At 66.5% G+C, this 56,590-nt stretch carries 55 protein-coding genes (1 of these 55 cut by a window edge); 34 read left to right on the top strand and 21 right to left on the bottom strand.

Annotated features, from left to right (window positions below; all coding sequences use genetic code 11):
• Positions 1-221: 221 nt before the first annotated feature.
• Complete coding sequence (gene lysA / locus GHK24_RS09080) at positions 222-1,469, top strand: diaminopimelate decarboxylase (protein ID WP_153472357.1); 1,248 nt, start codon at positions 222-224, stop codon at positions 1,467-1,469.
• 119 nt (positions 1,470-1,588) lie between these two features.
• Here the strand turns inward: lysA and hslU are convergent, their stop codons facing one another.
• The 12 genes from hslU to GHK24_RS09020 form a co-directional block, all read right to left on the bottom strand.
• Complete coding sequence (hslU, locus tag GHK24_RS09075) at positions 1,589-2,920, bottom strand: ATP-dependent protease ATPase subunit HslU (protein WP_153472352.1); 1,332 nt, start codon at positions 2,918-2,920, stop codon at positions 1,589-1,591.
• Between the two features lie 115 nt (positions 2,921-3,035).
• A complete protein-coding gene (gene hslV, locus GHK24_RS09070) occupies positions 3,036-3,638 on the bottom strand; it encodes an ATP-dependent protease subunit HslV (RefSeq protein WP_153472349.1) in 603 nt (200 codons plus the stop codon).
• Between the two features lie 160 nt (positions 3,639-3,798).
• Complete coding sequence (locus GHK24_RS09065; RefSeq protein WP_153472346.1) at positions 3,799-4,611, bottom strand: metal ABC transporter permease; 813 nt, start codon at positions 4,609-4,611, stop codon at positions 3,799-3,801.
• On the bottom strand, positions 4,608-5,441 hold the full coding sequence (locus GHK24_RS09060; RefSeq protein ID WP_340666153.1) for an ATP-binding cassette domain-containing protein: 834 nt from the start codon (positions 5,439-5,441) through the stop codon (positions 4,608-4,610). The genes GHK24_RS09065 and GHK24_RS09060 overlap by 4 nt, the downstream gene beginning before the upstream one ends.
• Entirely contained in the window at positions 5,438-6,355 is a 918-nt protein-coding gene (locus tag GHK24_RS09055; RefSeq protein ID WP_153472343.1) for a metal ABC transporter substrate-binding protein, read from the bottom strand. The genes GHK24_RS09060 and GHK24_RS09055 overlap by 4 nt, the downstream gene beginning before the upstream one ends.
• A gap of 20 nt (positions 6,356-6,375) precedes the next feature.
• Positions 6,376-7,941 (bottom strand): hypothetical protein, encoded by a 1,566-nt coding sequence (locus GHK24_RS09050; RefSeq protein WP_228384627.1) that lies wholly within the window; start codon positions 7,939-7,941, stop codon positions 6,376-6,378.
• Positions 7,942-8,235: 294 nt separating this feature from the next.
• On the bottom strand, positions 8,236-8,676 hold the full coding sequence (locus GHK24_RS09045) for a hypothetical protein (RefSeq protein WP_153472340.1): 441 nt from the start codon (positions 8,674-8,676) through the stop codon (positions 8,236-8,238).
• A 202-nt stretch (positions 8,677-8,878) separates the two neighbouring features.
• Positions 8,879-9,307, bottom strand: a complete 429-nt coding sequence (locus tag GHK24_RS09040) for a hypothetical protein (protein WP_153472337.1) — start codon at positions 9,305-9,307, stop codon at positions 8,879-8,881.
• Between the two features lie 177 nt (positions 9,308-9,484).
• A complete protein-coding gene (locus GHK24_RS09035; RefSeq protein ID WP_153472334.1) occupies positions 9,485-10,651 on the bottom strand; it encodes a porin in 1,167 nt (388 codons plus the stop codon).
• Between the two features lie 179 nt (positions 10,652-10,830).
• Positions 10,831-11,718, bottom strand: coding sequence for a formyltetrahydrofolate deformylase (gene purU, locus GHK24_RS09030; protein ID WP_153472331.1), 888 nt, complete (start codon positions 11,716-11,718; stop codon positions 10,831-10,833).
• A gap of 11 nt (positions 11,719-11,729) precedes the next feature.
• A complete protein-coding gene (gene thrH / locus GHK24_RS09025; protein ID WP_153472321.1) occupies positions 11,730-12,359 on the bottom strand; it encodes a bifunctional phosphoserine phosphatase/homoserine phosphotransferase ThrH in 630 nt (209 codons plus the stop codon).
• Positions 12,360-12,482: 123 nt separating this feature from the next.
• Positions 12,483-14,450 (bottom strand): ATP-binding cassette domain-containing protein, encoded by a 1,968-nt coding sequence (locus GHK24_RS09020; RefSeq protein ID WP_153472318.1) that lies wholly within the window; start codon positions 14,448-14,450, stop codon positions 12,483-12,485.
• Positions 14,451-14,645: 195 nt separating this feature from the next.
• Here GHK24_RS09020 and GHK24_RS09015 point away from each other — a divergent pair, with 195 nt between their 5' ends.
• On the top strand, positions 14,646-15,344 hold the full coding sequence (locus tag GHK24_RS09015; protein ID WP_153472313.1) for a hypothetical protein: 699 nt from the start codon (positions 14,646-14,648) through the stop codon (positions 15,342-15,344).
• 9 nt (positions 15,345-15,353) lie between these two features.
• Here the strand turns inward: GHK24_RS09015 and GHK24_RS09010 are convergent, their stop codons facing one another.
• The 5 genes from GHK24_RS09010 to GHK24_RS08990 form a co-directional block, all read right to left on the bottom strand.
• Positions 15,354-15,911: a 1-acyl-sn-glycerol-3-phosphate acyltransferase gene (locus tag GHK24_RS09010; RefSeq protein WP_153472310.1), complete on the bottom strand. Its 558-nt coding sequence runs from the start codon at positions 15,909-15,911 to the stop codon at positions 15,354-15,356.
• A gap of 8 nt (positions 15,912-15,919) precedes the next feature.
• Positions 15,920-17,542 carry an ABC-F family ATPase gene (locus GHK24_RS09005; protein ID WP_167680969.1) on the bottom strand — a complete coding sequence of 541 codons (1,623 nt, stop codon included), beginning with the start codon at positions 17,540-17,542 and terminating at the stop codon, positions 15,920-15,922.
• Between the two features lie 177 nt (positions 17,543-17,719).
• Positions 17,720-19,261 carry an ammonium transporter gene (locus GHK24_RS09000; RefSeq protein ID WP_153472307.1) on the bottom strand — a complete coding sequence of 514 codons (1,542 nt, stop codon included), beginning with the start codon at positions 19,259-19,261 and terminating at the stop codon, positions 17,720-17,722.
• A gap of 10 nt (positions 19,262-19,271) precedes the next feature.
• Entirely contained in the window at positions 19,272-19,610 is a 339-nt protein-coding gene (gene glnK / locus GHK24_RS08995) for a P-II family nitrogen regulator (protein WP_153472304.1), read from the bottom strand.
• Between the two features lie 54 nt (positions 19,611-19,664).
• Positions 19,665-20,504 (bottom strand): TorF family putative porin, encoded by an 840-nt coding sequence (locus GHK24_RS08990; RefSeq protein ID WP_153472300.1) that lies wholly within the window; start codon positions 20,502-20,504, stop codon positions 19,665-19,667.
• A gap of 269 nt (positions 20,505-20,773) precedes the next feature.
• Here GHK24_RS08990 and GHK24_RS08985 point away from each other — a divergent pair, with 269 nt between their 5' ends.
• From GHK24_RS08985 to dsbD, 20 genes are all read left to right on the top strand, one after another.
• Positions 20,774-21,019 carry an accessory factor UbiK family protein gene (locus tag GHK24_RS08985; protein ID WP_153472297.1) on the top strand — a complete coding sequence of 82 codons (246 nt, stop codon included), beginning with the start codon at positions 20,774-20,776 and terminating at the stop codon, positions 21,017-21,019.
• Positions 21,020-21,048: 29 nt separating this feature from the next.
• On the top strand, positions 21,049-22,542 hold the full coding sequence (locus GHK24_RS08980) for a YifB family Mg chelatase-like AAA ATPase (RefSeq protein ID WP_340666152.1): 1,494 nt from the start codon (positions 21,049-21,051) through the stop codon (positions 22,540-22,542).
• A gap of 83 nt (positions 22,543-22,625) precedes the next feature.
• The gene (locus GHK24_RS08975; RefSeq protein ID WP_228384626.1) at positions 22,626-23,861 is read left to right on the top strand and encodes a multidrug effflux MFS transporter; all 1,236 of its coding nucleotides are present in this window, start codon (positions 22,626-22,628) and stop codon (positions 23,859-23,861) included.
• A gap of 162 nt (positions 23,862-24,023) precedes the next feature.
• Complete coding sequence (locus GHK24_RS08970) at positions 24,024-24,890, top strand: DMT family transporter (RefSeq protein ID WP_153472290.1); 867 nt, start codon at positions 24,024-24,026, stop codon at positions 24,888-24,890.
• Between the two features lie 85 nt (positions 24,891-24,975).
• Positions 24,976-25,551 carry a crossover junction endodeoxyribonuclease RuvC gene (gene ruvC / locus GHK24_RS08965; RefSeq protein ID WP_153472287.1) on the top strand — a complete coding sequence of 192 codons (576 nt, stop codon included), beginning with the start codon at positions 24,976-24,978 and terminating at the stop codon, positions 25,549-25,551.
• Between the two features lie 54 nt (positions 25,552-25,605).
• Positions 25,606-26,181, top strand: a complete 576-nt coding sequence (ruvA, locus tag GHK24_RS08960) for a Holliday junction branch migration protein RuvA (RefSeq protein ID WP_153472285.1) — start codon at positions 25,606-25,608, stop codon at positions 26,179-26,181.
• Positions 26,182-26,196: 15 nt separating this feature from the next.
• Positions 26,197-27,255 carry an AI-2E family transporter gene (locus GHK24_RS08955; RefSeq protein WP_153472282.1) on the top strand — a complete coding sequence of 353 codons (1,059 nt, stop codon included), beginning with the start codon at positions 26,197-26,199 and terminating at the stop codon, positions 27,253-27,255.
• Positions 27,252-28,310, top strand: coding sequence for a Holliday junction branch migration DNA helicase RuvB (ruvB, locus tag GHK24_RS08950; protein ID WP_153472279.1), 1,059 nt, complete (start codon positions 27,252-27,254; stop codon positions 28,308-28,310). Before GHK24_RS08955 ends, ruvB begins: the two co-directional genes overlap by 4 nt.
• A gap of 339 nt (positions 28,311-28,649) precedes the next feature.
• Complete coding sequence (locus GHK24_RS08945; RefSeq protein WP_153472276.1) at positions 28,650-30,137, top strand: sensor histidine kinase; 1,488 nt, start codon at positions 28,650-28,652, stop codon at positions 30,135-30,137.
• A complete protein-coding gene (locus GHK24_RS13895; protein WP_340666151.1) occupies positions 30,124-31,608 on the top strand; it encodes a sigma-54-dependent transcriptional regulator in 1,485 nt (494 codons plus the stop codon). Before GHK24_RS08945 ends, GHK24_RS13895 begins: the two co-directional genes overlap by 14 nt.
• Before the next feature lie 9 nt (positions 31,609-31,617).
• Positions 31,618-32,061 (top strand): tol-pal system-associated acyl-CoA thioesterase, encoded by a 444-nt coding sequence (gene ybgC / locus GHK24_RS08935; RefSeq protein ID WP_153472273.1) that lies wholly within the window; start codon positions 31,618-31,620, stop codon positions 32,059-32,061.
• Positions 32,058-32,735, top strand: a complete 678-nt coding sequence (tolQ, locus tag GHK24_RS08930) for a protein TolQ (RefSeq protein WP_153472271.1) — start codon at positions 32,058-32,060, stop codon at positions 32,733-32,735. The genes ybgC and tolQ overlap by 4 nt, the downstream gene beginning before the upstream one ends.
• Positions 32,736-32,750: 15 nt before the next feature.
• Positions 32,751-33,161, top strand: a complete 411-nt coding sequence (gene tolR, locus GHK24_RS08925; RefSeq protein ID WP_153472268.1) for a protein TolR — start codon at positions 32,751-32,753, stop codon at positions 33,159-33,161.
• Positions 33,162-33,221: 60 nt separating this feature from the next.
• The gene (locus tag GHK24_RS08920) at positions 33,222-34,109 is read left to right on the top strand and encodes an energy transducer TonB (RefSeq protein WP_340666150.1); all 888 of its coding nucleotides are present in this window, start codon (positions 33,222-33,224) and stop codon (positions 34,107-34,109) included.
• A gap of 65 nt (positions 34,110-34,174) precedes the next feature.
• On the top strand, positions 34,175-35,329 hold the full coding sequence (locus tag GHK24_RS08915; protein ID WP_153472265.1) for a VanZ family protein: 1,155 nt from the start codon (positions 34,175-34,177) through the stop codon (positions 35,327-35,329).
• A 51-nt stretch (positions 35,330-35,380) separates the two neighbouring features.
• A complete protein-coding gene (locus tag GHK24_RS08910) occupies positions 35,381-35,692 on the top strand; it encodes a ferredoxin (RefSeq protein WP_153472262.1) in 312 nt (103 codons plus the stop codon).
• On the top strand, positions 35,689-36,330 hold the full coding sequence (locus tag GHK24_RS08905) for an alpha/beta hydrolase (RefSeq protein WP_153472259.1): 642 nt from the start codon (positions 35,689-35,691) through the stop codon (positions 36,328-36,330). The genes GHK24_RS08910 and GHK24_RS08905 overlap by 4 nt, the downstream gene beginning before the upstream one ends.
• 75 nt (positions 36,331-36,405) lie before the next feature.
• On the top strand, positions 36,406-38,049 hold the full coding sequence (locus GHK24_RS08900) for a methyl-accepting chemotaxis protein (protein ID WP_153472256.1): 1,644 nt from the start codon (positions 36,406-36,408) through the stop codon (positions 38,047-38,049).
• An 83-nt stretch (positions 38,050-38,132) separates the two neighbouring features.
• On the top strand, positions 38,133-38,471 hold the full coding sequence (gene cutA / locus GHK24_RS08895) for a divalent-cation tolerance protein CutA (RefSeq protein WP_153472254.1): 339 nt from the start codon (positions 38,133-38,135) through the stop codon (positions 38,469-38,471).
• Complete coding sequence (gene dsbD, locus GHK24_RS08890; RefSeq protein ID WP_153472251.1) at positions 38,471-40,333, top strand: protein-disulfide reductase DsbD; 1,863 nt, start codon at positions 38,471-38,473, stop codon at positions 40,331-40,333. The genes cutA and dsbD overlap by 1 nt, the downstream gene beginning before the upstream one ends.
• Before the next feature lie 151 nt (positions 40,334-40,484).
• Here dsbD and GHK24_RS08885 read toward each other — a convergent pair whose 3' ends face one another.
• Both GHK24_RS08885 and GHK24_RS08880 read right to left on the bottom strand, forming a co-directional pair.
• Positions 40,485-41,966, bottom strand: coding sequence for a sensor histidine kinase (locus tag GHK24_RS08885; RefSeq protein WP_153472248.1), 1,482 nt, complete (start codon positions 41,964-41,966; stop codon positions 40,485-40,487).
• Positions 41,963-42,694 carry a response regulator gene (locus GHK24_RS08880; protein WP_153472245.1) on the bottom strand — a complete coding sequence of 244 codons (732 nt, stop codon included), beginning with the start codon at positions 42,692-42,694 and terminating at the stop codon, positions 41,963-41,965. Before GHK24_RS08880 ends, GHK24_RS08885 begins: the two co-directional genes overlap by 4 nt.
• A gap of 288 nt (positions 42,695-42,982) precedes the next feature.
• On the opposite strand from GHK24_RS08880, the gene GHK24_RS08875 reads away from it, so the two are divergent.
• Both GHK24_RS08875 and GHK24_RS08870 read left to right on the top strand, forming a co-directional pair.
• Positions 42,983-45,973, top strand: coding sequence for a sensor domain-containing protein (locus GHK24_RS08875; RefSeq protein WP_153472242.1), 2,991 nt, complete (start codon positions 42,983-42,985; stop codon positions 45,971-45,973).
• Positions 45,974-46,178: 205 nt separating this feature from the next.
• Positions 46,179-46,706: a Spy/CpxP family protein refolding chaperone gene (locus GHK24_RS08870; RefSeq protein ID WP_194286403.1), complete on the top strand. Its 528-nt coding sequence runs from the start codon at positions 46,179-46,181 to the stop codon at positions 46,704-46,706.
• Positions 46,707-46,758: 52 nt separating this feature from the next.
• On the opposite strand, the gene GHK24_RS08865 is transcribed toward GHK24_RS08870, so the two are convergent.
• The gene (locus tag GHK24_RS08865; RefSeq protein WP_153472236.1) at positions 46,759-46,962 is read right to left on the bottom strand and encodes a hypothetical protein; all 204 of its coding nucleotides are present in this window, start codon (positions 46,960-46,962) and stop codon (positions 46,759-46,761) included.
• A gap of 167 nt (positions 46,963-47,129) precedes the next feature.
• On the opposite strand from GHK24_RS08865, the gene GHK24_RS08860 reads away from it, so the two are divergent.
• Together GHK24_RS08860 and trhA are read left to right on the top strand one after the other, a co-directional pair.
• Positions 47,130-47,468, top strand: a complete 339-nt coding sequence (locus GHK24_RS08860) for a zinc ribbon domain-containing protein YjdM (RefSeq protein ID WP_153472233.1) — start codon at positions 47,130-47,132, stop codon at positions 47,466-47,468.
• Between the two features lie 276 nt (positions 47,469-47,744).
• On the top strand, positions 47,745-48,464 hold the full coding sequence (gene trhA, locus GHK24_RS08855) for a PAQR family membrane homeostasis protein TrhA (protein ID WP_167680954.1): 720 nt from the start codon (positions 47,745-47,747) through the stop codon (positions 48,462-48,464).
• A 65-nt stretch (positions 48,465-48,529) separates the two neighbouring features.
• Here trhA and plsB read toward each other — a convergent pair whose 3' ends face one another.
• Positions 48,530-51,031, bottom strand: a complete 2,502-nt coding sequence (gene plsB / locus GHK24_RS08850) for a glycerol-3-phosphate 1-O-acyltransferase PlsB (protein WP_153472230.1) — start codon at positions 51,029-51,031, stop codon at positions 48,530-48,532.
• Between the two features lie 112 nt (positions 51,032-51,143).
• Here plsB and GHK24_RS08845 point away from each other — a divergent pair, with 112 nt between their 5' ends.
• The 8 genes from GHK24_RS08845 to recA all read left to right on the top strand — a co-directional run.
• A complete protein-coding gene (locus tag GHK24_RS08845) occupies positions 51,144-51,764 on the top strand; it encodes a riboflavin synthase (RefSeq protein WP_153472227.1) in 621 nt (206 codons plus the stop codon).
• A gap of 92 nt (positions 51,765-51,856) precedes the next feature.
• A complete protein-coding gene (ribBA, locus tag GHK24_RS08840; RefSeq protein WP_153472224.1) occupies positions 51,857-52,993 on the top strand; it encodes a bifunctional 3,4-dihydroxy-2-butanone-4-phosphate synthase/GTP cyclohydrolase II in 1,137 nt (378 codons plus the stop codon).
• Positions 52,994-53,057: 64 nt separating this feature from the next.
• Positions 53,058-53,555 (top strand): 6,7-dimethyl-8-ribityllumazine synthase, encoded by a 498-nt coding sequence (ribH, locus tag GHK24_RS08835; protein ID WP_153472221.1) that lies wholly within the window; start codon positions 53,058-53,060, stop codon positions 53,553-53,555.
• Entirely contained in the window at positions 53,552-54,094 is a 543-nt protein-coding gene (gene nusB, locus GHK24_RS08830) for a transcription antitermination factor NusB (protein ID WP_153472218.1), read from the top strand. The genes ribH and nusB overlap by 4 nt, the downstream gene beginning before the upstream one ends.
• Positions 54,095-54,107: 13 nt before the next feature.
• Entirely contained in the window at positions 54,108-55,067 is a 960-nt protein-coding gene (gene thiL, locus GHK24_RS08825) for a thiamine-phosphate kinase (RefSeq protein ID WP_153472215.1), read from the top strand.
• A complete protein-coding gene (locus GHK24_RS08820; RefSeq protein ID WP_153472212.1) occupies positions 55,060-55,557 on the top strand; it encodes a phosphatidylglycerophosphatase A family protein in 498 nt (165 codons plus the stop codon). Before thiL ends, GHK24_RS08820 begins: the two co-directional genes overlap by 8 nt.
• Positions 55,558-55,596: 39 nt before the next feature.
• Positions 55,597-56,097, top strand: coding sequence for a CinA family protein (locus tag GHK24_RS08815; RefSeq protein WP_153472209.1), 501 nt, complete (start codon positions 55,597-55,599; stop codon positions 56,095-56,097).
• Between the two features lie 152 nt (positions 56,098-56,249).
• A protein-coding gene (gene recA, locus GHK24_RS08810; protein WP_153472206.1) for a recombinase RecA crosses the window boundary here: on the top strand, positions 56,250-56,590 show its 5' portion. The gene runs 682 nt beyond the window's last position; 341 of the gene's 1,023 nt are visible here — the first part of the coding sequence; the start codon lies at positions 56,250-56,252; its stop codon lies beyond the right edge, outside the window.

Below are 56,590 nucleotides of genomic sequence, written 5' to 3'. Positions count from 1 at the left end.
CGCCGGACACCGGCCGCCGCACCCCTTTGTCTCGTTTGCGCCTGCCTCGTGCTGCTGACCGCCTGTGGCACGCGCGGGCCGCTGACGCTGCCGCCCAAACCCGGCGCAGCGAGCGCCGCCCTGAAAGCGGCCGCTCCTGCCACGGCAGGCGAGACGACCCAACGCCCTCCGGCTGACGCGCAAACGCCGGCCAATCCTAGCACGACGACGGAAGCCCCCCGATGAATCCCTTCACCCTGACCGATGGCGTCCTGCACGTCGAAAACCTGCCGCTGACGCGCATCGCCGAGACTTTTGGCACGCCGTGCTACGTCTACTCGCGGGCGGCACTGGAATCCTCCTTTGCCGATTTCCAGCGCGAACTTGGCGATCTCGACGCGCTCGTCTGCTACGCCGTCAAGGCGAATGGCAATCTCGCCATCCTCAACCTCTTCGCCCGCCTCGGCGCCGGCTTCGACATCGTCTCCGGCGGCGAATTGCAGCGGGTGATCGCGGCTGGCGGCGATCCGCGCAAGATCGTCTTCTCGGGCGTCGGCAAGACGGCGGCAGAGATGGAGATGGCGCTGCGCGCCGGCATTCTCTGTTTCAACGTCGAATCGGCGCCCGAACTCGAACGCTTGAATGAAGTCGCCGCTCGCCTCGGCCTCGTCGCGCCGATCAGCCTGCGCGTCAATCCGGACGTCGACGCGAAGACGCACCCCTACATCTCGACCGGCCTGAAGGAAAACAAGTTCGGCGTCGCCCACGACGAAGCACTGGCCGTCTATCGCCATGCCGCCGCCCTGCCGCACCTTGCCGTCACCGGCATCGACTGTCACATCGGATCGCAACTGCTCGATCCGGTGCCTTTCGCCGAAGCGCTCGACCGCCTGCTGACGCTGGTCGATGCGCTGGCCACCGATGGCATCGCCCTGCACCATATCGACCTTGGCGGCGGCCTCGGCATCCGCTACAACGACGAAACGCCGCCCTCCGTCGCCGCCTACCTGCGCCCGCTGCTCGCCAAGCTCGCCGGCCGTGGCCTCAAGGTGCTGCTCGAACCCGGCCGGCGTCTGGTCGGCGAAGCTGGCGCGCTGCTCACCCGCGTCGAGTACCTGAAGCCCGGCGAAGTGAAGAACTTCGCCATCGTCGACGCCGCAATGAACGACCTCGCGCGGCCGGCGCTGTACGACGCCTGGCACGACATCGTGCCGGTCGCGCCGCACAGCGACGTGCCGGCGCAGGCGTGGGATGTCGTCGGACCGGTCTGCGAATCGGGCGATTTCCTTGGCCGCGAGCGCACGCTGGCGCTGGCGCAAGGCGACCTGCTGGCCCTCCTGTCGGCTGGCGCCTACGGCATGAGCATGAGCTCGAACTACAACAGCCGTCCGCGCGCCGCCGAAGTCATCGTGGACGGCACGCACGCCCACCTCGTGCGCCGCCGCGAAACCATCGCCGAGCTGTTTGCCGGCGAAACGCTGATCGGCTAGTCGGCGAGCGCTTCACGCGGGAAGGAGCGCGGGGCGAACGCGCCGTCCTTCCCCCGCGCAGGTCATCTTCGCGCCGGCATTCCCCGCCGCCGACTCCTTCGCCCGCCGGGAAATGCCGGCTACAGCACGTAGCGCGACAAGTCCTCGTCCTTCGCCACTTCGCCCAGACGCGCGTCGACGTAGGCCGCGTCAACGCGCAATGTCTCGGCGCCGTGGCGACCGCCGGTAAACGACACCTCTTCGAGCAACCGCTCCATCACCGTGTGCAGGCGGCGCGCACCGATGTTTTCGGTTTTCTCGTTGACCGACCAGGCGATCTCGGCCAGACGCGCGATGCCGTCGGCAGCGAACTCCAGCGTCACGCCCTCGGTGGCCAGCAGCGCGGCGTACTGCATGGTCAGGCAGGCATCGGTCTGCGTCAGGATGCGCTCGAAGTCGGCGACCGACAGCGAATCGAGTTCGACGCGGATCGGCAGTCGCCCCTGCAATTCGGGAATGAGGTCCGACGGCTTGGCGAGATGAAAGGCGCCGGAGGCGATGAACAGGATGTGATCGGTGCGGATCATGCCGTACTTGGTGCTGACGCTGGTGCCTTCGACGAGCGGCAGGAGATCGCGCTGCACCCCCTGACGTGAGACGTCGGCACCTTGCGCGTCGCTGCGCGTGGCAATCTTGTCGATCTCGTCGAGGAAAACGATACCGTTCTGCTCGACGTTTTTGACCGCCGCGAGCTTCACTTCCTCGTCGTTCACGAGTTTCGCCGCCTCTTCGTCGATCAGCAGGCGACGCGCTTCGGCGATCGTCAGCTTGCGCGTGCTGCGCCGACCGGCGCCAAGGTTCTGGAACATTCCCTGCAACTGCGCGGAGAGATCCTCCATTCCCGGCGGCGCGACGATGTCAGCACGCATCGGCGCGGCGGCCAGCTCGATGTCGATCTCGCGCGTGTCGAGTTCGCCTTCGCGCAAACGCTTGCGGAATTTCTGCCGCGTCGGACTATCCGCCGACGCCGCGGGCTCCTCGCCAAAGCCCGGCCGCGGCCCTGGCAGCAGGGCGTCGAGCAGGCGATCTTCGGCGGCGTCCTCGGCGCGTGCGCGCACGCTCTTCGTCGCCTGTTCGCGGCCATTCTTGATGGCGATCTCGACGAGGTCACGGATGATCGTGTCGACATCGCGACCGACGTAGCCGACCTCGGTGAACTTGGTGGCTTCGATCTTGATGAACGGCGCATTCGCCAGCCGCGCCAGCCGGCGCGCGATTTCCGTCTTGCCGACGCCGGTCGGGCCGATCATCAGGATGTTTTTCGGCGTGATCTCCTGCCGCAGCGGCTCGGCGACCTGCGAGCGGCGCCAGCGATTGCGCAACGCGATGGCGACCGCCCGCTTGGCGGCGGCCTGCCCGACGATGTGCTTGTCGAGTTCGTGGACGATTTCCTGCGGAGTCATCTGGCTCATGGCGTACCTGTGCGAAGTACCGGGCAACCGGCCCGAAGTAGCGTGATATCTGGGTAAAGAGCGAAGCGGTGGCGACGACGGCGAGGCCGTCTACGTCAGGGCGGTGCAGCGCACCTCAGTCGGCAGCAGCGGGCGGTGTGGCCTCGTCAGCGGCGCCCCTCTGCCGGGCGCTCTCGGCCGTCTCGTCGAGGCTTTCGAGCGTGAAGTTGCGGTTGGTGTAAATGCACAGGTCAGCCGCGATCTCCAGCGACTTGCGCACCACCTCGATGGCGGGCAGCGGCGTGTTCTCCCACAGCCCGCGCGCGGCGGCCTGCGCGTAAGCGCCGCCGGAACCGATGGCAACGATGCCAAGCTCCGGCTCAAGCACGTCGCCATTGCCCGTAATGATCAGCGAATGATCGCGGTCGGCGACGGCCAGCATGGCCTCCAGACGACGCAGGGCGCGGTCGCTGCGCCATTCGCGCGCCAACTCGACCGCGGCACGCAGCAGGATGCCCTGATGCTTGTCGAGACGGGCTTCCAGCCGCTCGAAGAGGGTAAAGGCATCGGCCGTACCGCCGGCGAAGCCGACCAGAATCTTGCCGTGGTGAATGCGCCGCACCTTGCGCGCGCCGGCCTTGACGACAATGTTTCCCAGCGTGACCTGACCATCGCCGCCCATGGCCACCTGCGTGCCGCGACGAACCGAAAGGATGGTGGTGCCGTGGTATTGCTCCATGCGGACGAACTCTCGAACTCGTGGGGATATCGAAAACGGCGCCGGAAGAATCCGGCCCCACCCGCGCCGGCGCTCAAGGCGCCGGTCACGAGCGGCCGTTTTAGCACATCGATATCGCCCCGGCAATTTACCCGGCAACGGCCTCCGTCCTCGCCGCTCACTACCTTGCCGCGCGCATGGGCATAAGCAGCGCCAGAGCAGCGACGACGACGAGCAAGCCGCCGAGCAGCGGCCCGAATGGCTGATCGAGGGCCAGCGCGAGAACGAACGCGACGGTGTAGGCAGCGATGCCGCAGACCACCGCCACGATCAGCGCCCGCCGCCAGTGGCCGGCCCAGCGCCCGGCGACCAGCGGCGGCACGAAGATCAGCGCGAACGCCGCCATGACGCCAATGCTCATCGTCGCCAAGGCCAGCGTCGCGGCGACCAGCAGATCGAAGACAAGGCGCGCCCGCTCCGGGCGCTGCCCGCTGGCACGCAACATCTCCGGGAAGAAATGCGCCAGCAGCAGGCGCCGCGAGAGCAGCCGGAGGACGATCATCGCCGCCAGGGCGCACAGTGCTCCCTCGACCAGTTGGGCAGTATCGCTGAAGTAGAGTTGACCGTCGAACAAGGCGTGCGCCATGCGCTCCGCGAGCGGCAGATTCGCCGCCAGCAGCACCGACGCGGCCCAGGCCAGTACCAGTAGCAAGGCGAAGAAGACACCTTGCGCGCCCCGTACCGCGCCCTCGAAGAAATGCTTGGCCGTCGCTGCCAGCACGGCTACTCCGGCGCCGCCGAGCGCCAGTGGCACGCCAGCGAGCATCGCCAGGAGAGCGCCGGCCGCCGCCGTTTGCGCAAACGCCAGCGCCGCCAGCCATTCGTCGCGCAGCCGCAAATACGTCCCCAGTAGCGGCAAGGCAACGGCGAAGCACAGACCGGTCGCGAACGGCCCGCCAAAGAGCGCCGGGTCAAAGAACTCGGGCAGGCTCATGACACGTCTCCCGCGGTTCCGCGCGCCGGCGGTTCGCTGCGAACCACGGCAGGCGGCCGCGCAGTGCGAGCGAGTGCGTCATCGCTGACGGGCGAAGGCGTCTTCGGCGCCATCGCCTCCCTCTGCGCTTGCATCGCGCCGGCCTCCTCCGTTGCGCCTTCGGGCAGCGGCTCCAGCGTCAGCACGCGGTCGCACACCGCAGCGATGAAGCGCGCGTCGTGGCTGACGACGAGCAGACCGACCCCCTCGGCGGCGCGGCGGTGCAAGGCCAACTCCAGCGCGGCAACGCCGGCCGGGTCGAGGTTATTGGTCGGCTCGTCGAGCATGACGAGGTCGGCCGGCGCGTGCAGACACGCCCACAGATGCAGGAACTGCCGCTGCCCGCCCGAGAGCTGATCGAGCCGTTTTCTGAGGAGCGGCGCCAGCCACGGCGGCAAGCCGTCGGCGCTGGCGCCGCTCAACGCCAGCAGATCGGCGCCACTGAACGGCACGCCTGCGAACGCGGGCGACATCTGCGTCTGGTGCGCCAGACGCAGACCGGGGCGGCGCTCGACGCCCCCGGCGAAGACGTGGGCACTGCCGGCAATGGCTGCCAGCAGCGTCGACTTGCCCGCGCCATTCGGGCCGCCGATACCGACGATCTCGCCGCGCCAACGCGGGGTGTTCACTACCGGCGCGTCAGCGCCCTCACTCGCCACTGCATCCGCCTCGCTTACCGGAAGAGCCTCCACCGGCACGCCGGCCGCCAGCGTGAAGCTGATCGGCTGGCATACCGGGCGAGTCCAGCCGGCACTGAGCGCGGAGACGCTTAATAACGGCGCCGGAGTCACTCTTTCAGCCCCTGCAAAAGACGCCGGATGGTGTCCTCATAAAGCGAGAAGAGATCCTTCGCCTCTGCCGTGCCGCCGACCGTGAAGGGCAGGGCTATCGCCGGAATTTTTGCCTGCGCCGAAACCCAGCGCGACGGCGCGTCGTACTGGTAAGCGGGGCGAATGACCATCCGTGCCGGCGTGCTCGCCTGACGCGCGACGATGGCGGCAAGTTGCGCGCTCGTCGGCTCGACGCCGGGCTTCGGCTCAAGGCTGCCCACCTCCTTCATGCCAAGCCAGGCGATGAGATAGGGGAAAGCCTTGTGCTGAACGAGGATCGGCACGCCGGCGAGCGGCGCGGCGAGCTTCTCCCAGCGGGAGATGGCGGCGCGCAGGCGCTCGTTGAAGGATTTGCCCGCCGCCTGATACGCCGCCGCGTTGGCCGGGTCGATCTCGGCAAGACGCAACGTCAGCGCCTCGCCGATTTTCAGCAGATTGCGGGGGTCGGTCTGGATGTGCGGGTTGCCGGCGGCGTGCACGTCGCCCTGCGCGCGGTCGAGCACGGCCGGCACTTCGCGCAAGCTCACATAGCGCGCCGCCTCGAAATAGCCGGGCTGCCCCGGCTGCACACGCTCGTTGCCGGATTCGCGCAGCACCAGCGGCAGCCAACCGATCTCCAGCTCACCGCCGGTGGCAATCACCAGATCGGCGTTGCGCGCGCGGGCGATCAGCGAGGGCTTGGCTTCGACGCGATGGGGGTCTTGCAGGCCATTCGTCGCCGCGTAGACATCGACGTGCTCGCCGCCGATTTCGCGCGCCAGTGCGGCCCATTCCGGCACGCTGGCAAATACCTTGATCGCTGCCTCGGCGGGCACGGCCAGCACGGTGAGTAGTGTCAGCGCCGAGAGCGCGACGAGTTTTTTCAGAACGTTCATTGATGTGCTCCTGAAGGAAATCAGAACTTGTGCGCGCCATGCGCGCCCAGGCTCATGACGTATTGCAGCCAGATCTGGTGGTCGGTCGCGTCAGGCCGCGTCTTGTCTTCGGCCACTTGCAGGCGGATGCGGGAGAACTCGCTGGCGCTCCAGTCGACCATCAGCGTGTTGCGCGTCGGCGTGAAGCTCGCCAGCAAGGGCAAATTCGCCGCCGCCAGCGAGGAGCCGAGAACCGGCGAGCCAGAATCGAGCCGGTCATAGCGGTAGCCGACGCGCCAGCGCGGCATGAACTGCCAGACCGTCTGCGCGTAGAACCCCGACTGCGTATTGCGGTAGCCGCCGCTGGCGGCGGCGTTGCTCACGTTGCCGGTGTCGTAGGCGAGGGTGCCGTCTTCGCTACGGCGGAAATACTCGCCCTGCACCTTGAGGTTCTGTTGGCTGGCGTTGCCATTCGGCGCCCATTTCCAGAGAACGTCGGCGATCCAGGTCTTGCTGTCGCCACTGAAGCTATTGTGCAACGCGTCATTGCCGACGAGCGGATCGTCATAGCGGCGATCTTGCGGCTTCGACTGGAAGTAGGAGAGACCGGCACGCCAGTTGTTGTCGGTGCCGAGTTCGTCGCCGATGTGGGCGAAGAGCGCGCCGGACATCATGCCGTTCTTGCTGCGCGTGCTGTCGGTCGTCGGGAAGCTCTGCGCGCGCGCCGCTTCGGCGCCGATTTCGAGGAACATCGGCGTCGGCGCCAGCCAGCGCGCCTGCACACCGTCCATGCCGAGGGCGTTGCCAAAAAACGCCTGATACGGCAGCGGCGCGTCCGAGAAATCCCACTCGTGCGCGTGCTGCTCGTTCAGATAGCCGACACCCGAAAGGAAGCGGCCGAACTTGAGATTCGCGCCGCCGCCCATGCCGAGCGTCTGCACGCTCGCCTCCTCGACGCTGACGCTGTTGTCCTGCGCCAGCGACAGACGGAAATTGCCCCGGAAGAGGTGATCGACATTCGCCGACACCGCGAGCTCCGATTCGCCAAGATTGAAGCTGCGTGTCTCCGGCATCTTTTCGCCATTCGACGGCAGAAAACCTTGCAGCCGTCGATTGGCCGGATTCTGCGAGAGATTGCTGTAGTTGCCGCTGAGGATCAGCGAGATTTCCGGGTTGAACGCCGCCGCCGACTCGGGCCGCTGCGCCGCCTGCTGCGCCACCGCCGTCGCCTGCGCCGCGCCGCTTTCGGCGTCGCCCGCACGCTGCTCGGCGCGACTGGCGCTGCGCTCCGCCTCCTGCAGGCGCGACTCCAGCGCGCTGATGCGCTGCTCGTACGCTGACTTCATCTCGGCAATCTGCGCACGGATCGCCGCCAGATCGGCATCACCCGCGGCATGCGCCGGCAGAGCGGCGAAGGGTGAGAAGAGAAACGCACCGCTCACCGCCAAGGCCAGCGACGAGGACGAAAAGCGGCGGCCGATCAATCGCGGCGGCGTTGCGAATACAGCGGCGTAGGCGCCAGCAAGCCCGCCGCGCGGTGCATCAACACGGTGACTGGCACGGCGACTGACTCGCAGCGAGGACGTAGAAGAAAAAGGGCTCTGCATGAATGCTCCTTTGCCCGGCTGGCGCGCCCATAGCGCGTGCGCCGGGTCTGCAAATTCGGGATGCCAAGGGCTGTCTCGTTTCTGTTGGCGAGCGACGGGCGATGTGAACGACTCGCGCCGGGTGGGCACGTAGGCTCGCGTATCGTCTACAAGGCAGAGCGCACTCACAAGCGCCGACGGCGAGCGCGCACGGAGACGTGATCGCCACGCCAATCGCGCAAGCGCTGTGTTGCTACCGCACAACAGGGAGAACAGGAACTATCCGGCGGGGAGTGCCTCACCGGTCACGCCGCGCTAGCGAGGGGGACCGCGCGCGCACGCCGCCGCAGGCGGCGCGGAGAATTCGGCGACGGCAAACGCCGGCCGGGGTAAGGGCGCGGGCAGGGCGCCCGGCAGGAACACCGGCGTCGAGGCCAGCGGTGTATCGAGCGCATGCCCCAGCAGACATTCCGGGCAATACTGCGCCTCCGCCGGCGCTGCCTTGCCCTGCCAGTGGGCGAACTCGTGGCTGAGCGCATGACACTGCGCGCTAACGAGCGTCAGCGCCAGCAGCAAGGTCAGCAGCGCACGCGGCGCAATGGCAGCCCAGCCGCTCGCTAGCGACGCGCCGGCGAAAGGCCCGCCGTGCACCTGCCCGCGTCCCCCATGCGACGCCGCAGACGCGACCTGCCGGTCAACGCCCCGACGCGCCGCCGGCAGGCGGAAGCGCGCAAGGAAACGGGACAGGAGACGCATGGGCAGATCGCTCGAAAGGATCAGTGGTGTTTGAAAGAGGAAGGAGTCGGCCTTGGCACTCGGCGACAAGGGCGAGGGACGCCGGCACTCCGGCGGCCGCATGCAAAACTCAGGCGGCGGCATGTCGGCAAGGCGACGGCGAGGGACGGCACTTTAGCGCTCAACGACTCGCGGATCATAGCCAGTCGCCGTGACGCCGACGTTACGGGCCCGCACCATCGGGGACTTCGATGTGGTGACCCACCAGCCAGTCGCGGTCGAGCTTCCAACGCACGGCGGTGATGCCGGGCTGCGCAGCAACGATCTCCTGCGCCTCGCCCTGAATGCGCGCCAGCGTCTGCTGCGCGGTGACGAAGGCCGGATCGTTGGCGTTCTTGGTGTTGATATCGGGGTAGAGCACGGCAATCAGCCGTGCGGCGGGCACGTCAAAACTGCGCGGCGTCGACAAAAACGCCACATTGCCCTCAACCTTCAGCACGCGGAAGGAATACGGATACGCCTTCAACTCGGCGCTCCCCTGCTCGGCGATGACCCGCGTCAGATCCCGCGAGCGCGAATCCGGCGCGCGGATGAACCAATCCAGCGCCACCAAGGCAAGGAGGATAGCCAAACCCCAGGCGAGCTTCTTCATGCGGACACTCCGGCGAATCGACGAAACAGAGGAGCCGAAGCATACCCCGCCCACCGCCGCGACACCAAACCGGCTGTCGGTTGACCACACGCACGGCGCACATTGAACACCGGCGCGTCAACGAAAAAACGGGCGCCGAAGCGCCCGTTTTAATTCCGATATCGTGGTTAGACGATATTAGAAGGAGTGACGCACGCCGAACTGGAAGCCGGAAACCGTGCCGCCAGCCGCTGCACCGCCGGTGGCGTTGACACCGAAGTCGTAGGCGCTGCCGGAGTCGCTCTTCAGGTTGGCGTAGGTCGCCTTCAGCAGGGTACGCTTGGACAGGCTGTGCTCGTAACCAACGGCCCACAGACGGGCGCCGTTCGGACCAGCGAGGTTTTCAACGTCGTTAGCCTTGTAGAACTGACCAACGATCTTGCCAGCCGCCGTCACGTTGAACGTGCCGCCCAGACCCCAGACGTTTTGCTTGAGGTCGCTGATGCCATCGGCCGTCAGCTTGGTTTGTTCGTACAGGGCACGAACCGAAGCCACGCCGAAGTCATAGATACCGGCGACGCGGAAATCGCTGACCTTGGTGTTCAGGCCAGGCAGACCAACCACCGGGTTGTTGAGCGAACCGTTGTTGAATTGAACGGCGTTGTAGGTGATACCACCGAAGATCGGGCCATTCGTGTAGGTCAGGCCGAGGTCATAGCCAGACGTGTTGATGCCGAACTGACCTTCGGACTTGTTCTCGTTGGCGACGTAAGCCGCCGTACCTTGGAAGCCGGCAAGCGTCGGCGACACGTAGGCAATGGCGTTCTTCCAGCGCGTATCGAAGACCGACGACTGGGTCGACGAACGAGCAACGGTCGTGGCGCTGTACGCACCGTTGGCATCAGTCGTGCCAACCAGCGTATTGCCGAGCTTGCCGATCACGCCGGTATTGGCGCCGATGCCGGTCGCGCCAGCGAAGACGTCGACAGCCGAACCGAGAGCGCGGGTCGGGCCGGTCAGCGTGCCGAGAACAACCTTACCGTAGCTGTCGCTGGCCAGGCCAACGAACGTGTCACGGCTGAAGCCGAATTGGCCGGAAGCGCCGGCGTCGTTGTTCAGACCACCTTCGAGTTGGAAAACAGCCTTCAGGCCGTTGCCCAGAGCTTCTTCGCCCTTGAAGCCGATGTAGGAGGAGTTGGCGGAGACGCGGTTCAGACGGTCGAAGTGCGTCGCAGCGGTTTGCTTGGAGGCGTTAACGTTGTCGAACGTTGCGTCAGCAACGCCGTAGATCGTGACGTTCGACTGCGCGAAGGCGCCGCCGGAAACGAGGCCAGCAACGGCCAGTGCGATGAGTTTCTTCTGCATTGTGAATCTCCTCTAGGTTTGAGATCGAAGACAGGAATGAGCTTCCTGCCGCCGGGTCTTACCTCTCTATACGAGAAGTTGGGGCGATTCTGGCAAACGGGGGCAGGGCGCGGCAACCTCGAAACAGCTTTAAGTGTCGTAACACGGTTCGCGTGTTGTTTTTTTGCAACTCGCCTCGCTCAGCGGAAGACGATGGTTTTGTTGCCGTGAACCAGCACGCGGTCTTCGAGGTGGTAGCGCAAGCCACGGGCGAGAACGGCTTTTTCGATGTCCTTGCCGTAGCGCACCATGTCGTCGGCGGAGTCTGAGTGGTCGATGCGGATGACGTCCTGCTCGATGATCGGCCCCTGATCGAGATCGGCGGTAACGTAGTGGCAGGTGGCGCCGATCAGTTTGACGCCGCGCTGGTAGGCCTGATGGTAGGGCCGCGCGCCGACGAAGCTGGGCAGGAAGGAGTGGTGAATATTGAGGACGCGCCCCGGATACGCCGCGCATAACTCGGGCGGCAGGATCTGCATGTAGCGGGCCAGCACCATGGTGTCGCCGCGCACTTCGTCAAAGATGCGACGGATCTCGGCGAAGGCGGCTGCCTTGTTCGACGCGTCGACGGGCACGTGGTGAAAGGGGATGCCGTGCCACTCGACGAACCCCCGGAAGGTGTCGTGGTTCGAGATGATGCAGGGAATCTCGATGTCGAGTTCCTTCGACTGCCAGCGCGCCAGCAGATCGTAGAGGCAGTGCTCCTGCTTGCTGACGAGCAGGACGACACGCTTTTTCACCGCTGAATCGGTGATCTTCCACGTCATCTCCAGCTCTTCGGCGACCGGCCGGAAGCGCTCGCGGAATTCGGCGAGGTGGAAGGGCAGCGAGTCGGCGCGGATCTCGATGCGCATGTAGTAACGCCCCGCTTCGTCGCGCGTCGCTACGGGCTCGACGGCGGCATCGGCGTGGTAGCTGGATTCGAGAATCCAGCCGCGGTGCTCGGCGATGAAACCGGCGACGCGGGCGATGATGCCGGAGCGGTCGGGGCAGGAAGCGGTCAGCGTGAAGAAACGGTGCGGATGCATGAGCGGGACTTTCAGCGGGTGGGGTTAAGGTCGGCGGCGCGGACGAAGGCGGCGTCGATTTCGGCGCGCAAGGCAGCGTAGTCGCGCACGACCGGGTATTGCGGGAATTCGCGGATGACGTTTTCCGGCGGGTGGAAGAGGATGCCACCGTGCGCTTCGCCGAGCATGGCGGTGTCGTTGTACGAGTCGCCGGCAGCGACGACGGTGAAATTGAGTTCCTTGAAGCGTTTGACCGCCTCGCGCTTCTGGTCGGGCATGCGCAGGTGGTAGTTGACCAGAATGCCGTTGGCGTCGGCCTCCAGGCGGTGACAGAAAAGCGTCGGCCAGCCAAGCTGGCGCATCAGCGGGTGCGCGAACTCGTAGAAGGTGTCGGAGAGGATCACCAGCTGGTAGTCCTCGCGCAGCGCATCGAGGAATTCGCGCGCGCCGGGCATCGGCCCCATCTCGGCGATGACCTTCTGGATGTCGGGCAGGCCGAGGCCGTGCTGGGCGAGGATGCCGAGACGGTACTGCATCAGCGTGTCGTAGTTCGGCTCGTCACGGGTGGTGCGACGCAGTTCGGCGATACCGGTGCGTTCGGCAAATTCGATCCAGATCTCGGGGACGAGAACACCTTCGAGGTCGAGGCAGACGATTTTCATTATGGCTCCCTGATGTTGTGCCGGGCGCGCCGCCGGGCAGGGCGAATTCTAGCAAAACGGGGCGGCCGGGCCGGCGGCGCGCACGGAGAGCCGGCTTTAGCCGTCGTTTGGCTGGCGTGTCGTTCAGTCGGCGAGTGATTCCAGTTCGCCTGAACACTCGAGCCAACGCTCTTCGGCGGCCTCGATAAGGGCGCTCAATTCGGCATGGCGGCGCTGGCGCGCGGCAAGCTCCGGGCTGCCACCCGCCGCCCAGGTGGCCGGGTCGGCCAGTTCGCTGGCAAGTATTGCCGCTTCGCTTTGCCAGCCGGCGATGGAACGTTCGAGCTTGTCGATCTCTTTTTGCAACGGGCGCCGCCGGGCGAGCAGGGCGGCACGCTCGGCGGCAGCGGCTTCGCGGCTTTGCCGACGTTCGGCCTTGCCGGCGGCGAGGGCGGCTGTCGGCGCGGCAGCCGCCTGACGCTGCCGGGCGAGCCAGTCGGCATAGTCGTCGAGATCGCCGTCGAAATCGCTGACGGCGCCCTCGGCGACGAGCATCAGCCGATCGGCGGTGCTGCGCAGCAGGTGGCGGTCGTGCGAAACAAGCACGACGCCGCCTTCGTACTCCTGTAGGGCAAGGTTAAGCGCCTCGCGCATTTCGAGGTCGAGGTGGTTGGTCGGCTCGTCGAGCAACAGGAGGTTGGGGCGGCGCCAGATGAGCAGGGCCAGCGCCAGCCGGGATTTCTCGCCCCCCGAGAAACGGGCGCACGGCTCGGTGGCCATGTCGCCGCGAAAGTCGAAGCCACCCAGATAGTCGCGCAGCTCCTGTTCGCGGGTCGTACCGCCGAGGTCGGCGTCGACACGAACCAGCTGCGCCAGCGGCGATTCGTCGGCGCGCAGGGCTTCCAGCTGGTGCTGCGCGAAGTAGCCGATGCGCAGGCCCTTGCCCTCGCGGCGACCGCCTGCCTCGGCGAAAGGCGATGACGTGCCGGCGGCGGAATCCACCGGTGGCAAGGGCGCAAGCTCGCCAGCCAGGAGGCGGATCAACGTCGACTTGCCGGCGCCGTTGCGGCCAAGCAGGGCAACGCGCTCGCCGGGGCGCAACGTCAGATCGATGCCCCGCAGGATGCGCGAATCGTTGTAACCGGCGTCGACGGCGCGCACGGTGAGCAGCGGATCGGGAGCCACCGTCGAATCGCGAAAACGGAACGTGAAGGGCGTATCGACGTGTGCGGCGGCGACTTCCTCCATGCGGGCGAGGGCCTTGAGCCGGCTTTGCGCCTGCCGCGCTTTGGTCGCCTTGGCGCGAAAGCGTTCGACAAAGGCGTGCAGGTGCGCGATCTCGCGCTGCTGCTTTTCGTAACTCGACTGCTGCAAGGCGAGACGCGCCGCACGTTGCCGCTCGAAGTCCGAGTAGCTGCCGCTGTAGAGCGTCAGCGCCTGCTGTTCGATGTGCAGGATGTGGTCGACCGTGGCATCGAGAAAATCGCGGTCGTGCGAGATCATCAGCAAGGTGCCGGGATAGGCGCGCAGCCAGCCTTCGAGCCAGAGCACGGCATCAAGATCGAGGTGATTGGTCGGCTCGTCGAGCAACAGCAGGTCGGCGCGCCGCATGAGCGCCCGCGCCAGATTGAGCCGCACACGCCAACCACCGGAGAACTCGGCCACCGGGCGCGCGAGATCGGCGCTGGCAAAGCCCAGCCCGGCGAGCAGCTCGGCCGCACGGGCACGCGCGGCGTAGCCGTCGATGTCGGCGAGGCGCGCGTGCAGGGCGCCGATGCGTTCGCCACTCTCCGCGCCGGCGCTCGCCGTCAGCGTGGCCAGCTCGCGTTCGATTTCGCGCAGTTCAGCATCGCCATCGAGGACGAAGTCGAGCGCCGCATCGGGCAGGGCCGGCGTTTCCTGCGCCACATGGGCAACGCGCCACGCGGCGGGCCAGTCGATGTCGCCCGACTCCGCGTGCAGACCGCCGGTGAGCAGGGCGAGAAACGACGATTTGCCACTACCGTTGGCGCCGGTCAGGCCGATTTTCCAGCCCGGCCCGAGCTGTAGCGAGGCGTCGGCGACCAAAGGCTCGCCGGCACGGGCGAAGGTGAGTTTGCGAAGTACGATCATGATTGAGCGATCACGGAGAAATGGGGCAGACGCTGTGGCGCCGGAACAGCCGGGCAGCAAGGACGGCGGCACGCTGGCAAAACAGCAGGGAAATCACCGCGGCCACGCTGGCGTCGTCTGGTGAAAGTGGCTATTTTACGGCCTCGCCGATCGGACACCGCCGCTCGTGGCGCGGCAACGAAAGAGAGAACATTCATGAGACACACGGAAAACGCGCCGCTCCGCCGCCCCGCTTGGCGCCTCGGCCTCGTTGGCCTACTCGGCGCGGCCTGCTGGGTCGGTCTGGGTGCCAACGCGCTGCCGGGTGCGCATTCGCCCGACACGGGCAGCGCCACACGAGGAACGAACCTCACCAACGTCTTTTCCGTGCCGACTGCCGCCGCCGCCGAACTGGTCGTCGGACCGATCACGCCGCCGCAATCGATGGAAGACGCCCAGGCAATGCACCAGCGCGCCGAAGCGCTGCGTAGCGAAAACGAGCGCCGTTACGCGGCGGAGAAGGACGCGTGCTACAGCAGGTTCCTGATGAACGCCTGCCTTGAAGATGCCAAAAAGGCGTTCACGGCGGCGTCCATCGCCATCCGCCCGCTCGACCAGATGGCGCGCGACTTCGAACGGGAACATCGCCGCGCCGAAATTCAGGCCAAGGACGCACAGCGCGCGCAGGACGCCGAACGGCGTGCCGTCGATGAACGCGAACAGGCAGCGCGTTACCGCGCCGAAGAAGCGCGACGGGCCGCCGAGCGCGAACAGCATCTGGCCGAAAAAGCCGCGCAAGCCGAAGAAGGCCGCCGCAAGACACTCGCCGAAGAAGCCGACCGGCGCGAGCGCGACGCCGAACGCGCCAGGCACCGCGCCGAGCGCGAGGCCAAAAAGGCCGAGGGCGCGCCGTAAGCGCGCCGCTTAAGACTTGAAGCGAATCGGCCCGGCTTTTTCCGGGTAGAGCGCGCGCTTGCCGGCGTAGTAATCGCGGATGAGCGCGAGATCGCTCTCTTGGTCACCGGTGAGCGTGATCCAGCGCTCGATGCCGACCTGACGCCGGCCAAAGTCGATGAAGCCGAGGCCCAGCGGCACCTGTGCCGCCAGCGCCAGACGGTAGAAGCCGGACTTCCAGTGATCGCTGTAGCTGCGCGTGCCTTCCGGCGTGATCACCATGTGGAACTCGGGCTTGCTGGCGAAGGCGGCCAGCAGCTGGGCGGTCATTCCCGTGTGTTCGCGCCGGTTGATCGGCACGCCGCCGACGCGCAGGAAGAAGCGCCGCAAGGGCCAGCGAAAGAGCGTGTCCTTGCCCGCCCAGTGCATGAAGACGCCGGAGCGGATGCGAAACAGCAGCCCTACCGGGAAATCCCAGTTGGAAGTGTGCGGGTAGACGATGACGACCGATTTCGGCCCTGGCGGCGGCGTGAATACGGCACGCCAACCGAGCAGGCGCAGGGCCAGCGCGCAAAGACGAGCAAGCATGAAACCTCTTAGTCGATGCCGCGGCTGGACAGGTAGTCTTCGTAGCTGCCGGGGTAGTTCACGTGCTTGCCGTCCATGCGCACTTCGAGGATGCGCGTCGCCAGCGAGGAGACGAACTCGCGGTCGTGCGAGACGAACACCAGCGTGCCCTTGAACTTGTCGAGCGCGGTGTTGAGCGACTCGATCGATTCCATGTCGAGGTGGTTGGTCGGTTCGTCGAGGACCAGCACGTTGTTCTTGGTCAGCATCAGCCTGCCGAAGATCATCCGCCCCTGCTCGCCACCGGAGATGACGTTGACCGGCTTCTTCACGTCGTCGCCGGAGAAGAGCAGACGGCCGAGCGTGCCACGGATCAGCGTTTCGAGGTCTTCGCCTTCGGCAGCGTTGGCACGTGCATGGCCGGCAACCCAGTCGGTCAGGCTCTGCTCGCTCTTGAAGTCGTCGGCGTGGTCCTGCGCGTAGTAGCCGCACTTGGCCTTCTCGGTCCACTTGATGCTGCCGAACTGCGGCTGCAGCTGACCCATCAGCAACTTGAGGAAGGTGGTCTTGCCGACGCCGTTCTCGCCGATGACGGCGACGCGGTCGCCGGCATTGAGCGTGAAGTTGAAGCTGTTGAACAGCTGGCGCTCGCTGCCCGGGTAGGCAAAGGTGAGGTTCTCGACTTCGGCGGCCTGACGGTGCAGCTTGTCCTTCTCGTCGTAGTCGAAGCGGATCCACGGGTACTGGCGCGACGAGGGCTTGACGTCCTCGGGCTTCAACTTGTCGATCAGCTTCAGGCGCGAGGTGGCCTGCTTGGCCTTGGACTTGTTGGCCGAGAAGCGGCGCACGAAGTCCTGCAGGTCGGCGATGCGCTCCTTGGCCTTGGCGTTGGCGTTCTGCTGCCGTTCGCGCGCCTGCGTCGACGCTTCCATGAAGTCGTCGTAGTTGCCCGGATAGACGCTGATCTTGCCGTAGTCGAGGTCGGCCATGTGCGTGCACACCTGATTCAGGAAGTGACGGTCGTGGCTGATGATGATCATCGTGCTGTTGCGCTCGTTGAGGATGTCTTCGAGCCAGCGGATGGTATCGATGTCGAGGTTGTTGGTCGGTTCGTCGAGCAGCAGGATGTCGGGATTGGCAAAGAGTGCCTGCGCCAGCAGCACGCGCAGCTTCCAGCCGGGCGCCACTTCGCTCATCGGGCCGAAGTGCTGGGCGGCGGGAATGCCGATACCGAGCAGCAGTTCGCCGGCGCGCGCCTCGGCAGTGTAGCCGTCGTACTCGGCGAACTTCGCTTCGAGTTCGGCGGCGTGCATGTAGTCGTCTTCGCTCGCCTCGGGGTTGGCGTAGATGGCGTCCTTTTCGGTCATGCACGCCCACATTTCCTCGTGCCCCATGAGGACGACGTCGATGACGCGCTGATCTTCGTAGGCGAACTGGTCCTGCCGCAGGTAGGCCATGCGCTCGTGCGCATCTTTGCTGACGTTGCCCGCGCTCTGCTCAAGCACACCGGCGAGGATCTTCATGAACGTCGACTTGCCGGCACCGTTGGCGCCGATCAAACCGTAACGGTAGCCCTCGCCAAACTTGATCGAGACATTCTCGAACAGGGGCTTGGCCCCGAACTGCATGGTGATGTTGTTGGCGACGAGCACGGTTAAACCCCGGAAAGGACAGCGTTTATGAAGGGCCGGTATTGTACACGAGGCAACCGGCAACGGGGCGGCGAGCGGTCAGCGCGCGCGAGGCGCTCCCCTTCCACCTCGCCAGGCACAAAAAAAACGGGCGCCCGCAGGCGCCCGAAGAGGATGACACTAGAGGAGGACAGAAACTCAGTGGTGGTAGGCCGTTTCACCGTGCGAGGTGATGTCGAGACCTTCGCGTTCCTGATCTTCCGGCACGCGCAGACCGATCAGCAGATCGACGATCTTGTAGGCCACCAGGGCGACGATGCCAGACCAGAGGATCGACGTTCCGACACCCCAGCATTGGCTCACCAGTTGCGCGCCCATGTCGTACGGGGCAACGGCGTTGGCGACGTAGTCATAGACCCCCGTGCCGCCGAGCGCCGGGTCGGCAAAGACGCCGGTGAGGATGGCACCGAGGATGCCGCCGATGCCATGGACGCCGAAGACGTCGAGCGAGTCGTCCGCGCCGATCAGGCGCTTCAGGCCATTGACACCCCAGAGGCAGACAACGCCCGCCGCCAGACCGATGACGAGGCCGCCACCGACACCGACGAAGCCCGCCGCCGGCGTGATCGCCACCAGACCAGCCACCGCACCGGAAGCTGCACCGAGCATCGACGGCTTGCCCTTGAGCATCCACTCGGCAAACATCCACGACAGGGTTGCACCCGCCGTAGCGACCCAGGTGTTGGTCAGCGCGAGCGCAGCGCCACCGGAAGCTTCGAGCGCCGAACCGGCGTTGAAGCCAAACCAGCCGAACCACAGCAGCGAGGCGCCGATCATGGTGAAGGTAAGGCTGTGCGGCGCCATCGATTCGCGACCGTAGCCGATGCGCTTGCCGATCAGGAAGGCACCGACGAGACCTGCGACCGCCGCGTTGATGTGCACCACCGTACCGCCAGCGAAGTCGAGCACGCCCTTCTGGAAGAGGAAGCCGGCCGTCGCACCAGCGGCGTCACCGGCGGCAGCGTTGATGTAGGCATCCGGGCCCGCCCAATACCAGACCATGTGCGCCATCGGCAGGTAGGAGAAGGAGAACCAGATCACCATGAACGCCAGCACGGCAGCGAACTTGGCGCGTTCGGCGAAGGAGCCGACGATCAGCGCGCAGGTAATCGCCGCAAAAGCGCCCTGGAAGACGACGTAGGCCAGCTCGGAGATGCCGACGCCCTTGCTGAAGGTCGCCGCGATCGAATCAACGGTGATGCCTTTCAGCAGGATCTTGTCGAGCGATCCGAAGAACGCCGAGCCTTCGGTGAAGGCCACCGAGTAGCCGTAGATCGCCCAGAGGACGGTGACCAGCGCGAAGGTGACGAAGGATTGCATCAGCACCGACAGCATGTTCTTCGAGCGGACCAGACCGCCGTAGAACAGCGCGACACCGGGAATCGTCATCAGAATCACCAGCACGGCGCAGAGCATCACCCAGGCGTTGTCGCCCTTATTGACGGTCGGCGGGGGCGGCGCATCCGCCGCGGGAGCTGCTTCAGCCGCCGCCGGCGCAGCGTCGGCAGAAGCGGGGGCGGCGGGCGCGGCCGGGGCAGCCGCAGCGGGGGCCGGCGTAGCCGCGGTCGTCGTGGCGGCTGCGGCGGCCGGCGCCGGCGTATCGTCGGCCCAGGCGGGTGCGCCCAGACCGCTGAGGCCCAAGGCGCCCAACAGGGCTACCAGTGCAATGAGGCGTCTCATGGTTCGCTCCTTACAGCGCGTCCTCACCGGTTTCGCCGGTGCGGATGCGGATGACTTGTTCGACATCGAAGACGAAGATCTTGCCGTCACCGATTTTGCCGGTGCTGGCAGACTTCTCGACTGCTTCGACGACCTGTTCAACGATGCTGTCCTTGACGGCGGCTTCGATTTTCACTTTTGGCAAAAAGTCGACGACGTACTCAGCGCCGCGGTACAGCTCGGTGTGACCCTTCTGCCGGCCGAAGCCCTTGACCTCGGTGACAGTGATGCCCTGTACGCCGATGGCGGACAGCGCCTCACGCACTTCGTCAAGCTTGAAGGGCTTGATAATGGCGGTGACCAGTTTCATGTTGGGCTCCTGGAAGGGGAGGCCGCAGCCTCCCCGGTTGATACGTGAAACGCCTTAGAAGGTGCGGCTGACCGACAGGATGGCGATACCGCGGCCAGCGTCCTTGCTCTTGGAACCGCTGGTCGTCGTATTGCCGGCGTCCGACAGCGAGTTGGAGAAGCGGTACGGCTGACCGACGTCGCCCTTGGCGTTGGTACCGACGTACGACGCACCGACAACCCACCCGCTGATGTCCTTGGTCACACCGAGCTTCCAGTCGGTGTAGTCGCCGTTGGTTACGTCTTTGTAGTCAAAACGGCCAACGTGCCCATTGACGCCCCAGCCGTCGCCGAGATCGTAGTTAGCGGACAGATCGAGGTAGTTGCTGCCTCGCGTACGGGCGCCGTTGTCGCCACGCGCGCCGAAGTAGTCATCGACCGCGTACGAGTACTTGAGGGAGAGGAACTTCCACGAACCGCCGATATAGACTTCCTTGTTGTCGGCGACGCCGTTGTTACGGCCGCCCGTGGCGCCGCGGATCTCGCTGCCCGGGTAGTAGTAGTAGATCGCGCCAACGTCGATACCGAAATCACCGAAGGCTTGCTTGTAGCCGCCGTAGAAGTCCATCTCGAGGTTGCCGTCGGGGTAGCCGGCGCCGGAGCTGACGTTCGAGTTCCAGTTACCGACGTAGAAGCCGCTCGAATGCGCGTAGTCAAAGCCACCTTGCAGGGCCGGCTTGCCAAAGGTCTGGTCGATGCCACGGAAGCGGTAGCTGGTGACGGCGCTGATGTTCGCGGTCAGGGCCGGAGCAGCAGCGGCATCGGCGGCAGCTTCTTCGGCGTGGGCCGATTGCACCATCGCAGCGGGCGCGATAAAGGCGGCACACAGTGCGCCGAAGAGAACGGTTTTTTTCATCTGACACTCCTCAAACAGAACGGGATTGAAGGAAATAACAAAGCTCTGCGCAGAGGGTTTAGCACGAGCCGTGCCAGAAAAAAATTCCGCGCAGCATCAATGAGTTTGCCGCACTTTATGAAAAACTCATAACGATTCCGCACCCCGATAGCGCAAGCCGTGGGCATACCGCACCACGCCGGTGCGGCAGTGCGTGCGGGACGAGGACGGCGACGGCCCCTGTGCTAAAATTCGCGCCTTCCCGAAGCAAGGCAAACGAGGCCAACGTCATGATTGATCCGAAAAAATTCGAAGACTTCGGCGCGCGCCTGAGCGCCGCGCTCGCCGCCAGCCCGGCGGCCGATATCGAAAAGAACGCGCGCGCCATGCTCGGCGGCTTTTTCGCCCGCCTCGACCTCGTTACCCGCGAAGAATTCGACATCCAGGCGCAAGTACTGGCGCGTACGCGCGAGAAGCTGAAGGCGCTCGAAGCGCGTATCGACGCGCTGGAAAAGCCGCCTGCCGGCCAGCCCTGACCGTCACCCGGCACGGAACCAGCGCTACCGTGTCGCTCGCCATCGTCCATAGCCGCGGCCTCGACGGACTCTCCGCCCCGGAAGTCAGCGTCGAGGTGCATCTGGCGGGCGGACTGCCCGGCTTCACGCTGGTCGGTTTGGCGGATGCCGAAGTGCGCGAAGCCCGCGACCGCGTACGGGCCGCGCTGCAAAACTCCGGCTTCAAATTCCCCGACAAGCGCGTCACCGTCAATCTGGCGCCGGCCGATCTGCCGAAGGAATCCGGCCGCTTCGACCTCCCCATCGCGCTCGGCATCCTCGCCGCCTCCGGCCAGTTGCCCGCCAACGCGCTCGGCGACTACGAATTCGCCGGCGAACTCTCGCTCACCGGCGCGCTGCGCCCGATTCGCGGCGCACTCGCCATGACGCTGGCAGCGGATCGCCGTGGCCGACGCTTCGTCCTCCCCGCCGAGAGCGCCCGCGAAGCCGCGCTGGCAGGCGCCCCCGTATTGGCCGCCGAAACCCTTCTGGCCGTCTGCTCGCACCTCGCCGGGCAGGAAGCACTCGCGGTGCTGCACGCAGACGCCGCAACGCCACCGCCGCAGACGCTTGCCGACCTCGCCGACGTGCGCGGCCAGACGCAGGCCAAACGCGTTCTCGAAATCGCGGCAGCGGGCGGACATTCGCTGCTCCTCGCAGGCCCGCCGGGCGCCGGCAAATCGATGCTCGCTGCGCGCCTACCGGGGCTGTTGCCGCCGCTGGCGCGCGACGAAGCGCTCGAATCGGCCGCCATCCTTTCGCTCGCCGGACAGTTCCGGCCCGAAGCGTTTGGTGCGCCACCGTTACGCCAACCGCATCACTCTGCGTCGGCGGTTGCACTGGTCGGCGGAGGCAGCACGCCACGCCCCGGCGAAATTTCCCTAGCTCATTGTGGAATTTTGTTTCTCGATGAGCTTCCCGAGTTCGAGCGGCGCGTTCTTGAGGCGCTGCGCGAGCCGCTCGAAAGCGGGCGCATCCACATCTCGCGCGCGGCGCGGCAAGCCGAGTTTCCCGCCCGCTTCCAGCTCGTCGCGGCGATGAACCCTTGCCCCTGCGGCTTCGCCGGCGACCGCAGCGGACGCTGCCGATGTACGCCGGAGCAGGTCGCGCGCTATCGCGGACGCCTCTCCGGTCCGCTGCTCGACCGTATCGATCTGCAGATTGAAGTCCCCTCACTCGACGCCGCGGACCTGCAGCGCCTGCCCGACGGCGAATCTTCCGCCACCGTTCGCGCACGCGTCATCGCGGCGCGCGAACGGCAACTGGCCCGCCAAGGCAAACTCAATACCGCCCTCAGCACCGCCGAGATCGATCGCCTGTGTACCCCCGACGCAGCGGGCAGCACGCTGGCACGCCACGCCATCGACCGTCTGCGCCTCTCGGCGCGTGCCTATCACCGCATTCTGCGTGTGGCGCGGACAATTGCCGATCTCGCTGATCTGCCGTGCATCGGCGAGGATCAGGTCGGCGAAGCCGTGCAATACCGCCGCTTTGCCGGCGCATGAGCTTTCTTTCGGTGGCGCCACGCCGGCCGCCACGCTACGGCCGGCGCCCGTCGTCATAACGGCCATCGACTCCTGAGAACGCATTGACCGCATCCACCGCCTCGACGATCCACTACCACCCGGCCAACGGCAAGGCGCCGCCGCGCAGTCTGGCGCTGCTGCTGGCGGCGCTTTCTGCACTCGGCCCGTTCTCCATCGACGCTTACCTGCCGTCGTTTCACGATATTGGTGCATCGCTGGCGGCAACGCCGCTGGAGGTGCAACAAACCCTGACGGCCTATCTGCTGCCCTTCTCGCTGATGACGCTATGGCACGGCGCGATTGCCGATGCGCTCGGCCGCCGCCGCGTCATCCTCGCCGCTCTCGCCCTCTTCGCCCTCGCGTCCGCCGGCTGCATGCTGGTGACGCGCATCGAAGCACTGTGGGCGCTGCGCGCCCTGCAGGGCGTCACCGCCGGGGCGGGCATTGTCGTCAGCCGCGCCATCGTCCGCGATCTCTACGACGGCGCACAGGCGCAGCGGCTGATGTCGCGCATCACCATGATGTTTGCCCTCGCACCGGCCGTCGCACCCGTCATCGGCGGCTGGCTGGAGGCGTGGCTGGGCTGGCGCTCGATTTTCGGCTTTCTCGTCGTCATGACGGTGCTGCTCGGCGCCGTCTGCTGGCACCTCCTGCCGGAGACGCTGCCGCCCGAGCGCCGACAGTCGCTGCGCCCACGCTATCTCTGGCAAAGCTATCGCAGCGTGCTGAGCGCACCGCCTTTCCTCGCCGCCTGTTTCGCCATCTCGCTCAACTTCCTCGGTTTTTTCGTCTACGTGCTCTCGGCGCCAGTCTTTGTGATGCGCCATTTGCAGTTGCCGGAAACGGCCTTCCTCTGGCTTTTTGGCCCGGCGATGGCCGGACTGATGGGCGGCTCCTGGCTGTCGGGGCGACTCGCTGGCCGTCTGGCGCCGACCGCCACCGTCCGCCTCGCCTACGCCGTGATGAGCGTCGCCGCGCTCAGCAACCTCGTGCTCTGCCTCTCGCTGCCACCCGGCGTACCGTGGAGCGTCGCGCCGATCTTCGTCTACACCTTCGGCATGTCGCTGGCGATGCCGATCCTGACGCTGGTAGCGCTCGACCCCTATCCGGAGAAACGCGGCCTCGCCGCGTCGTGCCAGACTTTTTTGCAATCCGGCTGTAACGCCTTCGCTGCCAGCATCATCGCGCCGGCACTCTGGGGAACAACGCTGAGCCTCGCCTTCGGCATGGGCGGACTGATGCTGCTCGGCGGCGCTGCTGCCTGGCTGCACTGGCGTCTGAACCGCGCGGCGCGCTGAAGCACGCTGAAGACACGGTGCCCGGCGTCCCGCAGGCAAGGCCCGGGAGGCCGCCAGCGGAACCATCGCGTGGCATATAGTGCCCACCAGCACGCAGTGCCGCATTCGCGCCCCATTTGTGCCCTATTGCCCCCCCCCGCCCACACTCGCCGAGCGCCGCCCATGTCCGCTTTGCAGCCCCTGCTGCCTTATTTCTTTGTCGTACTGTGGAGTACCGGTTTCATTGGCGCGCGCTTTGGCCTGCCGCATGCTGAACCGCTGACCTTCCTGCTCGTGCGTTTTCTTCTGGCGATGCTGCTGCTTGGCGGCATCGCCGTGCTGGCGCGCGCGCCCTGGCCGAAGGACCTGCGCCTGATCGCCCATCTCGCCGTCGCCGGCATGCTGCTGCACGGCGTCTATCTCGGTGGCGTCTTCGCTGCCATTGGCCACGGCTTGCCCGCTGGCGTCACGGCGCTGGTCGTCGGCGTACAGCCCTTGCTCACCGCTGTCAGCGCCTTCCTGTTACGGCAAGAACGCGTCAGCGCAAGGCAATGGCTGGGGCTGGCGGCAGGCTTCATCGGCGTGACGCTGGTGCTGTCGAGCAAACTGGGCGCCAGCGCCTCCTTTGACGTGATGCTCGTGCCGGCACTGATCGCTCTCTTCGCCATAACGGCCGGCACGCTCTACCAGAAGCGCTTTTGCCCGCACTTCGATCTGCGAACCGGATCGGCGATCCAGTTCGCGGCGGCGGCGGCTCTCATGGCCATCGGCGCGGCCGCCAGCGAGAGCATGGTCATCGACTGGACGCCGGAGTTCACGTTTGCCCTCGGCTGGCTCGTCGTCGCCCTCTCGGTGGGGGCGATCAGCTTGCTCAACGTGCTGATCCGCCGAGGCAGCGCCGTCAACGTCGCCAGCCTGTTTTACCTGACGCCGCCCATCACCGCCGTCTTCGCCTGGCTGCTCTTTGACGAACGACTCAACCTCGCCGCGCTTTGCGGCATGTTACTGACAGCCGGCGGTGTCTATCTGGCCCGCCAGACAAGCCGGTAAACTGACGCTGCGGCTATGTGTCAGCATTTGCCGGCATGCGCCCCGTCTGCCATCCTCGCCCCCGGCGCCTCCTTTGATCCCATCCATGCCCACCGATACGACTTCACCGACACCTCCCGCCCGCGCCACCCCCGGCGTCGTGCGCATTCTTGGCGTCGATCCGGGGCTGCGCATTACCGGATTCGGTGTCATCGACCAGTGCGGCCAGTCGCTCACTTACGTTGCCAGCGGCTGCATCCGTAGCAACGAAAAGGAAACGCTGCCGCAACGTCTGGGAACGATCTTCAGCGGGCTGCGCGAACTCGCCGAGCACTATCAGCCGCAACAGGCGGCCGTCGAAATCGTCTTCGTCAACGTCAACTCGCAATCGACGCTGCTGCTCGGACAGGCGCGCGGCGCCGGCATTGCCGCGCTGGTCGCCGCCGGCATCGACGTTGCCGAATACACGGCCTTGCAGGTCAAACAGGCGGTCGTCGGTAACGGTCACGCCGACAAGGTGCAGGTGCAGCACATGGTTCGCCGCCTGTTGGCGCTGCCCGGCGATCCGAGCCCAGACGCCGCTGACGCACTCGCCTGTGCCATTGCCCATGCCCACGGCGGCCAGGGCCTCGGCGCCTTCGCCACGAAAGGTCTGCGCATGCGCCACGGACGACTGGCCTAGCCCCTGCGCGACATACCGCCCCCTCTCTTACTCCCCGACCCAAAAGGACACCCCATGATCGGCCGCCTCTCCGGCACCCTGCTGAGCAAGAATCCGCCACAGGTACTCATCGACATCGGCGGCATCGGCTACGAAGTCGATGTGCCGATGAGCACCTTCTACCACCTGCCGGCCACCGGCGAAAAAGCGACGCTGCTGATTCATCACGCAGTACGCGAAGATGGTCATTTCCTCTACGGCTTCGGCAGCGAAGGCGAGCGCTTCGCGTTTCGCCAACTGCTCAAGATCTCCGGCGTTGGCGCACGTACCGCGCTGTCGGTCCTCTCCGGCATGTCGGTCGACGACCTCGCCGATGCCGTGGCGCGACAGGAAAGCGGACGTCTCGTCAAAGTCCCGGGGATCGGCAAGAAGACCGCCGAACGCCTGCTCCTCGAACTCAAGGGCAAGCTCGCCGAAGCACTGCCACACGCCATCTCCATCGCCAGCGACGTCTCGCATGACATCCTCAATGCCCTGCTGGCACTCGGTTACAATGACCGCGAAGCCGCTGGCGCCGTCAAGCTGCTGCCGGCCGGTGTCGCCACCGCCGACGGCATCCGTCTCGCACTGAAACAATTGTCGCGTCTGTAGATCGCCCCCGCCCGCATGAACAACACGCCGAAGCAGTTTGCCCAGATCGCACTCGTCACGCTGCTGCTGCTGGGGTGTGCGCTGGTGCTGCGCGGCTTTGTTGCGGCCATCCTCTTCGCGGCGGTCATCTGCATCACCACCTGGCCGGTGTACGCGCGCCTGCTGGAGCGCCTCAATCAGCGCCACGCGCTGGCCTCCAGCCTGATGACACTGGCGCTCACCATTGTTTTCGTGGCGCCGCTGACGCTGCTCACGCTCAGCCTCGCCGAGGGCGTCTCGCTCGCCGTCGCGATGACGAAACCGCTGTTCGAACAGGGCTTGCCCGCGCATCCGCCGGAGATACTGCGCGCCATTCCCTTCGTCGGCAGCCACGCCGACGACTACTGGGTCCGCATCGCCAGCAGCCGCGAAGAAATCTCCCGCCTGCTGCGGCAGGCCTTCGATCCGGCGCGCGGTCTGCTCTTTCAGACCGGCGGCCTGATCGGCAATGCGCTCATCCAGCTCGGCCTGGTCGTTTTCATCGCGTTCTTCTTCTACCGTGACGGCGAAGGCATCGCTGCCATGTTGCGGATCGGCGCGCGACGACTGGGCGGCGATCTGGGCGAACACCTGCTCACTGCCTCGCGCAGCACCGTCATGGGCGTCATGGTCGGCATCGTCGGCACCGCCGCCGGACAGGCGCTGGTGGCGCTGATCGGCTTTCTCATCGCCGGCGTTCCCGGCGCGCTGCTGCTCGCCGCCGGCACCTTCTTCCTGTCGATGGTGCCTATCGGCCCGCCGCTGCTCTGGGGCGGCGCCGCCTGGTGGCTCTATGATCAAGGCGAAACGGGCTGGGCGATTTTCATGGTGCTGTGGGGCACGCTGGTGATCAGCAGCATCGACAACTTCCTCAAGCCCTTCCTCATCAGCAAGACCGCCAGTCTGCCGCTTCTGCTCATTGCTCTCGGCGTGTTCGGCGGCGCCCTGTCGTTCGGGCTGATCGGCGTATTCCTCGGACCCACCCTGCTGGCGCTCGGCTTGATGCTGGTCCAGCACTGGACCGGCGCAGACACGCCGGAAACGACACCTCGATGATCGAAACAGACGACCTTGCCCCCACCCCGGCCCAACGCCTGATTGCTCCGGAATCCAAATCGGCGCAGGAAGACGCCATCGAGCGCGCGCTGCGCCCGAAGCGACTGACCGATTACGTCGGCCAGGCCAAGATCCGCGAACAGCTGTCGATCTTCATTGAGGCGGCGACGCGCCGCCAGGATTCGCTCGACCACGTCCTGCTGTTCGGCCCGCCGGGGCTCGGTAAAACCACGCTGGCGCATATCGTTGCCGCCGAAATGGGCGTCGGCCTGCGGCAGACCTCCGGCCCGGTGCTCGAACGCGCCGGCGACCTCGCCGCGATCCTGACCAACCTCGAACCGCACGACGTGCTGTTCATCGACGAAATCCACCGTCTCTCGCCCGTGGTCGAGGAAATCCTCTACCCGGCGCTGGAAGACTTCCAGATCGACATCATGATCGGCGAAGGGCCGGCGGCGCGCTCGGTGAAGCTCGACCTGCCGCCGTTCACGCTGGTCGGCGCAACGACGCGCGCCGGCATGCTGACCAACCCGCTGCGCGACCGCTTCGGCATCGTCGCCCGCCTCGAGTTTTACAACGCCGACGAACTGACGCAGATCGTCACGCGCTCGGCACAGCTGCTCAACGTGCCGATTGAAGCGCACGGCTCGCTGGAAATCGCCCGTCGCTCGCGCGGCACGCCCCGCATCGCCAATCGCCTGCTGCGCCGGGTGCGCGACTTCGCCGAAGTCCGCGCCGATGGCCGCATCACCCGCGACGTCGCCGATCAGGCGCTGTCGATGCTCGACGTCGACCACGGCGGACTCGACCTGATGGACCGCAAGCTGCTCTCGGCCGTTATCGACAAGTTCGGCGGTGGCCCGGTGGGCGTCGACAACCTCGCCGCCGCCATTGGCGAAGCGCGCGACACCATCGAAGACGTGCTCGAGCCCTACCTCATCCAGCAAGGCTACCTGCAACGCACGCCGCGCGGCCGCGTCGCCACCGCCGCGATCTACCACCATCTTGGCCTGCCGGCCCCCGCCGACACGCGCGCGCTGGAGCGCGACGCCTGAACGCCTCCTCACGCCGACCGGTGCGCCCCGCCGTGCCGACGGCGGAATCGGCAACAGAATCGGCAACAGAATCGTCGACAAAATCGCAGACAAAAAAAAGGCCCGACAATCGTCGAGCCCGAATCTCCTGGTTGTCCGCACCGAGAAGAATGTCAGTGCGCACTGCAACACAATTAGCACGAGTCGTGCCAACCAACGAAATTCGCCGCACATCGTCTTATAAACAAGGCGTTGCGCAACATTCGCGCGCCACCAGGGAAAATCCTCATCCCGTGCGAGCGTTGCCGCACACAACGATCCGTCGTTGCGAAGTGCAACCCACTGTTGAATAATTCAACAATGAAACGCTTCCAGTCCCTGCACGCCAAAATCCTCTTCGGCTTTGGCATCCCTGGCCTGCTCTTTGTCGGCCTGGCGCTCTCAGCGCTGCTGCACTTTCGCGGGCTGGAAGACCAGATCGCCGACCAGCAGCGCGTAACGGCGGTTCACGATTCGATCCGCTACGCGCGGCGCATGGAAAAGAACTTCCTGCTCTACCGCAAGAAGGCCGATCTCGCCGAAGCCATCGACCGTGCCGACCGCGCCGCCGCATTGTTTGCCGAACTGCCGCCGATCCCGCTCGCCGGACGCGCGCAGCCGCAGGAGGGCGAACTGCTGCGCCAGTACCGGCAACTGCTCGCTGAACTCGACGCCGCCAACCGGCGCGCCCGCCCGTCGCCGGAAACCGTCGAGGCGCTCGCCGATGTCGGAAGCGACTTGCTCAGTGTCGGCGAACAACTCGACGCGCTGGCGCGCCAACGCCTCGACGACGCCATTGCCGCCCACCACCGCGACCTCCTGCGCGCCATCGCCGTCGCCATCGTCCTCGCCCTCGTCTCGGGCGCCGCCGTAGCGCGCAGCGTCGCCCGCCCGTTGCGCCGTGTCGAAGAGCGACTGGAACGTATCGCAGCCGGCGAAGGCGGGCGCATCGATCTGATCTCCGAAGACCGCGAAGTCGCCTCGCTGACCGACGCCATCAACCGTGCCCTCGGCGAACTCGAAAAACGCGAGAAGGCCGTTGCCCGCTCGTCCCGCCTCGTCGCCCTCGGCGGCATGCTGTCGGGGGTCGCCCACGAGCTCAACAACCCGCTCTCGAACATCTCCACCTCCTGCCAGATCCTGCTCGAAGAAATCGAGGAAACCGACCCTGACGCCGCCCGCCGTCTGCTCAACCAGATCGACGAGCAGGCGCTGCGCGCGCAACGCATCGTCGGCGACCTGCTCGATTTCGCCCGTGACCGCCGCTTTGCCCGTCGCCCGGAACCGCTACGCACGCTGATCGGCGACACGCTGCCGCTGCTCTACAACCAGCTGGGCCGGCAGCCGCGCATCGATGTCGACGTCGACGCAGCGCTGATCGTCGAAGTCGACCGGCAGCGCTTTCAGCAAGTCCTGCTCAATCTGCTGAAGAATGCCGCCGAAGCCATCGCGCCGGGCGGCCGCATCCGTCTGGGCGCCCGCGTCGAGGCGGCCGAAGCCGATGCGCGACCGGGCACACTGATCACCATCGAAGACGACGGGCAGGGCATCGCCACCGAAGATCTGCCGCGCGTCTTCGACCCCTTCTTCTCGACCAAACCGGTCGGCAAGGGCGTCGGCCTTGGCCTTTTCGTCGTGCACGAAATCGTCGCACGACACGGCGGCACCATCAGCGTCGACAGCACCCAGGGACGCGGCTGCCGCTTCAGCATCTTCATCCCCGACACCGCCAGCGTGAACGGTAACGACGCCTCCCCCCTCACCCCGAGCGAACGCCGCCTGCCGGAGACATCCAGTGGCCAGTCCTGACGAAACACCGCGCGTTCTCGTCGTCGACGACGAAGAAATCGCCCGCCACAACCTCGCCCACGTCCTCGCCCGCGAAGGCTTCATCGCCGACTGCGCCGACTGCGGCGAAGCCGCGCTCGAACAATTGGCGCTGGCACGCTACGACCTCGTCCTCACCGACCTGCGCATGCCCGGCGTCGACGGCATGGCGCTATTGCGCGAAACGCGGCGGCGCAGCCCGCACACGGAAGTCATCGTCATCACCGCCCACGCCAATGCCGGCTCGGCGGTCGAAGCAATGAGGAGCGGCGCCTTCTACTACATCGAGAAACCCTTCCGCTTGCCGGAAGTGCGCAAGGTCGTGCGCGAAGCCGCCGAAAAAGTCCGCCTCAAGCGCGAGAACGCGACGCTCAAGGCCGCCCTGGACGACGCCGCTGGCCGGCCGCAGATTCTCACCAACGCCCCCGCCATGCGCCAACTGCTGACGGTCGCCGCCGGCGTCGCGCCCACCGACTGCAACGTCCTCATCGTCGGCGCCACCGGCGCCGGCAAGGAAGTGCTGGCACGCTACGTCCATCAGCACAGCCGGCGCGCCACCGGCCCGTTCGTAGCTATCAACTGCGGCGCGCTCTCCGAAGAACTCCTTGCCAACGAACTCTTCGGTCACGAGCGCGGCGCCTTCACCGGCGCCGCCGGCGTCAAACCCGGCCTGATCGAAGCCGCTGCCGGCGGCACCCTGTTCCTTGACGAGGTGACGGAGATGACGCCAGCGATGCAGGTCAAGCTGCTGCGCGTCTTGCAGGAACGCGAGTTCTACCGCCTCGGCGGCACCCAGCCGATCGCCGCCAGCGTGCGCTTTCTCGCCGCCACCAACCGCGACCCGGCGAAACGTGTCGCCGAAGGGCGCTTCCGTCAGGATCTGTATTTCCGCCTCAACGTCGTCACCCTCGCGCTACCGCCGCTAGCCGAGCGGCGCGGTGACATCCCGCTGCTGGCGCTGCACTTTCTCAGCAACTTCGCCCAGCGCATGGGCAAAGCGGTCGCCGAGATCGCCCCGGAGACCTTCGAGCGACTGCTGGCGCACGACTACCCCGGCAACATCCGCGAGCTGGAAAACCTGATCGAACGCGGCGTCGCGCTTGCTCCCGGCGCCTCGCTGACGCCCGACCTGCTGCCCCCCGGCATCGGCTGCCGCACGCCCGCCGAGAAGTACACCGAGACGCCCACGGAGACGCACGGCGCGCCACGGATCGCCGCCACACCCGCTGCCGACGACGGGGAGGGCAGGGCTGCGAGCGAACCCACCCGCATCGCGCCGCTGGCCGAAGTCGAACGCCGGCACATCCTCGACGCCCTCGAACACGCCGGCGGCAACCGGGCGCTGGCGGCCCGCCTGCTCGGCATTGACCGCGTCTCGCTCTGGCGCAAACTGCGTCGTTTCGAGGAAGACGCGAATGGCGCCGAGAGCGCCGACGACACCCCCTTGGAGTAGAATCCGCCCATGAAACACGAACAAAAGCCCAACGCGTTCACCTTTCCTGTTCGTATTTACTACGAGGACACCGATGCCGGCGGCGTCGTGTACTACGCCAATTACCTCAAGTTTTTCGAGCGTTGCCGCACCGAATGGCTGCGCGCCATCGGCCACGAACAAGGCGACTTGCTGCGCGATCCGGGCATCGCGTTCGTCGTGCGTTCGGTGAACGTGGACTACCTCAAGCCCGCCCGCCTCGACGACGCGCTCGTCATCGGCCTCGAAGTCGAAAAGGTCGGACGCGCCCAGATCGTCTTTCGCCAACATGCCCGTCGCGCCAACCCCACGGCGCCGGAGCAATGGGAAGAACTCGCGACCGCCGTCGTACAGATCGTCTGCGTCAATCTCGCGCAGATGAAGTCGACGCCGATTCCCGCCGTATTGCGCGGCAAACTGGAAATGCTGCAATGAACGTTACGCAAGACCTCTCGATTTTCAGCCTGATCCTCAACGCCAGTGCCGTCGTTCAGGTCGTGATGCTGCTGCTCGGCGGCGTCTCCTTCATGTCCTGGTACTACATCTTCCGCAAGTGGTTTGCCGTGAAGACGGCGCGCCAGCAAAGCGAGTCCTTCGAACGCGACTTCTGGAGCGGTGGCGACCTCAACGCGCTCTACCAGAGCGCCGTCAGCAACCGCCACGACAGCGGCGCGCTCGAACGCATCTTCGAGGCGGGCTTCCGCGAATTCACCAAACTGAAAAGCCAGAAGAACCTCGACCCGAAAGACGTCATCGACGGCTCGCGCCGCGCCATGCGCGCCACCTTCCAGCGCGAGATCGACGCCATCGACGCCCACCTCTCCTTCCTCGCCTCGGTCGGTTCGGTCAGCCCCTACGTCGGCCTCTTCGGCACGGTGTGGGGGATCATGCATGCTTTCCGCGGCTTGTCGAACGTCGGGCAGGCGACGCTCGCCTCGGTCGCCCCGGGCATCGCCGAAGCGCTGGTCGCCACCGCCATCGGCCTCTTTGCGGCGATTCCGGCGGTGCTCGCCTACAACCGCTTCGCGCACGACATCGACCGCCTGTCGTCGCGCTTCGAGTCGTTCATGGAAGAGTTCTCGAACATCCTGCAACGCCAGTTGCGCTGAGGACCGGAGCCGAGCATGCGTCCGCGCCGCCTGAAAAACGAGATCAACGTCGTCCCCTACATCGACGTCATGCTCGTCCTGCTGGTGATCTTCATGGTCACCGCGCCAATGATGACCACCGCCAGCATCGACCTGCCCTCGGTCGGCCAGGCGGCACAGCCTCCGGCACAGCCTCTCGAAATCACCATCCGCGCCGATGGTTCGCTGAGCCTGCGCGACCGCGCCAGCGGCACCGCCGATCGCACGCTGGCGCGCGACGAACTCGCCGCCGCCGTTCTCGATGCACAATCGACGCGGCCGGATCAGCCGGTACTCATCGCCGGCGACAAGAGCGTCAAATACGAAGCGGTGCTCGGCGTCATGGACGAACTGCAGCGGCGCGAGGTCAAGCGCATCGGCCTGCTCGTCCAGCCGACCGGCAAATGATGGCGCAGCCCGCGACCGCTTGCGCACAGAATCACGCTCCGACCCACGCATCGACCCACTGTGACCGCCGATAATTTCACCGATCCCCACCTCGACGCGGAACGCCGCGAACCGGGCAAGGGCAAATCGCTGGTGCTCGCCATCGCCGTGCATCTTGCGCTTATCGGCGCGCTCGTCCTCGGCATGCACTGGAAAAGCCAGCCGCCCGCCGCCGTCGAGGTGGAAGTCTGGCGCAGCGCCTCGCCCCCGCCGCCAGTGACGCCGCCCGTCGAGCCCAAACCCACCCCGACGCCCGAACCGCCGAAGCCGGAGGTCAAGCCGGAACCCCGCGTCGAGCAAAAGCCCGTCGCCAAGCCGGATATCGCGATCAAGGAAGAGAAGAAAGCGAAGCCCGAGGAAAAGACGCCACCCAAGGTCGAGCCCAAACCGGAACCGAAGAAAGAAGAAAAGAAGAAGCCGGAACCAAAGCAGGAAGAGGCAAAAAAACCGGAGCCGCCGAAGGTCGAGCCGAAACCGGCCCCACGCCCCGACCCCTTCGCCGACGAACTCGCCCGCGAAACCAAGGCACTGAGCAAGCAACAGGACAACCAGCGCCAGCGTGACCGCGCCGACGCCGAGGCGCGCCAGATGGCGCAACTGAACGCCGAACAGTCCTCCGCTTCGCGCTCGCGCGGCCTCGCCGACTACGCGGCCAAGGTACGCACCAAGATTCGCAACAACATCGTCCTGCCACCGGCGATTGCCGGCAATCCGGAAGCGGTGTTCGAAGTCACGCAACTGCCCTCCGGCGACATCATCTCGGTGCGCCTGCGCAGCTCCAGTGGCAATCCGGCGCTCGACGCCGCCATCGAGCGCGCCATCCTCAAGTCCTCGCCGCTGCCGAAGCCTGCCGCCGCCGAACTGTTCGAGCGCGTGCTGCGCATTCCCTACCGGCCGCACGAAGAGTAGAGCACCGCATCGCCCGCCGCCGCGTTCGGGGACGGGCGACGTGGGCTGGTAGAATGGGCCACGCCATGAGTCCCCGCCCCGCACGTTCCAGCCCCGGCGCCACGCGCAGCGCCCGCCCGCGCCGCCCGTCCGCCAGCCGCTCCGGCCAGCATTCAGGCCAGCACTCGGCGTGGGCGCGCAGTGGCGCCTTGCCGCGCTATCTGGCGCTGGCCTACCTGCTGCTGATCGTCTACGCCAGCCTCCATCCCTTCACCGACTGGCGCGATCTCGGGCTCTCGCCCTTTGCCTTCCTCGACGGCGGCTGGCCGCGCTACTGGACCGGCTTCGATCTTGCCATCAACGTCCTCGCCTATCTGCCGCTCGGTTTTCTCCTGACGCTCGCCTGGCGGCGCCGTTGCGGGCTATGGCTGGCGGCGCTGCTGGCCACGCTGGCCGGCGCTGCGCTGAGCTTCGCACTGGAAAGCACGCAGAGCTGGCTGCCGGCACGTGTGCCATCGAATCTCGACCTCGCGTGCAACAGCGCGGGAGCGGCCCTGGGCGCGCTGAGCGCGCTGATCATTGGTGAGCACATCGCCCGCCGGGCAGCCGCCTGGCGCCACCTCCTCGACGAAGGCGCGCATGCCGAACTCGGCGTCGTCCTGCTCGGCGTCTGGCTGATCACGCAACTGTCGCCGGAAAACCAGCTGTTCGGCACCGGCGACCTGCGCCCGCTGCTGCCGTTGACGCCTGCCGTCGCCTACGCTGCGCACTCGTATTTCCTCATCGAAGCGGCCATCACGGCCCTGTATCTGCTGGCGATCGGCCTGTTTGCGCGCAGCCTGCTGGCGCCACGGGCCGCACCAGCGCCGCTGATCGTCGGCTTCGTCGTCCTCGCCCTGCTGGTACGCACACTGGCCGCCGGCGTGCTGGCACCACCGCAGGACGCGCTGGCCTGGCTTACGCCGGGCGCCGCACTCGGTCTGGCAGCGGGCGGCGCGGCGCTGGCGCTGGCGCTCCTGCTGCCGGGATGGCTGCGTCTGGCACTCGGCATCCTCGCCCTGCTCGGCGGCGCCACGCTGATCAACCTGTCCCCCGCCAATCCCTACTCGACCGAGGCGCTGGCGACCTGGCGACAAGGGCACTTCCTCAATTTCAACGGCCTGACGCGCGTCGCCGCGAGCCTCTGGCCGTATGTCGCGCTCCCCTATCTCGTCCTCACCGCCGGCCGGCGGGCGCGCTGATTTCGGCGATAATTGGCAGGCTTCGTGTCACTTTTCTTTCAGGTTTTCGCCATGAGTTACTTCAAGCATCACGTTTTCTTCTGCTGCAACCAGCGCGACGGCGGACAGGATTGCTGCAACGCCATGGGCGCGAGTACCGCCTTCGCGTGGACCAAGGAACGCATCGCCAGCCTCGGCCGTTCCGGCGCTGGCGCCATTCGTGTCAGCAAGGCGGGCTGTCTTGGCCGCTGCGACATTGGCCCGACGCTCGTCGTCTATCCCGAGGCGGTCTGGTACACCTACGTCGATCAGGAAGACCTCGAAGAAATCATCCAGGAACACCTGATCGGCGGACGCCCGGTCGAACGCCTGCGCCGCGAATGAACGCACGCGCGGAAACCGTCCTGATCGCCGGCGCAACCGGCGCGATCGAGACCATCGTCGAGCTTCCCGAAGCCGCGCCGCGCGGCATCACGCTGGTGTGCCATCCGCACCCGCTGTTTGGCGGCGCCAACAGCAACAAGGTGACGCACACGCTGGCGCGGGCGGCCCTGAAGCTTGGCGACATCGCCCTGCGCCCGAATTTCCGCGGCGTCGGCGACAGTGCCGGCACACACGCCGACGGCGCGGGTGAGACGGACGACATGCTGACGGTTCTCGCCTGGGCGCGGCAGCGCTGGGGCGATCTGCCGGTGTCGCTGGCGGGTTTCTCCTTCGGCGCCTACGTGCAGACCCGCGTGGCGCAGGCGCTCGCCGAAGCCGGCCATCCCGCGCGGCGCATGGCGCTGGTCGGCACGGCCGCCGGCTACGTCGAAGGCGCCCGCCATTACGAAACCGCTGCTGTGCCGGCGACGACGCTGATCATCCACGGCGCCCGCGACGAAACGGTGCCGCTCGCCAACGTTCTCGCCTGGGCCGAGCCCCTCGATCTGCCGGTCGTCGTCATCCCCGGCGCCGACCACTTCTTTCACCGCCGCCTGCCGCTCATCCGCGATCTGCTGATGCGCGCCTGGCGTGATTGAGGCACCCCGTCGCGGCGCACCTTGCGGCCACGGCACTGATTCAGATATTCAGACGCATCTGTAACGGAGTAGGTCTTGAAGAAGAATTTGCCGGTCACGCAGCATGAATTGCCCTTCCCCAAGGGCCACTACATCGTTTCAAAAACCGATCTCAAAGGCGCCATCACCTACGCCAATGACGCCTTCGTCGAGTTGAGCGGATTTACCCGCGACGAACTGATCGGCAAGAACCACAATGTCGTGCGCCACCCCGATATGCCGCCGGCGGCCTTCGCCGACCTCTGGGGCACGGTCAAGGACGGTCGCCCCTGGCGCGGCATCGTCAAGAACCGCTGCAAAAACGGCGATTTCTACTGGGTCGACGCGCTCGTCGTGCCGGTACGCAACAACAACCAGACCACCGGCTTCATGTCGGTACGCACCGAGCCGACGCGTCAGCAGATCGCCGACGCCGAAGCGCTCTACCGGCGATTGAACGCCGGCAGTGTCAAGCCGGCCCGCGCGGCTCGCTTCGCCCACGCCAGCCTGCGCACACGCTTTGCCACGCTGACGCTGCTCATGCTCGCCGCCATCGTCGCCAGCGCCGGCGTCGCGCTGGGTGGCCCTGCCATTGTCCAGGCCACGGGCTGGCCGCTGGCGGCGATCGACACCGCCATCGCCGTACTGGCGGCGCTCGGCGTGGCCGCCGGCGGCGCGCTCTATGCCACGCAACGCAGCGCGCTGGCGACCTTGCGGCGGATCACCGAACGTCTCGACCACATCACGCAGGGCAACCTGACCGACAGCATTCCCTTCCAGCGCCGTGACGAACTCGGACGGCTCAACCACGGCCTGCTGATCATGCAGACGCACCTCAAGGTGATGCTGGCCGAGATCGGCGAAGTCGCCGGCACCGTCGGCGACGGCGCGCATCAGGTCAACGACAAGATGCTGAGCGTGCATCAGCAATCGGAGCGCCAGGCCGGAGCCGTCTCCGAAATCGCCAGCGCCATGAGTCAGGTGAGCAGCACGGTGCGTGACGTTGCCGAATCGGCCAAGGGCACCGCCGAGGCGGTCGTCGCCGCGCGCAGCGAGCTGGATGTCGTGTCGACGCAGATGCACGCCAACCGCGAGGCCTCGCGCCAGGTCGTCGAATCGGTCAGCACCGCCAGCGCGACGATGCACAATCTGTCGCAGTCGATCCAGCAGATCGCCACCATCACGCACGCCATTCGCGAAATCGCCGACCAAACCAATCTGCTAGCGCTCAACGCCGCTATCGAAGCGGCGCGTGCCGGCGAATCCGGGCGCGGTTTCGCCGTCGTCGCCGACGAAGTGCGCAAGCTCGCCGAACGGGTCAGCCGGCAAACGGAAGAGATCGCCTCGACGGTCAGTACCGTCCAGCGCGACGCCGACGAAGCGCTCGGCAGCATGCAGGCCGCTGGCGCGAACGTCACCCGCACCGACGGCGAGATGGACCGCACCGAGGAGGGGCTACTGCACGCCGCCCGCCAGACCGGCCAGATCAACGACATGGCGCGCCACATCGCCGACGCCTCGGCGCAGCAGTCGCAAGCCAGCGACGGTATTTCGCGCAGCATCGGCGACATTGCCGCCGCCGTGGAAGCCAGCGTCGGCATCATCGCGCAAACGCAGGAACAGACGGCCCGCCTGCAAGCCAAGGCCGAGCAACTGCGCGCCCTGATGCAGAACTTCCGCTATATCGGCGACGCCCATTAAGGCACACCGAGGCCCGCCGCCGGCGCCGCCACGGACGGCAGATGCCGCCGAAGAGGAGGCCGGGAGCAGGGTAGAATCGCCGCATGTCCGCCATACTCGTCTTCACGACACTGCCCGACCGCGCCAGCGCCGAAGCGCTGGCCAGTCACCTCGTCGCCGCGCGCCTCGCGGCCTGCGTCAGCATTCAGGCGCCGTGCACCTCGATCTACCAGTGGCAGGGCGCCGTCGAGCGCGGCGAGGAAACACCGCTCATCATCAAGACGAGCAACGAGCGCTACGACGCTCTGGCGGCGGCAATCATTGAGCGCCATCCGTACGCCGTTCCTGAGCTGATCGCCGTGCCCATCAGCGCCGGCCATCCGCCCTATCTTGACTGGATCGCCAGCGAAACGCGCGACGACGCGTCACCGGAGGAAAGCTGATGGCCGCCTTCCTGCGCCGTCTGAAGGCGGGCTGGCGCCAGCTGCGGCGAGCGCTGGCGCCATTGTCACTACTGGCACTGCTGGCCTTGCCAACGGCCGGCAGTACGCAGGAGTTCCTCGACCCGGCCGTTGCCTTCAAGGCGAGCGCACGCGCTCTCGACGGCAGCACGGTCGAAATCCATTTCACAATCGCGCGTGGCTACTACCTCTACCGCGACAAACTGCGTTTCGCCACGCCGCCCGACAGCGGCCTTTCGTTCGGCGCGCCACGTCTGCCGCCGGGCAAGGAAAAGGTCGACGACACCTTCGGCCGCGTCGTCGTGTACTTCAATGACGCGACGATCCGCCTGCCGGTCAGCCGCGAGGCTGGCACCGACGCCAGCGCGTCGACACCGCTGAGTCTGACCGTCACCTCGCAAGGCTGCGCCGAGGCCGGCATCTGCTATCCCCCGCAACAGCAAACCCTCACGCTGCAACTGCCGCCCCCCGCCGCGACGGACGGTGCGGCACTCGCCGACGACAGCCCCCGCGTCGACGGTAGCGATGAATCCGGGCGGATCGCCCGACTCCTCAAGGACGCCTCGTTTTTCGGCGTACTCGCCAGCTTCTTCGGCTTTGGCCTCCTCCTGTCGCTGACGCCCTGCATGCTGCCGATGCTGCCGATTCTTTCCGGCATCATCGTCGGCAGTCGCGGCGCGCAGGATCAGACGCAGACTCCAGGTCGAGGGCGAGCACTGGCGCTGTCGCTCGCCTACGTTTTTGGCATGGCGCTGACCTACGCCGTCGCTGGTGTCGCCGCCGGGCTCACCGGCACTTTGCTCTCATCGGCCCTGCAAACCCCGTGGGCCTTGGGCGGATTCGCGCTGGTGTTTGTCGTTCTCGCCGGTGCCATGTTCGGCTTCTATGAGCTGCAACTGCCGAGCGCCCTGCAAAGCCGCGCTTCGGCGAGCGCCGACCGCGTGCGCGGCGGCTCGTTACCCGGCGTCGCGCTGATGGGCGCGCTCTCTGCTGTCATCGTCGGCCCCTGCGTCGCCGCGCCATTGGCTGGCGCGCTGCTCTACATCGGCCAGACCGGCGATGCCGCGCTCGGCGGTGCCGCGCTCTTTGCCATGGCCCTCGGCATGGGCGTGCCGCTTCTCGTCGTCGGCGCCTCGGCCGGCGCCCTGCTGCCGAAAGCCGGCCCGTGGATGCAGTTGGTCAACAAGGCCTTCGGCATCATCCTGCTGGCGGTTGCAGCGTGGCTGGTGTCACCGCTGCTGCCCGCTGCCGCCTTGCTCGCCGCCTGGGGGATCTTGCTGATCGTGCCGGCGGTGTATCTGCACGCACTCGACCCGCTGCCGCCGCACGCCAAAGGCGGACGCCGGCTGGCCAAGGGACTGGCGCTGGTAGCGCTGCTATACGGCGTGGCGCTGCTGGTCGGCGCATGGTCCGGCGCCCGCGATCCCCTGCAACCGCTGGCCGGACTGCGCGGCGAAAGCGCCTCGGCGACGCTGCCCTTCGTGCGCGTCGCTTCCGTCAGCGAACTCGACGCGCAGATTGCCGACGCTGCGGCGCACGGCCGGCCGGTGATGCTCGATTTCTATGCCGACTGGTGCGTCGTCTGCAAGGAAATGGAACGCGATACCTTCGCCGACGCCCGCATCCGTGCCCGCCTCGCCGGCTGGACGCTGCTCCAGGCCGATGTCACCGCCAACAACACGGACGACAAGGCGCTCTTGCAGCGCTTTCACCTCTACGGCCCGCCGGGGACGATCTTCTTCAACACCGCGGGTCAGGAGATCGCCGGCGGCCGCGTCGTCGGCTATCAGGACGCGCCGACCTTCCTGAGGACGCTCGACCGCGTCGGGCCGGCACCGCGCTAACGCGCGGCCCGGCGCCGAGGTCTTGCTACAACGTCCGGCGATCTGCTTCCTGCCGATCTGCTTGCTGATTTTCCCGGCTTGTTCGGGCTTGTTCCGGCTTTTTGCCTCTTCGTTCTTTGTCCTTACTGCTTTCCGCTCGCTGCCGCGCGTCTCACGCGCAGGGCCAGCGCATCAGGATCAGCAAGCCGCCGCCCTCGGCCTCGGCGAGCGACAACTCGCCGCCCGAACCTTCAACGATGCGCCGCACGATGGCGAGGCCAAGGCCGCAACTGCCGCCCGTCGCCCGCGCTGGTTCGATCTGCGTGAAGGGTTCGAGCGCCCGCGCCCGCTCGCTGGCGGGAATCCCCGGCCCGTGATCGCGTAGCGACAGGCACACGTGGCGCGCTGTGCCGGGAGTCGCCGGAGTGCCAATTTCCGGGCAGGACAGCTGCAATTCGACGGGCGGCGCGCCGTACTGCAAGGCGTTGTCGATGAGGTTGTCGACGACGCGCTGCAAAGCGGCCGCCTCGATGGCGACGCGGCAGCCCGCCGCCTCGGGAGCTTCCGTCCACTGGACCGGACGCCCCAGTTCGCGCTGCCGCGCCACCGCCTCGGCGAGCACTTCGCCGATCGCCAGCGGTGCCGTTGGCCGATTACCCGCCGGCTCGCTGCGCAGGAAGGCCAGACATTGGCTGACGATGCGATCCATCGCGTCGACGTCGCGGGAAAGGCCGTCGCGCACCTCGGCCGCATCGTCCTCAAGCAGGGCGACGCGCAGACGCAGACGCGCCAGTGGCGCCCGCAGATCGTGCGTCAGGCCGGCCAGCATTTCGCGCCGTTCGGTTTCGGCGGCCTGGAGTTGCCCGAGCATCGTGTTGTGCTGCTCGGCGAGACGGCGCACCTCGGTCGGCCCTTCCGGCTGCACCGGCTGTCGTGCGCCGTCGCCCGTCGCCGCCACCGCTTCGCCAAGGCGCGCCAGCGGCCCGACGATGCCGCGCACAAAAAACGAGGCGAGGGCGACCAGCGCCGCCAGCGCCAAGGCCAGCGCCACCCACATTTGCGGCGGCAACTCCGGCGGCTCGAAACGTAGCGGTGGCAAGACCAGCCACCAGCGTTCCTGACCGGCCATGAAGCCGATCCAGAGTGCGCCGTGCGCCCGTCGTGAAGCCGTGGCGCCGTCGCGCTGACGGTCGCTAAGCGCGGCGTCGGGCGGCTCGCCCGACCCACGCTCACTCTCGCGCTCCGGCGGCGGCGCGTGATGCCAGATTGAATCGTGATGAAAGCCATGCCCGCCGGCGTAACGCAGCAGGACGGGCTCGCCCAGTTGCTCGGTCAACGCCACCGCGAGATGCTGGCCAAAGCCGAAATCCGGCGCATGCGTCGGCACACCGGGGCCGTCCGGCAGCAGTTGCAGTTGCGGCGTCGAGCCCACCGGGCACGCCTCCGCCAGTCGTGCACGTCCGGCATCGTCAAGCCCCGGCAGCACCGCCTGCAGGAGCCGCACTTGCGCGGCGATGAGTTGCGTCGTCTGCGAGACGTGCGCCGAACGGCGCACCTCGCCGAGTATCCAGAACGTCGCCATCTCGGCGACGACGATGGCGGCGACGATCAGCAGCACGGTACGCGCCGCCAGAGCGGCCGGCAGCAGTCTCATGGCGCCGATGCCGCTACCGGCGCGAGCCCTGCCGCGTCACCGACAAAGACGTAGCCGATCCCCCAGACGGTCTGCAAGTAGCGCGGGTGCGCCGGATCGTCCTCGATCAGCCGGCGCAGGCGATGCATCTGCACGTCGACGGAGCGGTCGTAGGATTCGCTGTCCTCACCGCGCGTCAATTCGAGCAGACGCTCACGCCGCATCGGCTGGTGGGCATTGCCGACCAGCGCATTGAGCAGGGCGAATTCGCCGCTGGTCAGCGCCACTTCCTGACCGTTGCAGAGCAGGCGACGCGCGCCCCGGTCGAAACGCCAGCGCCCGAAGCAGACCACACCACCCGCCGGGTCCGGCGCCGCCGGCAGACGCGCGCCCCGCCGCAGCACGGCGTCGATGCGCGCCACCAGCTCGCGCGGATCGAAGGGCTTGCCGACGTAGTCGTCGGCCCCCATTTCCAGCCCCAACACGCGATCGACCGGCTCGTCGCGCGCCGTCAGCATGATGACGGGACGCGTCTCGCCACGCGCGCGCAGGCGGCGACAGGCGGCCAGACCGTCTTCGCCCGGCATCATCAGATCGAGCACGACGAGTTGCGGCTGGTAGCGGTCAAGATACTCGTCGAGCTTGCGCGTATCAGGCAGGAGGAGGGCGTCAAAGCCGTGGCGCGCCAGATAGGTCGCCAGCAGCTGACGCAGTTCGGGGTCGTCGTCGACGATGAGGATTTTCTTCATGGCGCAATAGTCCGTGACGGGGCGTACGCGGTCGGCAACGCCCAGGCGGACGCCCTGACCGCCGGCAACGTCCGCCCGTCACGGGCACAACGGCGCCCGCGACGATGCGCAGCATTCTATGCGCGGACACGCTCGGCGACCGCCAGACGCAATAATTTGCAACCGATCTCGCGCCGGAGCATCTGACCGTTGTTGCGCGGCGGAAATACTGCCCTACAATGCAAAAAGCATTTTTGCTGATGATTGTCGCTGTGCCGTCGAAACGCCCTTCGTTACTGGCAGCAGACCATGACCTCCGCCCTACCCGGTTCCCCCCTCCCGCCGCGCGCGGCCGCAACCCGTATCGATGACGAAGAACTGCTGCGCGCGGTGCTCAACTGCCTGCCCTTGCGCGTCTTCGTCAAGGATCGTGATTCGACCTACCTCTTCTTCAACCGGAAGATGGCCGAAGACCTTGGCGTTGCCCCCGAAGCGCTGATCGGCCGCAACGATCTCGATTTCTTCCCCGCCGAACTGGCGCTACGCTACCGCGAAGACGACCGGCGCGTGCGCGAAGAAAAGCTGACCCTCTCGTACGAAGAGCCGTTTCGCACGCACGACGGCGAGGGCTGGATTCTCACCACCAAAACGCCCTGGTACACCGCCGACGGCGAGGTGGGCGGCATCCTTGGCTTCTTCGCCGACATCACCCCGCACAAACGCGCCGAAGCACGCTACGGCACGATCATCCAGACCTCGCGTGACGCCTTCGTCATTGTTGGCAGCGAAGGTGAGTTGTGCGACGTGAACGAAGCCTGCTGTCAGCTTGTCGGCTACACGCGCGACGAACTGCTCGGCATGCATTTGAGCGAAATCGAGGGGCAGCAAGGGCCGGCGGAAATCGCCGAGAACATGCAACGGCTGAGCCGCGACGGTGGCGGCTTCTTCGAGACGCAGTGGCGTCACCGTGACGGGCACCGCATCGCCGTCGAAGTCAGCGTGCGCCTGCTCGACGACGGCGGCGGCATGCGGTTTTTTGCCTTCGTCCACGATATCAGCGCGCGCCAGCGCATTGAGCTCGCGCTGGCGCACAAGACCGCCATCTACGCCATGCTCAGTCGCATCAACGGAGCGATCGTCAAACTGACGGACCGGCAGGCCCTGTTCACCGAGGTTTGCGACATTGCCACCCGTTACGGCGGCTTCGTCCTCGCCTGGATCGGCGAAGAGGCGAAAGGACGCTCCGAGAATGGCCGCGTACACGTCCTCGCCTGCAGCGGCGATGCCAAGCACCAGTCCTATCTCGAAACGCTCGTCATCCACACCTCTCCCGAGCTGGCGACTGGCCGCGGTGCGACCGGCACCGCCATCCGCGAAGGGCGGCCGGTGATCATGGAGCATCTGCAAACGCGCGACGAATCGGAACCGTGGCATGCGGAAATGCGGCGCTGTGGCCTGCGCTCGAGCATGGCGCTGCCCATCGGCGGCGGCAGCTTTCGCGGCGCCTTCACCGTGTACGCCGAAGAGGAGAGCTATTTCGACGAAGACGTCGTCGCGCTGCTCGAAGAAGTCGCCGGCGATATTTCGTTTGCTCTGGCGAAAATGGCCGACACCGAACAGCGCCTCTACGCGGAAAGCCAGGTCGCCCTCTACGCCCAGGTTTTCGCCAACAGCAGCGACGGCATGATCATCACCGACGCCGCGAACAACATCGTCGCGGTCAATGCCTCCTTCGTCGACATTACCGGCTACACGGCCGCCGAAGTGCTCGGCCAGAACCCGCGACTGCTCAAATCTGACCGGCACGACCGACAGTTTTATCAGGATCTCTGGGCGACGCTCAGCGCGCAGGGTGCCTGGCAGGGCGAACTGTGGAACCGGCGCAAGAATGGCGACATCTATCCGGCCTGGGTGACGATCAACCTCGTCCGCGACACAGCGGGCCGCGTCAGCAACCACTTCGCCGTCTTCAGCGATCTGATGCAGAAGAAAGCGGCGGAAGAGCTGCACCGCCTGAAGCGCTTCGACGCGCTGACCGGGCTGCCCAATCAGCTGATGATGGAAGACCGCGTCGGCGAGGCCATCATCCACGCCACGCAGCACGACCGGCACGTCGGCGTGCTCTTCATCAACCTCGACCACTTCCACATGGTCAACGACCTCTTCGGTCACGTCGCCGGCGATCAGGTACTCAACCAGAGCGCGCGACGCCTGCTCGATGTCGTTGGCGCGCAGGGAACGGTTTCGCGCTTCTCGGGCGATTTCTTCGTTGTCGCCTTGCCCGACCTCAACGCCGCCAGCGCCATCAATCCCGTCGCCTCGGCCCTGCTCGCCAGCATCGCCGAGCCCTACGCCGTCAGCGGCCAGCTGATCAATCTCTCGGCGCGTATCGGCATCGCCGTCTTCCCCAACGATGGCAAGGACTTCGCCACCCTGATGAAGAACGCCGACTCGGCCCTGCTCAATGCCAAGGTCGGCGGCAAGAACAGCTTCCGCTTTTTCACCAAGCGCATGAACGAGCACTCGCAACGTCTGCTGACCATCGGCGACGACCTGCGGCGCGCCGTCGCCGAGCGCTGGCTGACGCTGCACTACCAGCCGCAGGTCGATCTCGGCAGCGGCAAGGTGGTCGGTGTCGAAGCGCTGATCCGCATCGACCATCCGCAGCGCGGCCTGATTCCGCCGGGCGAGTTCATCTCCGTGGCCGAAGAGAACGGCATGATCTTCACGCTCGGCGAATGGGCGCTCGACGAAGCCTGCCGGCAGCGCCGGCGCTGGCTCGATGCCGGCTTCGACGACTTCGTCGTCGCCGTGAACGTATCGGCACACCAGATGGCGCGCGGCGATCTACCGGAGATCGTCGCCCGCACGCTGGCCGGCCATCGCCTCGACGGCCGCTACCTGGAGCTTGAGTTCACCGAAAGCTCCCTGATGCGCAACGTCGGCAAGTCGCTTTCGCTCATGCAGCAGTTCCACGCCATGGGCGTCCGCCTGTCGATTGACGACTTTGGCACCGGCTATTCCAGTCTCGCCTATCTCAAGCAGTTCCCGCTCGACAAGCTCAAGATCGACCAGTCCTTTGTCCGCCATCTGGACGAGCAGGGCAGCGATGCCCTCATCGTCCAGGCCATTCTCGCCCTGTCGCACGCCCTCGGCCTGACCAGCATCGCCGAAGGCGTCGAAAGCCTCGCCCAGCAGAACATCCTGCGCGAACTCGGCTGCTGCGAGATGCAGGGCTACCTCTTCAGCCGCCCGCTGACTGCGGCGGCGGTGGAAAGCCTGCTGCCACGGCGCGCCTGAGCGGCAGAGCGACGCAAAGCTTCGCCACCCGTTCACCCGCGCAACAATTTGCAATTTTTTGCCATGCCGGCGAAATCGTTTGACAAGGTGGGGCGCGGACAATGCCCCCATCAACGCCGGCCACGCGGGCCGAGCGACGATGCCGGCACCGACACGTGCCGGACAAGCACAGCCCAGATCCCGTAACCCTCAGCGGAGAACACACATGCACACGACGAACAAATCGACCTCCTCGCGCACCCTGCGCCGCTTCCTCGCCACCGCTGCCATTGGCCTCGGCCTTGGCGCAGCCAGCACCAGCTTCGCCCTGCCGCCCGATGGCGGCTGCGACGGCCGCGCGCGCGGCGACTGGAGCGCCGAACACGGCGGCCACGGCAGCCCCTTGCGCGAACTGGGCCGCCTGCACGACGAACTGAAGCTCGATGCCAAGCAGGAAGCGCTGTGGAAAGACGCCGAGCAGGCGACACGCGACGCACGCAAAGACAGCCGCGAACGTCTGCGCGAAGAACACGAAAAGACGCTGGCCGCCCTCGATCAGCCGAACGCCGACCTGCGCGCCATCTTCAAGGCGCACGACGAAACGCACGCCGATATCGCCAAGCGGCACGAAGCCTCGCGCGAACGCTGGTTCGCCTTCTACGACAGCCTCAACCCGAACCAGAGGGAAAAAGCCCGCCTCTTCCTGCGCAAGATGATCGACCACGCCGGACACGCTGCTCCCGACCGTCGTTAACGCAAAAAGCCCCCGCGCCACATCGGCGCGAGGGCTTTCTTAGCGCAGGCGATCAGGCCGTAACGTTGATGACCTGACCGACTTTCTGACCGCTGCTGTTGACCGTGGGCGCCGGTGCGCTCACGGCCGCCGTGGCATCGTCGGCGTCGCGGTCGTGATCCGGCCCGCGCTTCTGGACTTCGGCGGCTTCAGCGGAGCGCTGTGCAACGGGTGTGGCGGCAGTGCCGTAAGCCGCGCTGGTTGACGCAATGTTCATGATCGATTCCTTCGTAGCTGTCATAGACGTGGAATGCCGCGCCCAAGGAATGTTACGGCGCGCGCCTCACATTCTTGAGACAATCAGTCGGGTATTTCGTGCAAAGACAATTTGCCGTGCGCGACGAGTCCTTTAGAATGCGCGGCCCATCCCGGAAGCTCTCCGCCATGACGCCCACCGCCTGCCCGCAATGCACCCTTGAGAACACCTACCCGGACGGCGATCGCACCGTCTGTGCCGACTGCGGCTTCGAGTGGCCCACACAGGCGGCCGCAGAAGACGATCAGGCAGACACCCGCGTCGTGCGCGACGCCAACGGCAACGTCCTTGCCGACGGCGATTCGGTGGTACTGATCAAGGATCTGAAGGTCAAGGGTTCGTCGATCACCCTGAAGGTCGGCACCAAGGTGAAGAGCATCCGCCTCGTCGGTGGCGACCACGAGGTCGACTGCAAGATGGAGGCCGGCAGCTTCATGCTGAAGGCCTGCTTCCTGAAGAAAGCCTGAACCTTCGCGCACAACGACGGTTCTCAAGGCTGAGACGCCCCGCTTCGGGGCCGCCCCAGCCAGCGCCGCGCGGGGCCACGCCGGCAAGGGTGACGCGTGACAGGACAGCCACGCCGCCCATCGCAGAGGTCGCAGTTCTCGCGTGAGGGCGCGTTCTCTCGTGGGAGAGTGCTCATCGGGCCGGCGACGGCACCCTCACACCATGTGTTGGTGCCCGGAAGGCGTGGCGTATAGTCAGCGTATCGCCGCTGGCGACATTTTCCGTGAGGTTCCACCGTGAGTTCCGTTTCCGTTCCATCGCCACAGGCCGGCCACGCTGCGCCGGCCGCTTCGTCTGCGTTGCCGAGCTACAGCGCACGCGAGGAGTTGGCAAACAGCATCACGCACGGCGTCGGTATCGTTCTGGCGATTGCCGGTCTGGCCGTTCTCGTCGCGTTTTCGACGCTCAATGGCGATGTCTGGCACATCGTCAGCTGCGCGGTCTTCGGCGCCGCCATGATCCTCTGCTACACGGCCTCGACGCTCTATCACAGCGTCAGCGGCGAACGTCTGCGGCAGGTTTTCCGCACGCTCGACCACTCGGCGATTTTTCTGCTCATCGCCGGCACCTACACACCGTTCATGCTGGTCAGCCTGCGCGGCCCGTGGGGCTGGTCGCTGTTCGTCCTGATCTGGACGCTGGCGATTGCCGGGATTGTCTTGCGCCTGACCCTGCGCGGCCGCCTGCATGGACTGGTCGTGGCGCTTTACGTCGCCATGGGCTGGGTGGCGATCATCGCCATTCAGCCGCTGCTGGCACGGCTCGGCGGTGGCGGACTGGCACTGCTGGCCGCCGGCGGACTGGCCTACACCGGCGGCGTCGTTTTCTACAAATGGCGCCGCCTGCCGTACAACCACGCGATCTGGCACGGCTTCGTGCTACTCGGCAGCGCCTTGCACTTTTTCGCCGTGCTGTTTTACGTCATTCCCTGGCCGGCGACCGGGGTCAGCGCCTGAGCTCGACGCACGTCTGACAAGCCGCCCCCCGTGTCACCTACCCGCCCAGCAGCAAGCGGCTGGCGTCAGGGCGCAAGCGGCGCGACGACGCCTTCGCCGGCCATCCGCCGCACGGCCTGACGCACATCGGCCGGCAACACCAGTTCGGCCCAGCGCAGCGGCGTCGTCATGTGCGGCTCGAAATGCAGGAGGCCGTCCTCGCCTTCGTGGAGCAAGCCGGTTTCCAGCAGATGCCCCAGCACCGCTGTAAACAGCGAACGCTCGGAAAACTCGGCGGTGTTGAATTCGTAGAGCAGCGTCAGGCGTTGCGCCAGCAAGTGGCAGTCTTCTTCCAGCCCGCGCCGGGTCAGGCAACCGGAGCCGGCGCGTTCGAGCAGGGCGAGGATGAGGAAGTGGCGTTCGAGCGTCGGCCGGATGTTCTCGCCGAGGCGGCGCAAGTCGGCGAACTCGGCGCGATTCGTCTCTGGAGCCACGAGGTCGCCTGTCGGCGTGCGTTCGAGCAGACCGCGCGCAAGCAGCACGGCGACGTAGGCGTCGACCACCGCAGGCAGTTCGTCGGCAGACCAGCGCAGATACAACTCCGAACGCATCAGCGAATAGATCGCCGCCAGAGCTTCACGCAGATGCGTCTCACCGAGACGCCGGTTGTGGCTAAGCAGGCAGGCCATCAAGGCGGGCAGGGCGATCAGATGCAGGACGTTGTTGCGGAAATACGCCAACTGCGGCGCCTGCTGCTCGACGACGCGCAGCAGATCGCCGAGCGGGTGGGCGACCTGCTCGACGTAGCCCATCCGCTGTGCGGTGGCGACGATCTCTGCCGGCGACTGCGCACAGGTGATACTGGACGCCGAATAGGGCACCTCGGCCAGCAGGGCCTGACAGTGGGCAATCTGGCGCAACAAGGCCTGCTCGTCGGCAGCGTGTTTCGGCGTCGCCAGAAGCGTCAGCGCGATCAGATTGATCGGATTGATGACCGCTGCTTCGTTGATGCGCTGCGCCAGTTCGCCCGCCGCCGCCAAGGTCGCCGCACGCGGCCAGTCCTCGGCCGGCGGGGTCTCGCTGGCGGGGGGCGCCGGCTCGGCCGTCCAGCCCGGACGAATGCCGTCGAGGAATGCCGCCAGCGGCAGCGGCTCGCCAAAATTCACGTGCACCGTGCCGAACTCGCGCTTCAGCCGCCGCGCGGTGCGCAGCACCCCCCACAGCGACTCGCGCTGTTTCGGGCGCCCCTCCAGTTCGCGCAGGTACGTACTGCCTTCGACGACTTTTTCGTAACCGATGTAGACCGGCACGAAAATCAGCGGGCGCTGATGCTCGCGCACGAAGCTCCTCACCGTCATGCCGAGGATGCCCGCCTTCGGTGCCAGCAGACGGCCGCTGCGGCTACGCCCGCCTTCGATGAAGTACTCGATGGGAAACCCGCGCGTGATGATGAGATGCAGATACTCGTGAAAAACCGCCGCGTAGAGCGGCTCGCCCTTGAACGTGCGGCGCATGAAAAAAGCGCCACCGCGCCGCAGCAATGGCCCCACCAGCGGCAGATTGAGGTTCGCACCGGCGGCGATGTGCGGCGGCGTCAGCCCATTGCGATAGAGGATGAAGGAGAGCAGCAGGTAGTCGACGTGACTGCGATGGCAGGGCGTATAGATGACACTCTGGCCCGGCGCAATCGACGCCAGCCGGTCGATGTGGTGCACTTCGACGCCATCGTAGAGGCGGTTCCACAGCCAGGTGAGGAACAGCTCGAGCGCCCGTACCGCGCCGTACGAATAGTCGGAAGCAATTTCCAGCGCAAAGCGCCGCGCGCGGGCCTCGGCTGCCGCCGGCGACTGCTTGCGCGTCGCCGCCTCGGCGCTGATCGCCGCACGAACGGTGGGCGCGGCCAGCAGGGCGTCGACTTGCGTGTTGCGGTGCGACAGATCGGGGCCAATCGCCATTTCGCGCTGCCGGCGAAAGTGCACGCGCAAGACGCGCGACAGCTTGCGCAGCGCCCGAGGCGCATCCGGCATCGGCGCGTTTTCGCTGAAAACACCGGTCAAGGACACCGGCGTATTAAAGCGCACCAGAACGTTCCGCCCGTGCACCAACACCGCCAGAATCTGGCCGAGGATGCCTGGCACCCGCCAGGTCTCGGCAAACAGGGCGCCGAGGATCGAATCCTGATGCTTCGGGCTGCGCCCCCAGAGAATCGTCACCGGCACCAGCTGCACGTCCACCGGGCCGCCGGCGCACGCCTGTTCGACCAAACGCACGAGCAGCGGCGAATGCTCGTAGCGCTCACGCGCGGAAGCCGTCAGACGCTGCCGGCGCGTCAGGAAAATGACCGACCGCGGCGCCCGCACGGCACCAACCGTCAGCGCCGATTCCGCCAGCGGCAAACCGGCGCGCCGCGATTCATCAAACAGGGTCAGCAGATTGGCCAGTCGGCCGTCCTGCAGGACGTAACAGACGGGCTTCTCCGGATCGATGCCCAGACTCGCCGGATCGTCGGGAAATACGTCGGCACGTACCCAGAGGCGCAACATGCGGCGCATGACGATGCTGGCGGACAGGTCGAGAAAGCGGAGCATGAGCAATAGCGGTTTGCGGAGCGGGGCAAGATTCTACCCCGGCCGGCGTGCCGCCGCCTCGCCGCCCGCGTGCTAGAATCGCCGTCCTCTCGCCATAAGGGATTGATCGATCATGTTTTCCGGAATCATCGCCGGTCTCGGTCGCATCGTGGATCTGTCGCCGCGCGCCGACAACGACGCAACGCTGCGCCTGAGCATCGACGCAGGCAGTCTCGATCTTAGCGATGTCGCGCTCGGCGACTCCATCGCCTGTAGCGGCGTCTGTCTGACGGTCACCGACCTCGCGCCGGGCCACTTCTGCGTCGACGTCTCGCCCGAAACGCTCGCCTGCACCGTCGGCCTCGACGCGCCGGGCCAGGTGAACCTCGAAAAAGCGCTGCGTCTAGCCGACCGTCTCGGCGGCCATCTGGTCTCCGGACACGTCGACGGCGTCGGCGAAGTACTGCGCTTCGACCCCGTCGGCACCGGCGAAGACGCCTGCCGTCTGCTCGAGATCCGCGCCCCGCAGGCGCTCGCCAAATACATCGCACGCAAAGGCTCGATCACGGTTGACGGTGTCAGCCTGACGACCAACACGGTGGATGGCGCAATCTTCACCATCAACCTGATTCCGCACACCCTGACCGTGACGACGCTGCACCGTCTGGCGCCCGGCGCACGCGTCAATCTCGAGATCGACCTGATCGCGCGTTACGTCGAGCGCATGCTCGGCGAACAAGGCAGCGCCGACTGACCTCGTTTCTCCCGGAGCCTGCCGCCGTGGCGCCGCCTGCGGCGCCGGCAGCCTCTCTCCGGACATCCCCTTTCCACTGCTGGAGGCCGCGCATGTCGCCGCAAACCGCATCTTCATTGCTTTCCCCGATCGACGAAATCATCGCCGAGATCAGCGCCGGTCGCATGGTGATTCTGGTCGACGAAGAAGACCGCGAAAACGAAGGCGATCTTCTGATTGCCGCCGAACACATCACGCCTGAAGTCATCAACTTCATGGTCACCCACTGCCGCGGCCTCGTCTGTCTGACGCTGACCGAAGAGCGCTGCCGGCAACTCGGTCTGACGCAGATGGCGCGGGACAACCGCAGCCAGTTCTCCACCGCCTTCACCGTCTCCATCGAAGCGGCCGAAGGCGTCACCACCGGCATTTCGGCGCACGACCGCGCGCGCACCGTGCAAGCCGCCGTCGCCAAGGAGGCCGGGCCGCAGGATATCGTCCAGCCCGGCCATATTTTCCCGATCATGGCGCAACCCGGCGGCGTACTCGTTCGCGCCGGCCATACCGAAGCGGGCTGCGATCTGGCGTTGCTTGCCGGCTGCGAACCGGCGGCGGTGATCTGCGAGATCCTCAAGGACGACGGCACCATGGCGCGTCTGCCTGATCTCGTCGAGTTCGCCCGCCAGCACGGTCTGAAGATCGGCGCCATCGCCGACCTGATCCACTACCGCAGCCACAACGAGACGCTGGTCGAACGCCGCCTGTCGAAGACGGTGCAAACCCCGTACGGCGAGTTCACCCTGCACGCTTTCGCTGACCGCAGCTCGAATGAAGTCCATCTGGCGCTGACGCGCGGCGACATCCAGCCCGGGCGCGAAACGCTCGTCCGGGTTCACGAATCGCTCTCGGCGCTCGACTTCCTCGACACGCTGGGCGGCCGCCACACCTTCCCGCTCTCCGTCGCCATGCAGGCGATCAGCCAGGCCGAAGCCGGCGCCATCGTCCTGCTGCACCGTCAGGAAAGCGGCGACAGCATTCTCGCCGCGCTGACGGCGGATGCTGCTGCCAAGGCCGCTTCGCCGCGCTGGGATCCCCGCACCTACGGCATCGGCGCACAAATCCTGCGCCAGCTCGGCGTCTGCCGCATGAAGCTGATTGGCAGCCCGCGCCGCATGCCGAGCGTCGCCGGCTTCGGCCTCGAAGTCACTGGCTTCGTCGCCAGCCCCGCCGAACTGACGCCCCCCCGCTAACGCCCCAACCTTCCCCTTCACCCCAACCGGGCACGCCGCCCGGTCGACGCGAAAGAGCCCCACCATGGCGCGATACGAGACGCTTCAGGAATTCGATTTTTCCACCCCCGCCGAACCGGCGACGGCCGGACGCGGGCTGCGTATCGGTATCGTCGTCAGCCGCTTCAACCCCGATATTTGCCGGGGCTTGAGCGACGCCTGCGTCGCCGCCCTGCGCGAGGCGGGCGTCGCGGACAGCGACATCACCATCGCCTCCGTCCCCGGCGCCCTTGAGATCCCGCTGACGCTGCTGACGCTGGCGCAGAGCCAGCGCTACGACGCGCTGATCGCGCTCGGCGCGGTGATTCGCGGGGAAACCTACCACTTCGAAGTCGTTTCCAACGACGCCTGCCGTGCGCTGATGGAAGTCCAGCTCGACACCGGCGTGCCGATCGCCAACGGCATTCTCACCACCGAAGACGACGATCAGGCGCTGGCCCGCATGACCACCAAAGGAATCGACTGCGCACGAGCCGCCATTGAAATGGCGACGCTGCTCAATGCGCTTGAGGAACAACGATGAGCGACGAAAACAACACTCCCCAGAACACCACGACCGACGTTCCGGAAGCCGCCCCGCGCAAGTCCGGCGGCGCCCCGCGCGGCAAGGCACCGGCGCGCAGCGGCAAATCGCCGCGCCGGCTGGCCCGCGAGTTCGCCATGCAGGGCCTCTATCAATGGCGCGTCGGCGGTGCCGACGAGGCCACCATCGAAGCACATGTGCATGAAGCGGACGGCTTTCACAAAGCCAACGGCGATTTCTACCGCGCCCTGCTGCGCGGCGTGATGCGCCGCCATGCCGAGTTGCAGGCCGCGCTCGAACCCTTCCTCGACCGCCCGTTCGCCGAGCTGTCGCCGGTCGAGTCGAGCATTCTCCTCGCCGCCGCCTTCGAGCTTGAAACCTACCCGGAGACGCCTTACCGCGTCATCATCAACGAGGCCATCGAGCTGGCGAAGGGCTTTGGCGGCGCTGACGGCCACAAGTTCGTCAACGGCGTCCTCGACAAGCTCGCCGCCCGCCTGCGCCCCGAAGAAGTCGCCGCCCGCCGCGCCGGACGCTGATCGCACCGTCCGCATGGCCGGCGAATTCGATCTCATCCGGCGCCATTTCGCGCGCGCCACGCCGGCCACCATGCTCGGCCCCGGCGACGACTGCGCCCTGCTGACGCCAAGCCCCGGCCAGACACTCGCCGTCACCACCGACATGCTGGTAGCCGGCGTGCACTTCGCCCCCGATGCCGACCCTGAAGGTCTCGGCTGGAAGACGCTGGCGGTCAACGTCTCCGACCTCGCCGCCATGGGCGCAAAACCACGCTGGGCCTTGCTGGCGGGCGCGCTGCCGAACGCCGACGACGACTGGATCGGCGCCTTCGCGCGCGGCTTTTTTGCCTGCGCCGCGCGTTACCAACTCGATCTCGTCGGCGGCGACACGACCCGTGGGCCGCTGACGCTGTCGGTTACCGCCATCGGCGAACTGCCCGCCGGCTTGGCGCTGCGCCGCGACGGCGCGCGAGAGGGCGACGATCTGTGGATTTCGGGCACCCCCGGACTCGCCGCGCTGGCCCTCGCCGCCCGTCAAGGGCGCACGACACTGCCGGAGACGCTACGTAGCGCGTGCGACACCGCGCTCGACACGCCGACGCCACGCGTTGAACTCGGCCTCGCCCTGCGAGAGGAACATCTCGCGCACGCCGCCATCGACGTTTCCGACGGACTGCTCGCCGATCTCACCCACATCCTCGAACGCTCCGCGCTGGCCGCCGAGGTCGATCTCGGCGAACTTGCGCCCGCCCCCGAAGGCGTCGCCAGCGCGCTGTGGCACGATTGCCTGCTCGCCGGCGGCGATGACTACGAGTTGCTGTTTACCGCCCCGTCGGCGCACCGGCAGGCGATCGCGGCCCTGGCAAAGCGACTGGCGCTGCCGCTCACCCGCTGCGGACGCCTGCACGCCGGCACGCCCGGCGCACTGAGCGTGCGCAACCGGAACGGCGACCCGCTCACCCTCACTCGACGCGGATACGATCACTTTGGCTAAACTTCCCCCCCCGCCACTCGGCTTCCTCTTTTCGCACCCGGCACACTTTGTCGCCTGCGGCTTTGGTAGCGGACTGTCGCCGTTCGCCCCCGGCACCGCCGGCACGCTCTTCGCGTGGGCGACCTTTCCGTTGCTCGCCTGGGCGATGGCTCCGACCTGGCTGCTGGTCTTTCTCGCGCTGGCGTTCGCTGTGGGCGTCGCCGCCGCACACCGCACGGGTGCTGATCTTGGCGTCGTCGATCATGGCGCCATCGTCTGGGACGAGATCGTCCCCTTCTGGCTGGTGCTCTTCCTCTGCCCAGCCGGCTGGCTGTGGCAAACGGCGGCGTTCTTCCTCTTCCGTTTCTTCGATATCGTCAAACCCTGGCCGGCCAATTATTTCGACGAGCAGGTGAAGAACGGCTTTGGCGTGATGACCGACGATCTTTTCGCCGCGGTCTACACCATCGGCGTGCTGCTCGGCGCCAGTGTCCTGCTGGCACGCCTCTAGGAATCCACGCCGAGCCACGCCCTACACGGGAGGTATCGCATGCACCCGAACGCGCTCGAACTCCTCGCCGCCCGCGTCGGCGAGCAACTGCTGCAACGCGACGAGCGTCTGGCTCTCGCCGAATCCTGTACGGGCGGCTGGGTCGCCCAGTGCGTTACAGCCATCGCCGGTAGCTCGCGCTGGTTCGACCGGGGCTTCGTCACGTACTCCAATGCCGCCAAGATGGAGATGCTCGGCGTCGATCCGGCGACCTTGTCCACGCACGGCGCGGTCAGCGAAGCAACGGCGCTGGCCATGGCCGACGGCGCGCTGGCGCATAGTCCGGCCGACTGGGCAATCGCCATCAGCGGCATCGCCGGTCCTGAGGGCGGTACGCCAGCCAAGCCCGTCGGCACGGTCTGTTTTGCCTGGGCGCATCGCGACGGACGACGCGATGCCACGACGCAGCATTTCGCCGGCGACCGTGAAGCCGTGCGCGCCGCCTCCGTCGCCAGCGCCCTCGGCGGCCTCCTTGAGCGCTGTGCGACGCTCTCCGCCTGAGCCCTTCGGCGGGCGCCGCCGACGTCAGTGTCACGCCGCAGGTGCACACCCGCATTTTTACTGTATATAATCCCAGTGTCGGGCGCGGCATTGCCGAATCCCACCCTCTCACGACTACGACACTTCCCATCACTCAAGACAAAGGATCGACGATGGACGACAACAAGGCAAAAGCCCTCTCCGCCGCGCTGGCGCAGATCGAGAAACAGTTCGGCAAGGGTTCGATCATGAAAATGGGCGAGGGCAGCGTCGAAAACGACATTCAGGTCGTCTCGACGGGTTCGCTTGGGCTCGACATCGCGCTTGGCATCGGCGGCCTGCCTCGCGGGCGAGTCGTCGAAATCTACGGCCCGGAATCCTCCGGCAAGACGACGCTGACGCTGCAAGTCGTCGCGCAGATGCAAAAGCTCGGTGGCGTCGCCGCCTTCATCGACGCCGAGCACGCACTCGACCCCACCTACGCGCAGAAGCTCGGCGTGAACATGGAGGAACT

This window comes from Rhodocyclus gracilis (assembly GCF_009617575.1).
Classification (GTDB): Bacteria; Pseudomonadota; Gammaproteobacteria; order Burkholderiales; family Rhodocyclaceae; genus Rhodocyclus; species Rhodocyclus gracilis.
The sequence above is the reverse complement of the archived record's forward strand: the minus strand, read 5'-3'. Positions and strand labels throughout refer to the sequence as shown.

Excerpts from the sequence above, each read along its gene's own strand:
- GHK24_RS08845 (WP_153472227.1), top strand. The coding sequence starts at position 51,144 with ATGTTTTCCGGAATCATCGCCGGTCTCGGTCGCATCGTGGATCTGTCG.
- thiL (WP_153472215.1), top strand. The coding sequence starts at position 54,108 with ATGGCCGGCGAATTCGATCTCATCCGGCGCCATTTCGCGCGCGCCACG.
- GHK24_RS09020 (WP_153472318.1), bottom strand. The coding sequence starts at position 14,450 with ATGATCGTACTTCGCAAACTCACCTTCGCCCGTGCCGGCGAGCCTTTG.
- ruvB (WP_153472279.1), top strand. The coding sequence starts at position 27,252 with ATGATCGAAACAGACGACCTTGCCCCCACCCCGGCCCAACGCCTGATT.
- ribBA (WP_153472224.1), top strand. The coding sequence starts at position 51,857 with ATGTCGCCGCAAACCGCATCTTCATTGCTTTCCCCGATCGACGAAATC.
- dsbD (WP_153472251.1), top strand. The coding sequence starts at position 38,471 with ATGGCCGCCTTCCTGCGCCGTCTGAAGGCGGGCTGGCGCCAGCTGCGG.
- GHK24_RS08985 (WP_153472297.1), top strand. The coding sequence starts at position 20,774 with ATGATTGATCCGAAAAAATTCGAAGACTTCGGCGCGCGCCTGAGCGCC.
- GHK24_RS08885 (WP_153472248.1), bottom strand. The coding sequence starts at position 41,966 with ATGAGACTGCTGCCGGCCGCTCTGGCGGCGCGTACCGTGCTGCTGATC.
- GHK24_RS09050 (WP_228384627.1), bottom strand. The coding sequence starts at position 7,941 with ATGCAGAGCCCTTTTTCTTCTACGTCCTCGCTGCGAGTCAGTCGCCGT.
- GHK24_RS08910 (WP_153472262.1), top strand. The coding sequence starts at position 35,381 with ATGAGTTACTTCAAGCATCACGTTTTCTTCTGCTGCAACCAGCGCGAC.
- GHK24_RS09035 (WP_153472334.1), bottom strand. The coding sequence starts at position 10,651 with ATGCAGAAGAAACTCATCGCACTGGCCGTTGCTGGCCTCGTTTCCGGC.
- thrH (WP_153472321.1), bottom strand. The coding sequence starts at position 12,359 with ATGAAAATCGTCTGCCTCGACCTCGAAGGTGTTCTCGTCCCCGAGATC.
- GHK24_RS08955 (WP_153472282.1), top strand. The coding sequence starts at position 26,197 with ATGAACAACACGCCGAAGCAGTTTGCCCAGATCGCACTCGTCACGCTG.
- GHK24_RS08815 (WP_153472209.1), top strand. The coding sequence starts at position 55,597 with ATGCACCCGAACGCGCTCGAACTCCTCGCCGCCCGCGTCGGCGAGCAA.
- GHK24_RS09010 (WP_153472310.1), bottom strand. The coding sequence starts at position 15,911 with ATGCTTGCTCGTCTTTGCGCGCTGGCCCTGCGCCTGCTCGGTTGGCGT.
- GHK24_RS08945 (WP_153472276.1), top strand. The coding sequence starts at position 28,650 with ATGAAACGCTTCCAGTCCCTGCACGCCAAAATCCTCTTCGGCTTTGGC.
- GHK24_RS08905 (WP_153472259.1), top strand. The coding sequence starts at position 35,689 with ATGAACGCACGCGCGGAAACCGTCCTGATCGCCGGCGCAACCGGCGCG.
- GHK24_RS08915 (WP_153472265.1), top strand. The coding sequence starts at position 34,175 with ATGAGTCCCCGCCCCGCACGTTCCAGCCCCGGCGCCACGCGCAGCGCC.
- GHK24_RS08860 (WP_153472233.1), top strand. The coding sequence starts at position 47,130 with ATGACGCCCACCGCCTGCCCGCAATGCACCCTTGAGAACACCTACCCG.
- glnK (WP_153472304.1), bottom strand. The coding sequence starts at position 19,610 with ATGAAACTGGTCACCGCCATTATCAAGCCCTTCAAGCTTGACGAAGTG.
- tolR (WP_153472268.1), top strand. The coding sequence starts at position 32,751 with ATGCGTCCGCGCCGCCTGAAAAACGAGATCAACGTCGTCCCCTACATC.
- GHK24_RS09040 (WP_153472337.1), bottom strand. The coding sequence starts at position 9,307 with ATGAAGAAGCTCGCCTGGGGTTTGGCTATCCTCCTTGCCTTGGTGGCG.
- GHK24_RS09015 (WP_153472313.1), top strand. The coding sequence starts at position 14,646 with ATGAGACACACGGAAAACGCGCCGCTCCGCCGCCCCGCTTGGCGCCTC.
- GHK24_RS08875 (WP_153472242.1), top strand. The coding sequence starts at position 42,983 with ATGACCTCCGCCCTACCCGGTTCCCCCCTCCCGCCGCGCGCGGCCGCA.
- plsB (WP_153472230.1), bottom strand. The coding sequence starts at position 51,031 with ATGCTCCGCTTTCTCGACCTGTCCGCCAGCATCGTCATGCGCCGCATG.
- GHK24_RS08865 (WP_153472236.1), bottom strand. The coding sequence starts at position 46,962 with ATGAACATTGCGTCAACCAGCGCGGCTTACGGCACTGCCGCCACACCC.
- ybgC (WP_153472273.1), top strand. The coding sequence starts at position 31,618 with ATGAAACACGAACAAAAGCCCAACGCGTTCACCTTTCCTGTTCGTATT.
- hslV (WP_153472349.1), bottom strand. The coding sequence starts at position 3,638 with ATGGAGCAATACCACGGCACCACCATCCTTTCGGTTCGTCGCGGCACG.
- ribH (WP_153472221.1), top strand. The coding sequence starts at position 53,058 with ATGGCGCGATACGAGACGCTTCAGGAATTCGATTTTTCCACCCCCGCC.
- GHK24_RS09000 (WP_153472307.1), bottom strand. The coding sequence starts at position 19,261 with ATGAGACGCCTCATTGCACTGGTAGCCCTGTTGGGCGCCTTGGGCCTC.
- GHK24_RS09065 (WP_153472346.1), bottom strand. The coding sequence starts at position 4,611 with ATGAGCCTGCCCGAGTTCTTTGACCCGGCGCTCTTTGGCGGGCCGTTC.
- GHK24_RS08880 (WP_153472245.1), bottom strand. The coding sequence starts at position 42,694 with ATGAAGAAAATCCTCATCGTCGACGACGACCCCGAACTGCGTCAGCTG.
- tolQ (WP_153472271.1), top strand. The coding sequence starts at position 32,058 with ATGAACGTTACGCAAGACCTCTCGATTTTCAGCCTGATCCTCAACGCC.
- GHK24_RS08990 (WP_153472300.1), bottom strand. The coding sequence starts at position 20,504 with ATGAAAAAAACCGTTCTCTTCGGCGCACTGTGTGCCGCCTTTATCGCG.
- GHK24_RS08970 (WP_153472290.1), top strand. The coding sequence starts at position 24,024 with ATGTCCGCTTTGCAGCCCCTGCTGCCTTATTTCTTTGTCGTACTGTGG.
- cutA (WP_153472254.1), top strand. The coding sequence starts at position 38,133 with ATGTCCGCCATACTCGTCTTCACGACACTGCCCGACCGCGCCAGCGCC.
- GHK24_RS09045 (WP_153472340.1), bottom strand. The coding sequence starts at position 8,676 with ATGCGTCTCCTGTCCCGTTTCCTTGCGCGCTTCCGCCTGCCGGCGGCG.
- ruvA (WP_153472285.1), top strand. The coding sequence starts at position 25,606 with ATGATCGGCCGCCTCTCCGGCACCCTGCTGAGCAAGAATCCGCCACAG.
- hslU (WP_153472352.1), bottom strand. The coding sequence starts at position 2,920 with ATGAGCCAGATGACTCCGCAGGAAATCGTCCACGAACTCGACAAGCAC.
- nusB (WP_153472218.1), top strand. The coding sequence starts at position 53,552 with ATGAGCGACGAAAACAACACTCCCCAGAACACCACGACCGACGTTCCG.
- GHK24_RS08870 (WP_194286403.1), top strand. The coding sequence starts at position 46,179 with ATGCACACGACGAACAAATCGACCTCCTCGCGCACCCTGCGCCGCTTC.
- GHK24_RS09055 (WP_153472343.1), bottom strand. The coding sequence starts at position 6,355 with ATGAACGTTCTGAAAAAACTCGTCGCGCTCTCGGCGCTGACACTACTC.
- lysA (WP_153472357.1), top strand. The coding sequence starts at position 222 with ATGAATCCCTTCACCCTGACCGATGGCGTCCTGCACGTCGAAAACCTG.
- purU (WP_153472331.1), bottom strand. The coding sequence starts at position 11,718 with ATGCATCCGCACCGTTTCTTCACGCTGACCGCTTCCTGCCCCGACCGC.
- ruvC (WP_153472287.1), top strand. The coding sequence starts at position 24,976 with ATGCCCACCGATACGACTTCACCGACACCTCCCGCCCGCGCCACCCCC.